Origin of the sequence: Phyllobacterium sp. YR531, from assembly GCF_000282595.1 — a bacterium.
GTDB lineage: Bacteria > Pseudomonadota > Alphaproteobacteria > Rhizobiales > Rhizobiaceae > Phyllobacterium.
In genome coordinates, this window is record NZ_AKIZ01000041.1 from 1 (window position 1) to 57,671 (window position 57,671).

General features: G+C 52.0%; 48 protein-coding genes (1 of these 48 running past the window's edge). 22 read left to right on the top strand and 26 right to left on the bottom strand.

From position 1 onward, the window contains the following. Positions 1-230: 230 nt before the first annotated feature. From dusB to ntrC, 3 genes are read left to right on the top strand one after another with little or no spacing between them, the layout of a single operon-like run. The gene (gene dusB / locus PMI41_RS23805; protein ID WP_008129200.1) at positions 231-1,223 is read left to right on the top strand and encodes a tRNA dihydrouridine synthase DusB; all 993 of its coding nucleotides are present in this window, start codon (positions 231-233) and stop codon (positions 1,221-1,223) included. Continuing rightward, positions 1,223-2,362 carry a nitrogen regulation protein NR(II) gene (locus PMI41_RS23810; protein ID WP_008129201.1) on the top strand — a complete coding sequence of 380 codons (1,140 nt, stop codon included), beginning with the start codon at positions 1,223-1,225 and terminating at the stop codon, positions 2,360-2,362. The genes dusB and PMI41_RS23810 overlap by 1 nt, the downstream gene beginning before the upstream one ends. Before the next feature lie 2 nt (positions 2,363-2,364). Continuing rightward, positions 2,365-3,822, top strand: coding sequence for a nitrogen regulation protein NR(I) (ntrC, locus tag PMI41_RS23815; RefSeq protein ID WP_008129203.1), 1,458 nt, complete (start codon positions 2,365-2,367; stop codon positions 3,820-3,822). A 38-nt stretch (positions 3,823-3,860) separates the two neighbouring features. Here the strand turns inward: ntrC and PMI41_RS23820 are convergent, their stop codons facing one another. Together PMI41_RS23820 and PMI41_RS24430 are read right to left on the bottom strand one after the other, a co-directional pair. Further along, positions 3,861-4,370: a DUF1993 domain-containing protein gene (locus PMI41_RS23820; RefSeq protein WP_008129205.1), complete on the bottom strand. Its 510-nt coding sequence runs from the start codon at positions 4,368-4,370 to the stop codon at positions 3,861-3,863. 135 nt (positions 4,371-4,505) lie between these two features. Beyond that, a complete protein-coding gene (locus tag PMI41_RS24430) occupies positions 4,506-5,294 on the bottom strand; it encodes a GGDEF domain-containing protein (protein ID WP_008129208.1) in 789 nt (262 codons plus the stop codon). Between the two features lie 215 nt (positions 5,295-5,509). Between PMI41_RS24430 and PMI41_RS23830 the strand changes: the two genes are divergently transcribed. The 8 genes from PMI41_RS23830 to hflX all read left to right on the top strand — a co-directional run bounded on the left by PMI41_RS23830 (position 5,510) and on the right by hflX (position 15,078). Further along, entirely contained in the window at positions 5,510-7,789 is a 2,280-nt protein-coding gene (locus PMI41_RS23830) for a PAS domain-containing sensor histidine kinase (protein ID WP_008129209.1), read from the top strand. Continuing rightward, positions 7,779-9,140 carry a sigma-54 dependent transcriptional regulator gene (locus PMI41_RS23835; protein WP_008129210.1) on the top strand — a complete coding sequence of 454 codons (1,362 nt, stop codon included), beginning with the start codon at positions 7,779-7,781 and terminating at the stop codon, positions 9,138-9,140. Before PMI41_RS23830 ends, PMI41_RS23835 begins: the two co-directional genes overlap by 11 nt. Positions 9,141-9,147: 7 nt before the next feature. Further along, a complete protein-coding gene (gene trkA, locus PMI41_RS23840; protein ID WP_008129212.1) occupies positions 9,148-10,524 on the top strand; it encodes a Trk system potassium transporter TrkA in 1,377 nt (458 codons plus the stop codon). Positions 10,525-10,541: 17 nt separating this feature from the next. Next, positions 10,542-11,303, top strand: coding sequence for an MBL fold metallo-hydrolase (locus PMI41_RS23845; RefSeq protein WP_008129214.1), 762 nt, complete (start codon positions 10,542-10,544; stop codon positions 11,301-11,303). Positions 11,304-11,314: 11 nt separating this feature from the next. Then, positions 11,315-12,415 (top strand): lactonase family protein, encoded by a 1,101-nt coding sequence (locus PMI41_RS23850; RefSeq protein WP_008129216.1) that lies wholly within the window; start codon positions 11,315-11,317, stop codon positions 12,413-12,415. Positions 12,416-12,427: 12 nt separating this feature from the next. After that, complete coding sequence (locus PMI41_RS23855; RefSeq protein WP_008129218.1) at positions 12,428-13,294, top strand: D-amino-acid transaminase; 867 nt, start codon at positions 12,428-12,430, stop codon at positions 13,292-13,294. Between the two features lie 122 nt (positions 13,295-13,416). Next, positions 13,417-13,656, top strand: a complete 240-nt coding sequence (gene hfq, locus PMI41_RS23860) for an RNA chaperone Hfq (RefSeq protein WP_008129219.1) — start codon at positions 13,417-13,419, stop codon at positions 13,654-13,656. Between the two features lie 48 nt (positions 13,657-13,704). After that, entirely contained in the window at positions 13,705-15,078 is a 1,374-nt protein-coding gene (hflX, locus tag PMI41_RS23865; protein WP_244424002.1) for a GTPase HflX, read from the top strand. On the opposite strand, the gene mazG is transcribed toward hflX, so the two are convergent. The 7 genes from mazG to PMI41_RS23900 form a co-directional block, all read right to left on the bottom strand. After that, positions 15,075-15,896, bottom strand: a complete 822-nt coding sequence (gene mazG / locus PMI41_RS23870) for a nucleoside triphosphate pyrophosphohydrolase (protein ID WP_040856737.1) — start codon at positions 15,894-15,896, stop codon at positions 15,075-15,077. The two genes, hflX and mazG, sit on opposite strands and share 4 nt — an antisense overlap. An 83-nt stretch (positions 15,897-15,979) precedes the next feature. Beyond that, on the bottom strand, positions 15,980-17,368 hold the full coding sequence (gene tagF / locus PMI41_RS23875; protein WP_008129222.1) for a type VI secretion system-associated protein TagF: 1,389 nt from the start codon (positions 17,366-17,368) through the stop codon (positions 15,980-15,982). Positions 17,369-17,424: 56 nt separating this feature from the next. Beyond that, positions 17,425-21,003, bottom strand: coding sequence for a type VI secretion system membrane subunit TssM (gene tssM, locus PMI41_RS23880; protein WP_008129223.1), 3,579 nt, complete (start codon positions 21,001-21,003; stop codon positions 17,425-17,427). After that, positions 21,000-22,376 carry a type VI secretion system protein TssL, long form gene (gene tssL / locus PMI41_RS23885; RefSeq protein WP_008129224.1) on the bottom strand — a complete coding sequence of 459 codons (1,377 nt, stop codon included), beginning with the start codon at positions 22,374-22,376 and terminating at the stop codon, positions 21,000-21,002. The genes tssM and tssL overlap by 4 nt, the downstream gene beginning before the upstream one ends. 4 nt (positions 22,377-22,380) lie before the next feature. Continuing rightward, entirely contained in the window at positions 22,381-23,718 is a 1,338-nt protein-coding gene (gene tssK / locus PMI41_RS23890) for a type VI secretion system baseplate subunit TssK (RefSeq protein WP_008129225.1), read from the bottom strand. 17 nt (positions 23,719-23,735) lie between these two features. Next, complete coding sequence (gene tssJ, locus PMI41_RS24435; protein WP_008129226.1) at positions 23,736-24,254, bottom strand: type VI secretion system lipoprotein TssJ; 519 nt, start codon at positions 24,252-24,254, stop codon at positions 23,736-23,738. Between the two features lie 113 nt (positions 24,255-24,367). Further along, the gene (locus PMI41_RS23900; RefSeq protein WP_008129227.1) at positions 24,368-25,714 is read right to left on the bottom strand and encodes an FHA domain-containing protein; all 1,347 of its coding nucleotides are present in this window, start codon (positions 25,712-25,714) and stop codon (positions 24,368-24,370) included. Positions 25,715-25,923: 209 nt separating this feature from the next. Between PMI41_RS23900 and PMI41_RS24440 the strand changes: the two genes are divergently transcribed. Then, on the top strand, positions 25,924-27,333 hold the full coding sequence (locus PMI41_RS24440; RefSeq protein ID WP_008129228.1) for a caspase family protein: 1,410 nt from the start codon (positions 25,924-25,926) through the stop codon (positions 27,331-27,333). 55 nt (positions 27,334-27,388) lie between these two features. Further along, positions 27,389-29,674, top strand: a complete 2,286-nt coding sequence (locus PMI41_RS24445; protein ID WP_008129229.1) for a peptidoglycan DD-metalloendopeptidase family protein — start codon at positions 27,389-27,391, stop codon at positions 29,672-29,674. A gap of 3 nt (positions 29,675-29,677) precedes the next feature. On the opposite strand, the gene tagH is transcribed toward PMI41_RS24445, so the two are convergent. Next, positions 29,678-30,787, bottom strand: a complete 1,110-nt coding sequence (gene tagH / locus PMI41_RS24450) for a type VI secretion system-associated FHA domain protein TagH (RefSeq protein WP_008129231.1) — start codon at positions 30,785-30,787, stop codon at positions 29,678-29,680. A gap of 197 nt (positions 30,788-30,984) precedes the next feature. Here tagH and PMI41_RS23920 point away from each other — a divergent pair, with 197 nt between their 5' ends. From PMI41_RS23920 to PMI41_RS23930, 3 genes are read left to right on the top strand one after another with little or no spacing between them, the layout of a single operon-like run. Next, entirely contained in the window at positions 30,985-31,356 is a 372-nt protein-coding gene (locus PMI41_RS23920; RefSeq protein WP_052025976.1) for a DUF1036 domain-containing protein, read from the top strand. A 56-nt stretch (positions 31,357-31,412) separates the two neighbouring features. Further along, a complete protein-coding gene (locus tag PMI41_RS23925; protein ID WP_008129235.1) occupies positions 31,413-32,171 on the top strand; it encodes a protein phosphatase 2C domain-containing protein in 759 nt (252 codons plus the stop codon). Beyond that, on the top strand, positions 32,168-34,042 hold the full coding sequence (locus PMI41_RS23930; protein WP_008129237.1) for a serine/threonine-protein kinase: 1,875 nt from the start codon (positions 32,168-32,170) through the stop codon (positions 34,040-34,042). The genes PMI41_RS23925 and PMI41_RS23930 overlap by 4 nt, the downstream gene beginning before the upstream one ends. On the opposite strand, the gene tssG is transcribed toward PMI41_RS23930, so the two are convergent. From tssG to PMI41_RS23970, 8 genes are all read right to left on the bottom strand, one after another. Further along, positions 34,039-35,043: a type VI secretion system baseplate subunit TssG gene (tssG, locus tag PMI41_RS23935; protein WP_008129240.1), complete on the bottom strand. Its 1,005-nt coding sequence runs from the start codon at positions 35,041-35,043 to the stop codon at positions 34,039-34,041. The genes PMI41_RS23930 and tssG overlap by 4 nt on opposite strands. Beyond that, on the bottom strand, positions 35,040-36,842 hold the full coding sequence (gene tssF, locus PMI41_RS23940) for a type VI secretion system baseplate subunit TssF (RefSeq protein WP_008129241.1): 1,803 nt from the start codon (positions 36,840-36,842) through the stop codon (positions 35,040-35,042). Before tssF ends, tssG begins: the two co-directional genes overlap by 4 nt. Continuing rightward, the gene (gene tssE / locus PMI41_RS23945; protein ID WP_008129243.1) at positions 36,835-37,326 is read right to left on the bottom strand and encodes a type VI secretion system baseplate subunit TssE; all 492 of its coding nucleotides are present in this window, start codon (positions 37,324-37,326) and stop codon (positions 36,835-36,837) included. The genes tssF and tssE overlap by 8 nt, the downstream gene beginning before the upstream one ends. A 2-nt stretch (positions 37,327-37,328) precedes the next feature. Next, positions 37,329-38,141 (bottom strand): type VI secretion system accessory protein TagJ, encoded by an 813-nt coding sequence (locus PMI41_RS23950; protein ID WP_008129245.1) that lies wholly within the window; start codon positions 38,139-38,141, stop codon positions 37,329-37,331. Next, entirely contained in the window at positions 38,141-39,583 is a 1,443-nt protein-coding gene (tssC, locus tag PMI41_RS23955) for a type VI secretion system contractile sheath large subunit (RefSeq protein WP_008129247.1), read from the bottom strand. The genes PMI41_RS23950 and tssC (PMI41_RS23955) overlap by 1 nt, the downstream gene beginning before the upstream one ends. A 147-nt stretch (positions 39,584-39,730) precedes the next feature. Beyond that, positions 39,731-41,212 carry a type VI secretion system contractile sheath large subunit gene (tssC, locus tag PMI41_RS23960; protein ID WP_008129251.1) on the bottom strand — a complete coding sequence of 494 codons (1,482 nt, stop codon included), beginning with the start codon at positions 41,210-41,212 and terminating at the stop codon, positions 39,731-39,733. Beyond that, on the bottom strand, positions 41,213-41,734 hold the full coding sequence (tssB, locus tag PMI41_RS23965; protein WP_008129253.1) for a type VI secretion system contractile sheath small subunit: 522 nt from the start codon (positions 41,732-41,734) through the stop codon (positions 41,213-41,215). Positions 41,735-41,858: 124 nt separating this feature from the next. Further along, positions 41,859-42,968, bottom strand: a complete 1,110-nt coding sequence (locus PMI41_RS23970; protein ID WP_008129255.1) for a type VI secretion system ImpA family N-terminal domain-containing protein — start codon at positions 42,966-42,968, stop codon at positions 41,859-41,861. Between the two features lie 283 nt (positions 42,969-43,251). Between PMI41_RS23970 and tssH the strand changes: the two genes are divergently transcribed. The 3 genes from tssH (at position 43,252) to PMI41_RS23985 (ending at position 47,183) form a co-directional block, all read left to right on the top strand. Then, positions 43,252-45,909: a type VI secretion system ATPase TssH gene (gene tssH, locus PMI41_RS23975; RefSeq protein WP_008129257.1), complete on the top strand. Its 2,658-nt coding sequence runs from the start codon at positions 43,252-43,254 to the stop codon at positions 45,907-45,909. Between the two features lie 67 nt (positions 45,910-45,976). Continuing rightward, positions 45,977-46,453: a type VI secretion system tube protein Hcp gene (locus PMI41_RS23980; protein WP_008129259.1), complete on the top strand. Its 477-nt coding sequence runs from the start codon at positions 45,977-45,979 to the stop codon at positions 46,451-46,453. A gap of 199 nt (positions 46,454-46,652) precedes the next feature. After that, positions 46,653-47,183 (top strand): OmpA family protein, encoded by a 531-nt coding sequence (locus PMI41_RS23985; protein WP_008129260.1) that lies wholly within the window; start codon positions 46,653-46,655, stop codon positions 47,181-47,183. 132 nt (positions 47,184-47,315) lie between these two features. Here PMI41_RS23985 and PMI41_RS23990 read toward each other — a convergent pair whose 3' ends face one another. The 3 genes from PMI41_RS23990 to PMI41_RS24000 form a co-directional block, all read right to left on the bottom strand. Continuing rightward, complete coding sequence (locus PMI41_RS23990) at positions 47,316-48,977, bottom strand: iron ABC transporter permease (protein WP_052025974.1); 1,662 nt, start codon at positions 48,975-48,977, stop codon at positions 47,316-47,318. Positions 48,978-49,039: 62 nt separating this feature from the next. After that, positions 49,040-50,029: an extracellular solute-binding protein gene (locus tag PMI41_RS23995; RefSeq protein ID WP_244424003.1), complete on the bottom strand. Its 990-nt coding sequence runs from the start codon at positions 50,027-50,029 to the stop codon at positions 49,040-49,042. 158 nt (positions 50,030-50,187) lie between these two features. Further along, positions 50,188-51,249 (bottom strand): ABC transporter ATP-binding protein, encoded by a 1,062-nt coding sequence (locus PMI41_RS24000; RefSeq protein WP_008129265.1) that lies wholly within the window; start codon positions 51,247-51,249, stop codon positions 50,188-50,190. A gap of 127 nt (positions 51,250-51,376) precedes the next feature. Here PMI41_RS24000 and PMI41_RS24005 point away from each other — a divergent pair, with 127 nt between their 5' ends. Together PMI41_RS24005 and PMI41_RS24455 are read left to right on the top strand one after the other, a co-directional pair. Further along, positions 51,377-51,889 carry a GNAT family N-acetyltransferase gene (locus PMI41_RS24005; RefSeq protein WP_008129268.1) on the top strand — a complete coding sequence of 171 codons (513 nt, stop codon included), beginning with the start codon at positions 51,377-51,379 and terminating at the stop codon, positions 51,887-51,889. Further along, positions 51,886-52,398 (top strand): AAA family ATPase, encoded by a 513-nt coding sequence (locus PMI41_RS24455; RefSeq protein WP_157179485.1) that lies wholly within the window; start codon positions 51,886-51,888, stop codon positions 52,396-52,398. The genes PMI41_RS24005 and PMI41_RS24455 overlap by 4 nt, the downstream gene beginning before the upstream one ends. A 162-nt stretch (positions 52,399-52,560) precedes the next feature. Here PMI41_RS24455 and PMI41_RS24015 read toward each other — a convergent pair whose 3' ends face one another. From PMI41_RS24015 to metG, 5 genes are read right to left on the bottom strand one after another with little or no spacing between them, the layout of a single operon-like run. Beyond that, positions 52,561-53,091 carry a hypothetical protein gene (locus PMI41_RS24015; protein ID WP_008129272.1) on the bottom strand — a complete coding sequence of 177 codons (531 nt, stop codon included), beginning with the start codon at positions 53,089-53,091 and terminating at the stop codon, positions 52,561-52,563. 49 nt (positions 53,092-53,140) lie between these two features. Then, complete coding sequence (locus PMI41_RS24020; RefSeq protein ID WP_008129274.1) at positions 53,141-53,611, bottom strand: YbaK/EbsC family protein; 471 nt, start codon at positions 53,609-53,611, stop codon at positions 53,141-53,143. Next, on the bottom strand, positions 53,608-54,414 hold the full coding sequence (locus tag PMI41_RS24025) for an MBL fold metallo-hydrolase (protein ID WP_008129275.1): 807 nt from the start codon (positions 54,412-54,414) through the stop codon (positions 53,608-53,610). The genes PMI41_RS24020 and PMI41_RS24025 overlap by 4 nt, the downstream gene beginning before the upstream one ends. Beyond that, complete coding sequence (locus tag PMI41_RS24030) at positions 54,407-55,195, bottom strand: TatD family hydrolase (RefSeq protein WP_008129277.1); 789 nt, start codon at positions 55,193-55,195, stop codon at positions 54,407-54,409. The genes PMI41_RS24025 and PMI41_RS24030 overlap by 8 nt, the downstream gene beginning before the upstream one ends. Positions 55,196-55,199: 4 nt before the next feature. Next, positions 55,200-56,759 carry a methionine--tRNA ligase gene (metG, locus tag PMI41_RS24035; RefSeq protein WP_280113464.1) on the bottom strand — a complete coding sequence of 520 codons (1,560 nt, stop codon included), beginning with the start codon at positions 56,757-56,759 and terminating at the stop codon, positions 55,200-55,202. Between the two features lie 161 nt (positions 56,760-56,920). Between metG and PMI41_RS24040 the strand changes: the two genes are divergently transcribed. After that, positions 56,921-57,671, top strand: the 5' portion of a protein-coding gene (locus PMI41_RS24040) for a site-2 protease family protein (protein ID WP_040856776.1). 11 nt of this gene lie beyond the right edge of the window; the window shows 751 of its 762 coding nt (coding positions 1-751); the start codon lies at positions 56,921-56,923; its stop codon lies off the right edge, out of view.

Sequence of the window (57,671 nt, forward strand, 5' to 3'; positions counted from 1 at the left end):
CCCCGCCACGATAACGGCAGCTACCCGCAATTTGGTGTCGTCAGTCTTCGCAGGCACAATTCTCTCCAATTGGTTCATCTGCGTTACCCTTTGCCAAAGCGAAAGGCTAGACCCCTCAGCTGTTAAAGGTCGAAAACTGATCAGAGAAAGACGCGGTTTGCCTTGCGAAGCAGCATGATCCTGTCTAAAGGATAGGCTATTATAAAATTGCATACGAAACAGGCAGAACGGTGACTGATTTAAAGCTACCATTGACAGTAGGCGGCGTAGAATTGCGCAATCGCGTATTTCTAGCGCCCATGTCCGGTGTGTCTGATCTGCCGTTCCGCCAGCTGGCGTGGCGGGCCGGGGCCGGTATGGTCGTATCGGAAATGGTTGCCAGCGCCGAGCTGTGCACGCGGGAGCGTGGGAATCTGCTGCGGCTAAAAGGTGACGGGTTAGGTACTCACGTCGTCCAGATTGCCGGCCGTGAAACACGATGGATGGCAGAAGCCGCCCGTATTGCCGAAGGCGAGGGTGCTCATATCGTTGATATCAATATGGGGTGCCCTGCGAAAAAGGTAACGGGCGGACTGTCAGGCTCAGCGCTTATGCGCGACCTCGACCATGCCCTGACACTGATTGAAGCGACTATTGCGGCGGTCAAAGTCCCCGTGACGCTGAAAATGCGCCTTGGTTGGGATGACGATACGATCAATGCGCCGGAACTTGCATCGAGGGCAGAGCAGGCGGGTGTGCAGATGATAACGGTGCATGGCCGCACACGCTGTCAGTTTTATGAAGGTAAGGCGGATTGGCGTGCCATTCATGCTGTCCGCGAGGTTATTTCCATCCCTCTTGTGGCCAACGGCGATGTGCTGAACCACGATGATGCAACGGCCATACTGGAAGCTTCTGGAGCAGATGCCGTCATGGTTGGCCGCGCTTCATATGGTCAGCCATGGCTGCCTGGCCAAATAGCCGAGGGTGTTAATCAGAGCCATGACGCTGCCGTTGCCGACTATGCGGTCTCTCACTATGAGGCGATGCTCGCCCATTACGGCGAAACGACCGGCATTCGACATGCGCGCAAACACCTCGGGTGGTATCTGGATTTGCACGGCGTCGATGTTGTGCCTGCCATACGTGGTTCAATCATGACAGAAACAAATCCATCGCTCGTAGCGCAGCGTTTGCATGATGCCTTGAGCCGCCCGCTGGCAAATTTGAAGAAAGTGGCTTGATGACAGTTCCTGAGAACACGCTGGCGAGCATGGTCCTCAATTCGCTGCGACATCCCGTAATAATGCTGGATGAGGCGGGCTATATTTCCTACGCCAATGCCGATGCAGAAGCATTTTTCCGCTCAAGCGCGACAATCCTGAGCCGCAATACTCTTGATATGCTGCTGCCTTTTGGCAGCCCGCTGTTGGCACTGGTCAAGCAAGTGCGAGAGAGTCCATCGCCAGTGAACGAATACCGCGTTGATGTTTCATCGCCGCGTCTGGGGCAAGATCGCATTGTCGACCTTTATGTAACTCCGGTAAGCGAGTCACCCGGCTCCATTGTCATTCTGTTCAAAGAGCGTTCAATGGCGGAGAAACTCGACCGCCAGATGACTCACAGAGGCGCGGCCCGATCAGTTACCGGTCTCGCGTCCATGCTTGCACATGAGATCAAAAACCCTCTTTCAGGTATTCGCGGGGCGGCGCAGCTGCTTGAGATGGGGCTTAACGATGATGATAGAGCCCTTACGCGCCTGATCACAGACGAAACAGACCGCATTGTATCGCTTGTAGACCGTATGGAAGTGTTTTCGGACGAGCGACCGATTGAGCGGGAGGCGGTCAACATTCATGTGGTTCTGGATCATGTCAAAGCTATCGCCAAAAATGGTTTTGCAAGCCATATAAAATTTCACGAGGATTATGATCCATCGCTGCCCTATGTGTTCGCCAATCGCGATCAGCTTGTGCAGATATTTCTCAATCTTGTGAAAAATGCAGCTGAATCGATAGGTGCGAACGAGCCGGGTGAAATTACGCTTTCGACAGCGTTCCGCCCGGGCATCAGGTTATCTGTGCCGGGCATGCGCAATCGCGTTTCGCTTCCGCTCGAGTTCTGCGTTTCCGATACAGGTGCTGGCGTATCGCCGGATATCATGCCGCATCTATTCGATCCGTTCGTGACGACAAAGCCAAATGGTTCGGGTCTTGGATTGGCGTTGGTAGCAAAAATTGTTGGTGATCATGGCGGCGTGATTGAATGCGATTCATTTCCGCGCAAGACAACTTTCCGGATTCTCATGCCTGCCTGGCAGAGCGGTCCACTTGATGATGATCATGCAGATGACAATCCATATCCCACGAAGACAGGATTCTGATAATGAGTTTGGGTAGCATTCTCGTAGCCGATGACGATGCGGCAATCAGAACGGTACTAAATCAGGCACTTTCGCGTGCCGGTTACGATGTTCGCATAACGTCAAATGCCGCGACGCTATGGCGCTGGATTTCCGCCGGTGATGGCGATCTTGTGATCACTGACGTCATCATGCCAGATGAAAACGCCTTTGACCTTTTGCCCCGAATAAAGAAATCCCGCCCGGATCTTCCAGTCATCGTCATGAGCGCGCAGAATACGTTCATGACGGCCATCCGTGCGTCGGAAGCGGGGGCTTATGAATACCTACCGAAGCCTTTTGACCTGACGGAACTGGTCAGCATCGTCGGACGCGCGCTTGCGGAACCGAAGAAAAAGCCGGAAAAGTGGGCTGACGAGCAACCGGATACCATGCCGCTCGTTGGTCGCTCTCCTGCAATGCAGGATATTTACCGCGTGCTTGCCCGCATGATGCAAACGGATTTGACCGTGATGATTTCAGGCGAATCCGGCACGGGTAAGGAGCTGGTGGCCCGTGCGTTGCATGAATATGGCCGCAGGCGCAAAGGACCATTCGTTGCCATCAACATGGCTGCAATTCCGCGTGATCTGATTGAGTCGGAACTGTTTGGCCATGAACGGGGTGCTTTTACCGGAGCGCAAAACCGATCAAGCGGACGGTTCGAACAGGCAGATGGCGGAACACTGTTTCTTGACGAGATTGGCGATATGCCGATGGAAGCGCAGACGCGGTTGCTGCGTGTCCTGCAGCAGGGCGAATATATGACTGTCGGCGGTCGTACACCGATCAAAACCGATGTGCGTATCGTTGCGGCCAGCAACAAGGATTTGCGGACACTAATCAACCAGGGGTTGTTCCGCGAAGATCTATATTATCGCCTTAACGTGGTGCCGTTGCGTCTGCCGCCATTGCGTGAACGCGGCGAAGATATTCCTGATCTGGTCAGGCACTTCTTCAAGATGGCAGTTAAGGATGGTTTGCCGGAAAAACGCATTACCGGAGCGGGTCTGGACCTTATGCGCCGTTACCCTTGGGCAGGAAATGTGCGCGAGCTTGAAAACCTTGTCCGGCGTTTAGCCGCACTTTACCCGCAGGAAGAGATCAATGCGGACGTAATTGAAGCCGAACTGAAGGCGGATTTACGCCCGGCAGAGCCTTCAACCAATGGTTTGGCAAATGAAGATATTACAATCGCCCAAGCCGTAGAACTGAATATGCAGCGCTATTTTCTGTCCTATGGCGACGAGCTTCCGCCTGCGGGACTTTACCAGCGCATATTAGAGGAAGTTGAGTATCCATTGATACTTTCCTGTCTCACCGCAACGCACGGCAACCAAATCAAGGCTGCGGAGCTTTTGGGTCTGAACCGCAATACGCTGCGCAAGAAAATTCGCGAGCTGGGCGTCAACATATACAAGAACAATAAAAACGACCGGTAGCCGGGCAGCCGCATTAAAAGCCGCCCGCCGCCGATTTCTTACGCTATTGGTCCGAGATAATCGAGTTTTCCAACTGATACGCCGTTGTGCCGCAATATGTTCTGCGCCGTTGTGACGTGGAAGTAGAAGTTCGGCAAAACGAACTTCGTAATATAATCGTCACCACTCAACGTTGTCTTCAGCTTGCCGAAATTGAGCGTAACCTCTTTCGATGAGGCATCTTTGAAGGCGCTTTCATCTACGCTTCTGAGGAAAGCCACAGTCTTGGCAATTCGCTCTTGCAGCTCTGCGAAAGTTTTCTCTTCGTCGGCCATTTTCGGCGGTTCGATAGAAGTGAGGCGGCCGATAACAGCCTTCGAGGTATCGCTGATCCTTTGTATCTGACCAGAGAATGGCAGCATATCTGGTGCAAGACGCGCATTGACCAGAACCTCGGGGCTGATTTTCTTCTCGACCGAAAATGCTTCTGCCTTTTCAATCAGTGATGAAACGATGGAAAGTCCACGTAAAAGAGCAGGAATCGAAATTGCGTATGTAGAGTTTGACATAAGAGCTTCCCTAGAAAAATGTTGCTGTATCTGTACCAGCTTCATGCGCGTCTGGTTGAGTGGCAGATACGGCTCAGGTATTATTTTTCAAGGTAGGCGAAAAATATTACTGCCATTTGGCAAGGCTCAATTTTCTTAGATTGTGCGGCGCTTAGGTTCAAAACGCTCCATGAACTCGCTATTCGCATGGACAATACGGTTGCGGCCCTGATTTTTGGCCGCATAAAGGCATTTATCAGCTGCGACCAGAGCTTCTTCCAGCAATTGACCTGACTTGTGGACGGCAATCCCGACACTGACTGTCACGTTGAGTTCCTGAATCCGCAAATGCAGGGGAATCTCTTTCATGCCCATGAGTATCTTATGCGCAAGCCAATCCGCTTTTCCTATGTCCGCATTGGTCAGGAATAGAGCGAACTCTTCACCACCAAATCGGGCGGCAAAGTCCCATTCGCCGATCACAGAACGCAGCAGAATTCCGATTTCCTGCAGAACGCTGTCACCGACCGCGTGACCGTGCCGGTCGTTTATCGATTTGAAGTGATCCGCATCAATATAGAGAATGGCTCCGGCGCTTTTTTCAGGATCACACAGTGTGATCTGGCGTTGTGCCTGCAGGTAGAACTCATTCCTGTTGGACAGGCCCGTCAAATCGTCTCTGCGCGATGCAAGATCAAGCAACAGGGCAGTCTGTTTTAACCGATAGTTCAAGCCAACCAGAAATGAGCCTAGTGGAGCGCTTACGATAACGACAATAGCAGTCGTTACGATAAGGACGTTATCCATTTGCCCTAGATCGACGAACACAAAAAACGTGGCTGCAAGCAAATTTGCTGCGATGGTCGCCATCAGGACCATTATGACGACCTGTTTATAAGGCGACATATTGCCGAATTTCGTCATCCAGAAATCGTAGGTCGTCATTGCAACCGCCACGGAGTTGATACACGTTTAATACAACCAAGAGCTGTGAAGAAAGCTATGCGTAAATGCCGTAAATTTTAATTGTCGGCTGAATTGTTGACGATAAAAGCCGACTACATCAAATGGTTGTGCATTTCGATCAACGCAAATGACAAAGCGTTGCATTTCCGCCACAATGTGTTGCATGAGTGCCACTTGGTTGGGGTCGCATAGCAATGGTCTTGTCAAACTCGGTCAATACGGTGAACGGCTCTGTATCCGGCGCGACTAGCGGCGTTACGCAGCGGTTCTTCTCACGTCTGGGTATTGCAACGGTGATGCTGGCACTGCTGACGACCGGAATAACATTTCTGATTTTGACAGGCGTTACGCCTATTCATCCAGACAGCGACGTGACTCTGCTGCTGACAAGCATCAATGCAGTGCTGATTATTGCGCTGATTCTGTTGATCGGTCGTGAAATTTATCGCGTCGTTCAAGCTAGAAACCGGGGGAAGGCGGCCTCCCGCCTCCATGTCCGTCTTGTCGTGCTGTTCTCGCTTGTCGCTGCGGTGCCGGCAATGATCGTGGCAATCGTTGCTTCGATCACTCTGGATATGGGGCTGGACCGTTGGTTTGAGATGCGGACATCGACGATTGTCGAGTCCTCCATAAATCTTGCGGAAGCATATATCCAGGAAAGCGCGCGCAGTTTGCAGTCAGCGACGTTGGAAATGGTCGACGATCTGGACGGGCAACGCACATTATTCAACCTCGACCGAAGCGGTTTCGTCCGGCTGATGACACAGCAGGCGCTTGGTCGAAATATGATTGCTGCTTCCATTATACGGCCAGACGGGACCACAGCCATGAGGGCTGATATTCCTACAACGACGCCTATCCCGTTTGTGGCAAAGTCCGTTCTTGAAACTGCCTCGGACGGAAAGCCTGTGCTTATTCCACCGGAGCAGACAAACCTGTTGAGCGCTGTCGTTAAATTACGCGAGATACCGGGCGTTTTTCTCTACACGATACGCCCCGTTGACCCGGATATACTCAACTCCAGCCGTGCCATGGAGAAAAAGAATGCTGACGCTGCCATTGCGGCTGACGGCAATGGCATTACCACGCAGATTCTCTTTGCGATGCTTTATTTCGGTCTGACGTTGACGCTGCTTTTGTCCGCCATATGGACGGGTATCGCGGTAGCTGATCGGCTGGTTCGTCCGATACGCCTGTTAATTGGTGCGGCAGACAATGTTGCTACCGGAAACCTGAATGTTTCTGTTCCCGTGCATCGCTCAGATGGCGATGTGGGGTCACTGTCTCAGACATTCAACACGATGGTCCGCCAATTGGGCACGCAGCGTAAGGACCTTGTATCGGCCAAAGATCAGATAGATGAGCGCCGCCGGTTTTCGGAAGCCGTCCTGTCCGGGGTTACTGCAGGCGTCGTCAGTGTCAACGCAGATGGTGCGATTGGTATCGTAAATCGCTCCGCCGAAACAATGCTGGCGCTTGACCCGATTACGTCACGCGGTAAGAACCTGACCGCCCTTGTTCCGGAAATCGGTCTGGTATTCGAAGTTGCGCATGCAACCGGGCGTTCTGTCTATCGCGAGCAGGTGACAATGTCACGTCGCGGCAGCGCGCGCACATTTAACGTGCAGATTACGGTGGAAGATGCTGAATCAATTGAGCATTCTTACGTTGTAACTGTTGATGACATAACTGATCTGGTGGAGGCGCAACGGTCCTCGGCTTGGGCAGATGTGGCGCGCCGTATTGCGCATGAGATCAAGAATCCGCTTACACCCATCCAGCTTTCCGCCGAACGTTTGCGCCGCCGGTTTGGCAAGGTAATCACCGAAGATCGGGAGGTTTTCGATCAGTGTACCGAAACGATTATTCGGCAGGTGGGTGACATTGGCCGTATGGTTGATGAGTTTTCTTCCTTTGCACGTATGCCAAAACCAGAGATCAAGGCAATGGACTTGCGTGAGGCGCTCCGCGAGGCCTCGTTTCTGGTGGAAGTCAGCCGCAGCGATATACGTTTTGAACGCCATTTTGGTACCGTGCCGTTGATTGGCCAGTTTGACAGCCGTCTTTTGGGGCAGGCCTTTGGCAATGTTATCAAGAATGCCGCCGAGGCGGTGGAAGCGGTTGTCAAAGAAGGTCACGTGGAGGGCCATATCCTCATCCGGTCTCGTGCCGAAGATAATTCCATCATTGTTGAAGTTCTCGATAGCGGCAAAGGGCTCCCGCGGGAACATCGCCAACGTTTGCTTGAGCCCTATATGACGACCCGCGAAAAGGGCACTGGTCTCGGCCTTGCTATCGTCAAGAAGATTGTCGAGGACCATGCGGGTCAAATCGAACTACATGACGCGCCAAATGATTTTTACGGGGGACGTGGCGCAATGATCCGCATGATCTTTCCAATGAACCAATCTGCTACGGCAGGTTTAGAAAATCCCGATAAATCGGCAAAACAGGTGAATTCAAATGGCATCTGACATTCTTGTAGTCGACGACGAAGTCGATATCCGCGAGCTTGTTGCAGGCATACTGAGCGATGAAGGCTATGAAACACGCGTGGCATCGGACGCAGACAGTGCTTTGGCAGCCATCGACGAGCGGATTCCGCGACTGATATTTCTCGATATCTGGATGCAGGGCAGTCGCCTTGATGGTCTGGCGCTGCTGGATGAGGTCAAGCTGCGTCATCCTGAGATTCCTGTCGTCATGATCTCAGGACACGGCAATATCGAAACAGCCGTTTCAGCTATTCGCCGCGGTGCCTATGACTTCATTGAGAAGCCATTCAAGGCAGACAGACTGATTCTTATCGCGGAGCGCGCGCTTGAAACCTCCAAGCTTCGCCGCGAGGTTTCTGATCTGCGCAAACGTTCGACAGAAAGCTTTGAGCTACTTGGTTCTTCGTTGTCGATGAACCATTTGCGGCAGACGATTGAGCGTGTAGCGCCGACTAACAGCCGCATCATGATTACTGGCCCATCGGGCGCCGGCAAAGAACTGACCGCCAGAGCGATACATGCACTATCCGCCCGCTCGAAAGGGCCATTTGTAAACCTGAACGCTGCAACCATTACTCCGGAACGCATGGAGGTAGAGCTTTTTGGCACTGAATCAGATGGCGGCGAACGTAAGGTCGGCGCGCTGGAAGAAGCGCATGGGGGGATTCTCTATCTCAATGAGATCGCCGATATGCCACGGGAAACCCAGAACAAGATTTTGCGGGTTCTCGTAGATCAGCAGTTCGAGCGCGTGGGCGGTACCAAGCGGATCAAGGTCGATGTTAGGATTATCTCGTCCACGGCTCAAAATCTTGAAGCAATGATCGCTGAGGGCCGTTTCCGCGAAGATTTGTTTCACCGGCTGGCAGTGGTTCCTGTTATCGTGCCGCCGCTGGCTGATCGTCGTGACGATATTCCGGCACTTGTCGATTTCTTCATGGCTCAAATTGCTGATCAGGCCGGTATCAAGCCGCGTAAGATAGGTCCGGATGCCATGGCCGTGCTGCAGTCGCACTCCTGGCCGGGCAACATTCGCCAATTGCGCAACAATATCGAACGCCTGATCATTCTGGCCCGCGGTGACGACCCGGAAGCGGTGATAACGGCTGATCTTCTCCCAGCTGAGATTGGCGACACCTTGCCGAAAGCTCCAACGGAGTCGGATCAGCACATTATGGCCCTGCCGCTACGCGAGGCGCGCGAACGTTTTGAAAAGGAGTATCTCATCGCGCAGATCAACCGGTTTGGCGGAAATATCTCGCGCACCGCTGAATTCGTTGGTATGGAACGTTCGGCACTGCACCGGAAGTTAAAATCCCTCGGGGTCTAAGGCAAATATGCGTGTAATCATCTGCGGGGCGGGCCAGGTCGGTTATGGCATAGCGGAACGGCTTGCCGCCGAAGACAATGACATTTCGGTCATTGATACGTCAGCTGAGCTTATCCAGGTCGTTCGCGATACGCTTGATGTTCGCGGCTTTGTTGGGCATGGCGCTCACCCTGATGTTTTGGCCGCTGCTGGCGCTGATCAGGCAGATATGATCATTGCTGCTACACTCTATGATGAAGTGAATATCGTGGCGTGTGAGGTAGCTCATGCGCTGTTCAATGTGCCAACAAAGATCGCGCGTATCAGGGCTCAGGCATATCTGCAGTCACACTATCAGGACCTGTTTTCACGCGATCACATGCCGATTGACGTTATTATCTCTCCGGAGCTTGAAGTCGGTGAGATGGTATTGCGCCGCATAGCATTGCCCGGCGTCAGCGATGTTGTCCGCTTTGCTGATGAAAATGTTGCAGTTCTGGCTATCGAATGCCTTGAGGACTGCCCGGTTATCAATACGCCGCTGATCCAGCTGTCGGATCTGTTTCCGGACCTGTCGGCAACCGTCATGGCGCTTGTCCGTAATGACAAGCTTTTCATACCTCGCTCAACGGATCAGATGTTCAGCGGTGATATCGCCTATGTTGCAGCGGAAAAATCCCAGATTCACCGAACCTTGGCCCTGTTTGGCCACGAAGAACCAGAAGCCACGCGGATTATTATTGCCGGCGGCGGTAATATTGGCCTGCACGTTGCACAGACAATCGAAGCAAAACAGCCAAAGACCAAGGTCAAGCTGATTGAACCGAACCTCAAGCGGGCCAATGCGATTGCCGACGAGCTTCGTCGCTCTCTGGTATTGCATGGCAGTGCTCTGGATCAGAAGCTTCTCTACGAGGCTGAGATACAGGACGCTGACCTTATGGTCAGTCTGACGAATGACGATCAGGTCAATATGCTGGCAGGCGTCATGGCAAAGCGCCTCGGCTGCAAATCCAATCTGGTTTTGATCAACAATCCTGATTTTCTCGATCTCAGCAAGTCGCTGGGTATAGATGCGCAGATCAGTCCGCGGAGCGTCACGATCTCGCGTGTGCTTCAGCATGTCCGCCGCGGCCGTATCCGCGCTGTGCACAGCGTCCAGAAAGGTCAGGCTGAAATCATTGAAGCAGAAGCACTGGAAACATCGCCCATGGTGGGTGCGCCGCTAAGGGAGCTGGATTTGCCCGCCGGACTGCGCATCGGCGCGATCTATCGCAATGGCGAGGTTATCAAGCCTGACGGGAATGTTCGCATAAAGCCAAAAGATCGTGTGGTGCTTTTTGCCACGGCCGAGACGGTAAAGCAGGTTGAGCAGATGTTCCGCGTCAGCCTCGAATTCTTCTAACAGTAGGGTGTTTTCCCATGAAACTACAACTGCTGCGTAATGCGACCCTCAAGCTTGACTATGCCGGTTCAACTTTGCTGATTGATCCGGACTTTGGCGCGAGACACAGCCGTCCGTCTTTTACCGGGCGCTCGCCAAATCCCATGACAGACCTTCCGGAAAGCATTGAGGATATTCTGTCAGGCGTTGATCTGGTAATTGTTTCGCATCTCCATGCCGATCATTTTGACGTGGTGGCTCAGGAGCGCGTTCCCAAAGAGCTTCCACTCATCTGCCAACCGGGGGATGCCGGGAAAATTCGCGCCTTTGGTTTCACCGATGTGACGGAACTCACAGATGAAACGGTCTGGCGTGATATCAAGCTGACGCGCCGAGACGGTAATCATGGCACGGGTGCAGTGTTGGATAAAATGGGATCGGTCATTGGTCTGACGATTGAGGCTGATGACGAACCCACGGTCTATTGGGCGGGTGATACGGTCCTGTATCCGCCTGTTATCGCGACGATAACGGAAACCTCTCCCGACATCATCATCACGCATTCCTGCGGCGCCAAATGGGACGATACGCTTATCGTCATGGACGCCGCCCAAACAGTGGAAGTTTGTGGTGTTGCTCCTGAAAAGACCCGCATTATCGCTACCCATATGGAAGCGCTTGATCACGCGACAGTGACGCGCGCTGAGCTTCGTTCTTTGGCGAATGATCGAGACATCGCCCAAGACAGACTGTTCATCCCAGCGGATGGCGAAATACTTAACCTCACAGCCTCGAACTAATGAGTAAATCAATGCCTAAAACATTCGCTTTCGTTGGAAACCTGAATCGAAACGCTTTGCCCGGTCAAGGCAATGGAATTAGCGTGTATGAATTTAGCGCTGAAACGGGCGATCTGACGCTTGCGAGCGAATATTTGGCAATTGATAATCCCGGCTACCTAGCGATCGATGAGAAAAACAAGCGGCTCTATGCGGCGGTAGAAGTGCCGGAATGGAATGAGAATATCGTCGCGTCATTCGATATCGACACGGCAAGCGGTGCCTTATCCTACATCAATATGCAGTCCTCGGTTGGCAATACGACATGCCACTTGGGGTTTGATCAGACAGGCACAATGATCTTTGCGTCGAACTACACTGTTGCTCCACTGGGATCACTGCCCGGCAATGCGGTTTCGGCCTTTGCAATCCGCAATGATGGAGGAATTGAGCCAGCTTTTGCGGCTGCAGTTCATGAAGGTCCGAATGCAATATTACCAACCAACAAAAGACAGCATGGCCATTGCGCGGTGGCTAGCCCGGATAATAAGACGCTTTTTGTCTGCGATCTCGGACTGGACCAGATCATTGCTTATGAGATGCCAAAGAATGGTGAAAAGCTGAAGCTGGCTGCAACCCCCTTCACACAATTGCCGGAAGGTGCAGGACCACGGCATTTGACGTTTCATCCAAACGGAAAAATAGCTTATGTTATCAATGAGCTGAATTGCACTGTTTCTGTTCTGGATTATGACGCTGGTGAGGCCAGCCTCAAGATCAGGCAAACTTTGCCGACAATTCCCGAAGATTTCACTGATACCAATACCTGTGCCGAGATCGCCGTCAGTGCTGATGGCCGGTTTGTTTATGGGTCAAATCGCGGACACCACAGTATCGTGACTTACGCTGTTCAGCAGTCTGGCGAGCTTTCACTGATTGGATGGACAGCATCGCAAGGTATTGGGCCGCGCAATTTTGTCATTGATCCTTCCGGCAGGTACATGCTGGTGGCCAACCAGAAGGGCGGTGGCATTGCAGTTTTCAAGCGTGATATCGATACAGGTTCGCTGGAAGATACAGGCAAGCGTATCGATCTGCCGACCCCTATGCGTATTGTCTTTGGCACGTTCTGAGGAGATTCAGGAATGTCCCGCATCGCTTATGTAAACGGACAATATGTGCAGCATTCCGAAGCCGGAGTGCATATCGAGGATCGCGGCTATCAGTTCGCAGATGGTGTCTATGAAGTCTGCGAGATCGCGCGTGACAATATCATGGATATGACCCGCCACTTGGATAGGCTGGGACGCTCCTTGTCAGAACTCAAGATCGCCTGGCCCATGGACCGCAGGGCCTTGCAGGCCGTCATAAGAGAAGTCGTACGCCGGAACAGGGTGCATAATGGTCTTGTGTATCTGCAGGTAACGCGGGGTGTTGCCCGCCGAGACCATGTTTTCCCGTCCGCGGACACAACGCCATCGTTGGTCATCACCGCCAAGCGCACCAGCCCGGAAGCATCAGCCGCGCGCGCTGCGAAGGGCATAAAGATAATAACGGTGCCAGAAAACAGATGGGAACGCGTGGATATCAAGTCTGTGGGGCTGCTACCAAATGTGTTGGCGCGTCAACAGGCAAAAGAGCAGGGAGCTCAGGAAGCATGGTTTGTTGATCCCGATGGAACTGTGAAGGAAGGCGCCGCAACCAATGCTTGGATTGTAACCAAGGATGGAGTGCTGGTTACCAGAACGGCAGAAAGCGGAATCTTACGTGGCATCACCCGCACAACTATCTTTGACGTGGCAAAGAAGCTTGGTTTGAAAATCGAAGAACGTGGTTTCTCAGTTGATGAAGCCAAGAGCGCAAAAGAGGCTTTTATTACTGCTGCAACCACTGTAGTTATGCCGGTTATTGATATCGATGGCGTTACGGTGGCTAACGGTCACCCCGGAACGATAACACTTTCGTTACGCGAAGCGTTTTTTGAGATTGCGGAAAAAACGCCATCCTGTTAACCCGTGAGTGAGGGGACTTTACAGACGCTGTTTTCCGCCTCCTGTTGGGAGCAGGATTACCTGTTTCCGCTGCAGAATTTTGCACGAGACACATTTGCTGATCGCATAAAAGGATAAAAACAATGGCTGAACGATCGCAGAATCTTCAAGACCTTTTTCTGAACTCAGTCAGAAAGCAGAAGATTTCTCTGACAATCTTCCTCATAAATGGTGTAAAACTGACCGGTATTGTTACTTCGTTTGACAATTTCTGCGTGCTTTTGCGCCGCGACGGCCATTCGCAGCTTGTTTACAAGCATGCCATTTCGACCATCATGCCAAGCCAGCCTGTGCAGATGTTTGAAGTTGAAGAAAGCGACTAACCACATTTGACCAAAGAAACCACGCGTAACGCAAACAACAAGGGCGGAATTGCCGAGGATGGCGATACCGCTCGCGAAGCGACTCGCGCCCTTGTCATAGTTCCAGTTCTGCCGCATCGTTTTGCCGATGGCGGCAAACAGGACGATCCCAAAGCACCTGTTTACTATCGCGAATTCCAGCGCAGTGAAGAAGCGCGTCTGGAAGAGGCCAAGGGTTTGGCCCGTGCCATTGATCTCGACATTGTGCACTCGGATATTGTGCAGGTTTCAGCGCCGCGCCCAGCGACACTACTAGGCTCGGGCAAGGTCGACATGATTGCCGAAATTATCGAAGAAACCCATGCCGAGCTTGTGATAGTCGATCACGCGCTGACACCCGTGCAGCAGCGCAATCTTGAAAAAGCATGGAATGCCAAGGTTCTTGATAGGACCGGGCTCATTCTTGAGATATTCGGCCGCCGGGCCCAGACAAAAGAAGGTACACTTCAGGTCGAGCTGGCACATTTGACATACCAGAAGGGCCGACTGGTTCGCAGCTGGACCCATCTTGAGCGGCAACGCGGCGGTGGCGGTTTCCTTGGCGGACCGGGTGAAACGCAGATTGAGTCGGACCGGCGTGCGCTGCAGGAAAAAATCCTGCGTATCAAACGCGAACTGGAAACGGTTGTTCGCACGCGTGCGTTGCATCGAAGCAAACGCCGTAAGGTGCCGCATCCAATCGTGGCTCTTGTGGGATACACCAATGCTGGCAAATCCACGCTGTTCAACCGCATGACCGGAGCAGGCGTGGTTGCTGAGGACATGCTTTTCGCCACGCTTGACCCGACATTGCGACGTATTCGTCTCGAACACGGCGAAATGGTCATTCTTTCGGATACGGTGGGGTTCATTTCAAATCTACCGACGCATCTCGTAGCAGCCTTCCGTGCGACACTGGAAGAGGTTGTCGAGGCGGATCTGATATTACACATACGCGATATTTCTGACCCGGATACGGCGGCGCAGGCTGAAGATGTTCACGGCATCATGGCTGATCTTGGTATTGAGCGGGGCGACACCAAACGCATTATCGAGGTCTGGAATAAAATCGATCTGCTGGACGAGCCTGGCCGAGAGACAGCGCAACGACTGAGTGCTGCTGCTACTGGCAATGAACACCCGGTTCCTGTCTCGGCAATCACCGGAGAGGGCGTCGATTTCCTTCTGAGCGAAATAGAAAACCGCATCGCCGGAAAACTTGCCCATGTGAAGTTGACCTTGAAGCCTGAGCAAATGGGATTGATCGACTGGATTTATCAACATTCGAGCAATGTTAAGCGCAAGGATCAGGAAGATGGTTCCGTAGTCTTGACGATGGATATGACGGCGACTTCAAATGCTATTCTGCAAGATAAAATGCTCGGCAAGAAACGAGCGAATTAACGCCTGATCTTTGCTTCGCTCCAGAGGGCTTCCATTTCATCAAGTGTGGCATCTTCAAGGGATTGCTCACGTTCGGAGAGCTTCTTCTCGATGTAATGAAATCTGGTGCGGAACTTTTCGTTGGTTCCGCGCAATGCGCTTTCCGGTTCCAGTTTCAAATGCCGGCCAAGATTTACCATTGCGAACAACAGGTCGCCATATTCCTCTTCAGTCTTCTGCTGGTCACCTGCGGCGATCTCTTGCCTTAACTCCGCTATCTCTTCCTCAATCTTATCGAGAATGGGGAGGGCTTCCGACCAGTCGAAACCTACTTTTGCAGCCTTTTGCTGTAGTTTCAGGGCGCGCATCAGCGATGGGAAGCCCTGCGGGATATCATCAAGAAAACCGTTAGGCTCCGCTATATCGAGCGCCAAAGCTGCTCTGCGTTCGCGTCGTTCAGCCTTTTCTTCGGCTTTTATCCTGTCCCACATGCCCTTGGCCATACCTGCGCCACGTGCATTCTCGTCGCCAAATACATGCGGATGACGACGTATCATTTTGTGGGTTATGGCCTGGACCACGTCGCCGAAATCGAACGCTTTCATTTCTTCAGCCATTCGTGCATGAAACACCACCTGAAGCAGGAGATCGCCCAGTTCCTCGCGCAGGTCATCAATGTCATCGCGCTCGATAGCATCAATGACCTCAAATGCCTCTTCTAGGGTGTATGGAGCTATCGATTTGAAACTCTGCTCAATATCCCACGCACAGCCTGTAACGGGCGTGCGCAGGGCTGCCATGATGTCCAGAAGACGAGTTATTTCGCGCGATGGTTCCATCAAATGACCATAAGCGAGGTTGCGGGTGGCTACCATGGCAATGCAGTGGCACCGTGCGCCTTGTCCACAACAAGCGCTACGTTCTATTGGAGAGGTGGTTCGACCGACAAGGCAACTATTGTAAGATTGTCCGCCGCGCCATTTATCAATGTATCGTCAATAATCCTGTCAACAATCGCTTCAACTCTTTGATCGCGCAGTGTACCCGGGTTTTCATGCTCCAGAACATCCTGGGCAACATTTGCTGTCATCAGCAAAAAACGGTCTCCCGGTAAAAGCTGGCCGGTAACAGTGGTAGACGTCGCTTTGAACTGTAATTGCAATGTAGAGCCGGAACGCTTGCTGAGGCTGGTATCGGTCAATTCGATCACTTCGTCGTTTCGAAGAAGCACGCAATGAACATTTCCCTGCACAAGCAGTCCGAAGCTGTTCTGACGAAAGATGAAGCTGAGTGCACCTGCCTGCAGGGCAGGACCGGCAACAGTGATATCAAGTCGCTCAGTCAGAGCGCGCTTGGCATCTTCCAACCTGTCCTGCAGCACTTGCAAGGCATCATCGATAGTATCCGGCAATGGAACACTATCAATGGAGGCCAGCAGAAAACGCGAAATAGTTGCACTCCGGCTGAGACCAAACGTACCGTCGGCAAGCGAGACCAGACCTTTGTCCAGTCGAAATACAAAGCTTTCAATATTTTGCTCTGCCAACGTGCCGCGATGAGAGCGCGCGGCGAAAGACAATTGCCCGGCTCTGGCTGATTCAGAAGACATACCATTATTGTGACGGGAAAGCCCGCTTTGCCGCGCGCGCTCAAAAGCGTCATCGAAATTTGCAGGCGCAGAGCCGTCGGTAAAAAATGTGGCAAAAGCATTAGCGGTCGGCCAGCCGCTATAGAGAGAGATGCCGGCTTTGCGACGATCAGAACCTGACGTCCACCAGACGGACCGCGGGCCAGCGCTTCTATCAGTCAGTGCAGCTGCAAGCGGAGCAAATACGCCCGTATTGTCCCCATCCTGATCGGGACTACCGATGTTGAACGCAATTTTGGCCAAGCGATGATCAAAGAAATCGAGATCGAAATCATCGTCAAGCACGCTCAAAACGAGACTCTCCAGGGATTGCAGCCATTCGTCGGTTTGCTCGATTGAGGCGATTGAGAGCGTAAAATCCGGTATTTGTGCTGCTACGAGGAATGGAAAATACCGGCCCGCCTTGTCAACACTCGGGATCATCATCCCGACCACGGGATAGGGCCCGCATATCTCTGCCTCTAGATAGAAGCGCCATATCGGTGCGTTCAGATACAATTCCAGCCATTCACCAGCCAGTTCTTCCTGACCGGCTTTCAGGGCCGATTGCAGCCATTGATCGATCTGTGCACGAACATTGCGGTCAAGGCGTCGACTGACAAAATCTCCCTTTGTGGGAATTTTGCCAAAGTATCCCGCCAAAACCGTATCTCGGGAGTGCATGAATTCGATTCCTCACTTTCAAGATCGGGAAGTCATCCTTGCCTTGAGGCTTGAAGTTAAAGCCCTTCGGGGCATTTGAAATTGCGCAGTGCTTCCAAAGCAAACGGATTGAGTATTGATCCAACCCTGACATCGAAGCTCGCCCTGCGACCACCCATGCGGAACGATGCAGTAAACTGATCAGCACTCGATCCGTTCAATTGTGCCAGATCAAAAAGGTGGAACATGGCCCAAGGGCCGTCCTTGGTTACGCGTGAGTTGGGTCCTGGTGGATTGAAAGCAATGCTTGCTGATCGATTGCCTTCACCCGGCCATTGAAAGGACTGCGTCTGGGGTGGGCCGTGATCGTAACTGATGTTCTTGCCGTTGATATCGAGTGAAACACTCGTCGAATTGCTGTCGAGATCATTCGGCGAGATGTCGAGATCAAGGCTGAGCTCATTGCCACCTTTTGAGAAGAACGCTGATTGTATCGTCTGCGCATTTTCGAACTGAACAAGCGCATCGCTTGGAATAGCTTCGGCGCCATTCATGCCAGTCAAACGCCACGGGGATTGCGATACATCGACGAACGGCTTGAGGTGAAGCTGAAAGAATGTAGCGAATTCGCCGGATGGCCCGAACATGCGAATGAAATCATTGATGGCGACATCATTGACTGCTTTTCGATTAAACGGATAGCGGTTTTCGATGCCGGACTTACAAAGTCGTGCGGCAGAGCTCTGCCACATCGCAGACATTGATTGACGGGCACCGTTCGCTGTCAATCGCGCAATATCTGTTGCAAGGCGGCCAATCCAAATACTCACCGGTTCAGGCAGACGCTGCGCCTGTGTCACCAGCATCTGATTTGCAGATACCAGCTTGCTTTCTACACCGAAAATCGTATTGACATCTCCAGGATTGATCGCGGCGCGGCTTAGCTGCAGCGACAGTTCTTCAAGTATCGGAGAGAGATCGGAAAATTCTGATTTTTGGCCTTCAGGCGCTTGCAAGGATTTGCGCAACGCAGCGTAAGGGTCGAGCACCGTTGTTTCAAAACCATCGGTCAGCAATTGCAGTTCTTGAACGCGTGCAGCTTCCGCTTTTGCCTTCTCCTCAGCCAATCGCTGTTGTGCCTCATCAATCTCGCCCTCTTTGGGAGTCTGGGCTTTAGGGGCTTCCGGGGCAGCAAATTGCTGCGGGTCCAGATTTGTCGCATCGGCAACCGCTGTTGCGAATGTGTGCAAAGGATTGTCGTTGGATGCGAGAATGCGAACAATTTCGGCAGCCTGAATAAGGTCAGGGGCGGGCCGGATGGTGAGATCGTTCAGAAGAGCGGCCCATTGCATGCGATTGGCGTTGAAATAGATGCGCAAGACATTGATTTTCAAATCATCGCCTGTCTCGGCATTTCCCTGTTCTTCGCCAATAACCCAGTTTTCTTTTGCAAATTGTTCTGACATTTCCGCAAGGCGCGGCAGGAAGTAATTGAAGTAACCGTCACGCGTAAACACGCCGGGTATGCCTTGGCGCAGATCCGTGCGGCTTTGACGCGCGAAGAGCACGTCCGCGCCGGGACCAGCCTTGTCTACGGGCCGCCATTCCTGCAATGCAATTGCATCCGAGCCAGCTACAAGAAGTTCGTATAGCTGTTGGGCACGGGGAATGGCGCTCAGCTTTTCCTGTGCCTTCTTGATCAGATTGTCATCAAGTGTAACTGCCGCCAGTGGGCGCAACAGCATTGCGCGGCTATGGGCAAGAAGGTTTTCACGAGCCTGTGCGCGACCGGCGCCGGGCAGGGACGTTTCGAAGGTTGCCCGAAGTTGCCTTAACGCAAACTCCTCATCAAGCGGCCCGAGGCCACCAAGCATGCTATATAATTTAAGCGTATCGTATAGCTGTCCTGTGCTGATGTTCGGATCATTCATCCGATTCTGGAGATGGACAAGCAAGCGTGGCAAAAGAAAGCCGTTTAGCCCGCGCGCATAGGTGGCCTGCATGCTTTCGCGAAGTTTTTCTTCCTGATCAGTGCCAAAATGATACCAGCGGCTTTTGTCGGCGATGTCTTCAGTAAGAGCGCCGCGCAATGTATTGAGCGGCGACAGTATCCGATTGAGATCATCGGTAGTGATGTCTTCGACAGGGATGGAAATGGCTTCGCGGTTATAAGATGCTATCCGCTCATTGACCGCGCTCATGGTGCTTTGGTTGGTAAAATAGGCGTGCGCCCAACCCGCAAATAGCCCACCAGCGATAATCAGCGGCACGAGATAGAATATCGCCGACATGATACGCTTGCGACGCTGGACCTTAAGATCGGTGGTAACAAGATTGGCTTCACCGAAAATCACATCATTGAACAGACGTGACAGGAAGAATGCTTTTTGCGAGACAGTCCCGGTTGTATTGGGCTCTTGGAGGAACGAGAAACGCTCGGAAGTTGAGCGACCTACCTTGTCATAGACCGCACCGGTCTGGGTAGCGGAGACGAAATAAACACCGCGCAGTAATGGCGCGCCCACGAGCTTTGAGCTTGCAGTCAGCTCACCGATTTGCTCCACAAGGACATTCTTGATGGACGCAAATTGCGCTGGAAAGCGGAATACACTGCTACGCCGGATATCATCGGGCTCCTGCTGCATGCGTTCCAGCAATATGCGGTGCATTCTTTCCAGCAGAAGATCGATTTCTCCGGAAAAAGCTTGAGCAATCTTGCCTTTGGACTGGCTAACACCAAGGGGAAAAGTAACACCTAGAACCTGTTCGCGGTCAAACTTGTTGAAATTGTCGAAGAATTCTCCAAAGCCAGCAAGCATGTCGACTTTTGTAAAGACGAGATAAACAGGCAACCGCACCTTCAAATTATCTTCAAGGTCACGCAGGCGCTGTTTGATTATACGAACTTCCTTGAAACGGGCTTGAGCACTTTGGGTGAGCATATCAGCCATGCTGATAGTCACGATAACGCCGTTGATGGGCTTCAACGGGCGGTGACGTTTGAGCAGCCCGAGGAAGCTTTGCCACGCGGTGCTGTCAACGGTAACGTCACTGTCCTGTGTGGTGTATCGTCCGGCCGTATCGATCAATACGGCTTCGTCAGTAAACCACCAGTCGCAGGCGCGGGTGCCACCAACGCCCTGGATGGCCTGTTCATCCATCTCATCGGCAAAAGGAAACGAGAGTCCCGAATTTACCAGCGCAGTTGTCTTGCCGGATCCCGGAGAACCAATAATCAGGTACCAAGGGAAGTCATAGACATAGCCAAATCGCTTTTTACTGATGGACTTTAGGCGGAGCAATGCATCCTTGAGGCGCTGCCGTAAAAGCGCAACCTCGTCCCTCGCATCTGCTTCTGAATCAGTGCCATCTTCTGCAACGGCATCAATCATCGCAGATTCAGCGCGTCGGCGTCTGACAGCTGATACGATGACATAAATCAGCCAAGCAAGTACCACGACTCCAATCGCAACAAGACGGTTATACTCTGTCTCGAGTGGACGCCATTGGCCGAAGGCAATGCTTTCGCCGTAGAACCAGATCATCACGGAAATGGCGACAACCCAGATCAGCGACCAAAAACGACCACCCTTGAGGAAACCGGCATAGCCCTCAAGATAAGATCGGATTGTATAGAGCCAATTGAGAATATTCACTTTTGAGTGCCCGCGCCGTTTGCCGTGTCATTGTCAGGGCGGGGAGTGGCGATCACGACGATCTCCGTTCGCCGGTTCGCTTCTTTGCCCTCTTTAGTATCGTTGGTGTCGATCGGTTCAGACTCACCCTTACCTTCGAAAGCAATTTGATTTCCCGGTACGTAGGCTCCGAGAATTTTTGCAACGTTTTCTGCTCGCGCCCGTGAAAGGTCAAAGTTTGAAGGGAACCGGGCATTATTTCTGATCGGATCATTATCTGTATGACCGAAGACCTGCACTGCAAAATGCTCATCCGCAATTGCCCTGCCTATACGATCTATCAAGCCTTGGAACTGCGGGGAAACATCTGCTTTGGCAGACGCGAAAAAGCCCGTATTGCGAAAACGCACTAGAACGCGGTTGCCGTTGCGCTGCGTAGTAACCAGTCCGCGATCCACTTCCGGTTGCAGAAAGGCCAGGAAATTACGAAGCCGATCTACTTGTTCGACGGGTTGAGGCGCAGGTTCAGCGACCTTGATCGATGGATTGCCTTCGGGCGGCGCTGCTGCCATTGCTACCATGACCGCATCTGAATCAGTGTTGAGCAACCGCAGAATTCCGATGTAACCGAAGGCACAAAGCAATACCAGAAAGCCGAGCAGGGCCGGATAGAGATTTTTGAAGCGGCCTTTTAGGAAGCGTGCATTAATGCCGCGCCAATGCGGAGAAACTTCCCGCTCGACGTCGCCCATTGTGGCCTGGAGCGTGCGGTAGAGGCTGTCCCTTATTTGCGAGAGTTCAAGAGCACCGCGAGCACTCACCCTCAACTTGCCCTTGAAACCAAGTGAAAGGCACAGATATAACAGCAGCAGAATATCGCGATTGCGGCCCGGATCCTTGTGAAAGTGTTCGAGCAATTCAAAAAAACGTTCGCCACCCTGCACGTCGCGATGGAAGGTGGAGACAATACTGTTGGTTGCCCAATTGCTGGCACCGCCCCAACGCGTGGCCAGCACCACATCATCTATCGTTGCACATAATGCATAGTGGGCGACGCGCGCATGTTGTGCATCAACATTGGCATTGGCGACCTTGCGTTCATAAGCACGCATTTCATCAATGACAGCGGTACGCAGCTGATCAGGATCAGGCCCCTCAGGCAGCCCTCGCAAATGATAGAGCAGATTGAGTTGGGGACGGGCCGCCGACACAAGAAATGGCAAGCCTTTCGGCGTGCCATCAATCATTTCGACACCGCCTTCGGCCAAGGCAGCTTGCAGCGTGGTCGTTTCGGCAGAGTCCGCTGTGCCGGATTGAGCATTGCGACCTCGATCACCCCCGGGTTTGGGCTTTATGATCGTCGGTTCGCTGCGCCAGAACTTGTCATCACTCATGGCGTCATGACTTTATAGCCCAAAGCTCAAATTCAATGGACGGAAACTCACCGGCCAGATGCAGGGCTATGGCACCGGAATTGCTGAGCTGTTTCCACAATGGTCCGTCCCGGTCGAGTTCGAAATAACTCGTTCCCGGACGATAGGGCAGTTGACGCGGGGCCACAGGCAGAGGACGAACCGCGATGCCCGGAAGAGCGACATTGACCAATTCGGCTATACGCTCGACAGGCCCAACTTTTATCTGGCGAGGCAAAGTGCTGCGAAGCGCTTCCGATGGCATATCGCTTCGTATTGCCAGGACAAAGCCGCTGCCTACGAGAAGGTTGCGATCGGTGATCGTGCCAACACGTACACCATGCTTGCGCTCGTCGAGCGGTATCTCGACTGCGGAGCGCTCGAGCACCGAAGAGAGCGACTCGCGCAAATCAGCCAGAACCGGGTCGAATGATCCGCGCAAATCAACATGGCGGTATCCGGGAAAAACAGAGCCTCTGCGCCGTTCTTTGGTAAAGGTCGAAAGCTCACCGGCAAGCTGTGCACAAAGCACATAAAGCGCTTCAGGGTGCAGAGCCGTAAGATTTTCACGGTGATGACGGAAGGCAGCCTCATTCCGGTTAAGCACCTGCAGAAACTGGAAATCGGATACTTCTGCCGTGCCGCGAATGGAAGGATCGCCCATTCGGTCGGCAATCGCTTCCGCACGATGAGACATGATGCCCAGAATTTCCGTGACGATGTTTTCCAGTTGCAACTGGGCCGCGCAATTCGTTGCGGACGCAATAAATGTGTCGTCAAGCACGACCGATTGATCCTGACGGACTTCGACGATGCGTGCGATTGCGATACGGTCATAGCCCGCCAGCTCTTCATCTGACAAAAGGAAGGTCAGCCGAAGCCTGCCAACATCCAGCAATGCCGAAATGGAACTACCTTCATTCGTGTCCTGCACTTCATATTTTTGACGTGCATAGCGAATGCTACGGCCCGGCGCCGTATCACCACCTACTTCTGCCAAACCAGCTTGCTGCATCGGCAAGCAGAGATAGACGATGACGTTCTTGGTGCCTTCCTCCAACCGCAGTGCAGGAGGTAGATCGACAGGGCCGGGGGCTTCAAAGACTGTGCCATCCGGCATTACGCCACGTGCACTGGAAAGAGCAAACAGGCCGTTGCTTAAAAGCTGTTCATTGATAGCAAGACGCGAAACGCCCCACGGAAACTTTATCAGTTCGCGTGTTGCGGCTTTAATGAGTCTCTCGGTCCAGCGGTCCTGTTGCTGGAAGTGCTGCACCCGAAGGAACATGCCTTCCGACCAGACGACGCGATTGTCATGTTCCATCAATAAACACCGATCGTTTAATTGCTGGCGGACGCACTGACAGACAGTTTGCCGACAGAAATGCTTAGTTTTCCCGCCCCGGAAATAGGGGTCAGTGCGCGCCAGCGGGCGTTATCGATATCTCGGAACCCGGCGATGACACCAGCATAAGCACCGTCTACCCCGGGATTGATAACGAGATCAGCCGTCTGGCCCGGACGCACGGAAATGGTCTTGCGCTCTACAAGGTCTTCACCAAGCGCACTGCCGCCCTTCAACTGGAAATAATCGAGAGACTGAAAGCGCCCAGGTGATTTGAGCACAAAAACTTCAACAGCTGTTGGAGTAGCCGAGCCCGATGGCGATGGATTGGCTGAACTGCTGGCCGATACAACAACTGGGATGGGTTCTTGATATTTTGGCCCGGTGTTCTCGGGAGTTGATGTGCAGGCAGAAAGAAACGTTACTGCCGCAGCAGCACAAGCTACAAGAAAAGAGCGTTTCGGTGATGTGTTGCGGCGACCAGACTCAGATAACTCAAGCGCTTCAAAACGCATACTATTCTCCCGATACAATCCTTTTATGGACTTGACACAACCTAGGTGACTAATCTGGTTGTAACTTGCAGATAAGACACCTTCACGTCAACGTAATCTTGAGTTCGTGAGATTTATGTTTTGGAAAAGAATTTACGCAGAAGTTTCATTAGTGCAGGTTTGCGCTTGCCGCCCTGTTGTTCCTCGAAAAGTGTTGCAGAAGCAAGAAATTCGTCCCAAAGGGCTGCTTTGCGAAGTGCCGGTATGGCTTTTGACTTGGTTCTGCTAGCAAGAACAGATGGATCGATAGCCTGCTGGACCTCTCCGATAAAGTCCAGCGTGGCTGCTGACAAATCGGTCTGGTAGTTGGTGATGGATCGAAAATCCCTTTCGATCAGCTTGATGTCGGCAGGCTCCGCCTCATTGATAAACTCGACAATGCGATGCATGCGTTGACTGTCTTCCGGGCTTGCTAATGAGAATATCCAGGGCGTGTCGCCAGCAATACCTTCCAGCTCAAGACGTGCCGCTGATGCATTCTTTCCCACATGCATCTCATAGAGTTCGCTCAAGGCGACTCGCATGACAGTGCCAGCTTTACGCAGAAATTGTTCTGGATCGAGATTGGGCTGCATTGTCGTATCCAATCCTGCCCCCTCCAGAAACGCCTGAAGCAATCCTGCTGCCTCCTGAACGGATACGGTTCTTGTGGATGCGCTTTTTGATGGCGTTGGCAGGGGATTGATGGTCTCCGGTACCGGAGGCGCTTGCTCGTACCGGACTGGCTGTTGCCGCACGAGGGGCTCTTCGTCATCACTGTCCCAATTATCCGGCAAAATAGGGCGGACCACCGGCAATTCAAACAAGGAATTTGCTGCAGGTGTCTGTTCGATTCTGTCGGATAGCGCTGAGGGGCGGGTGGTCCGGTAGGGCTTGATAATATCGACTTCTGTTTCTGGAGGTCCGTCCCAGCCGATGTCCGACACCCCCAACCCTTCGCGCGACGCAGGCTTGGCGGGTTGATCAAACAATTCGTCGTGGCTTTCGCCAGGCAACTGGCTGGTGGCTCCAACCCCTGCAGGCGCAATATCCGAAAGGATTGATGTCACGCTCGGTCCAGCCAACAGATCAGCACTGTTTTGTATTGAAGGCGCGCGGATTGCCGAATCTTTTTGCATAACCAGCCTGAAACGGTAATCCGCAATCTCGATAGTGTCTCCGTCGAATAGCTGTTGACCATATTGGCGGTCTACGGCGATTCCGCCCACGCTGACGCCGTTAGTGCTCTTATCAACGAGATATAAGCCCGTATCACGCTGCTCGAGAGTGCAGTGATGCTTTGAAACGACACGGCGGCTATCCTTGATGACCCAATCGCAGCCTTCACCCCTGCCTATCGTAAAACGCTGGCTTTGAACTACCATGGAACCACTGAATGAAGTGTCGTTTGGATTGTTCGTGGCTTGAATCTCGATTCGCATGGGTAGTTCCTGCATGTGGTAGTAAATTTGTACTGCTTACGACGGAAAAATAACTCGGATATCTTAGTCTTCGCCATAAGGCAGTTGCAAGTGCAGCAATATCTAGGCTATTTTTGTGTATACACTGTGATCTGCTGAAGATCGGATGAAAACCGGAGTATGCTGGGCGAGAACTGTCCGGTGATGCCCACAAGTTGAAGAGACAGTGAGTGTCCCCTTATGTGCAACATATCAGCCGACTGACCTCGCTTGTGCTTCGCACGGGTGGGTTGTTTGTTGTGCTGTTCTTTGCAATGCAAAGTGCACAGGCTGAAATATTGGGGCTTCCAGTTCAAAAGCGTATTGCTCTCATCATCGGCAATGCCGACTATCAGAACGTTGAAAAGCTCGTAAATCCATCAAATGATGCCAAAGGCATTTCGGATGCGCTACGGGCACAGGGCTTTGATATTTTCCCGGCAAGCAACACCACACGTGCTGAATTTGACAGGATTTTTGAAGACTTCAAAACCCAAGCCAAAACAGCAGATGTGTCCCTTGTCTATTTCTCAGGGCATGGGTTTCAGTTGAATGGCACCAATTATCTAGTGCCAGTCGATGCTCATCTTAATGATCGGGAAAAAATCGTTGAAGAAACGATCAGTCTCGACAAGATTATTGCCGAAGTGCAATCGCCAGACCGCCAGACGCTGATTTTTCTGGATGCATGCCGCAATAATCCCTTGCCAGGCGGCGGATCGGTCAATGCCGGTCTTGCACAGGTAACTGGCGGAGCAAACGTATTCATAGCTTTTGCTACTCAGCCGGGAAATATCAGTTATGACGGGGTTAGCTCCTACAGCCCGTTTACCAAAGCCCTGCTCGATCATATCAATACGCCGGGTCAGGACATTTCCAATCTGATGATCAAGGTGAGGACGGATGTCGAGGCAAACACGCTTGGACGACAGTTGCCTTGGGATCAATCATCGCTGAAGAGACAGTTCTATTTCTCACCACCGGCTGAGATCGCTAATGATGGACAGACCAGCGTTGCAATGATTGGTCAGCCGGCAGTGGCAGGGCAAGGTCTGACGCGCCGGACCGATCTTGGATCAATTATTGATCCGCCAGCCGGGCGCCTTACCGTTGCGCCACAGGGCGGAGCTGCAGCTTTTCCCCCGGCGATAAGCCCGGATGAGGGGGTTCCCCCTGTGATCTATATGCCGGAGGCGCCCGCAGAGATTTTTGGCCCTGAAAATCTGGTCTGGGGCCTGCAGCAGGAATTGCAGCGGCTCGGCTGCTATACTTCAGATATGGATGGCGTTTGGGGGGCAAGCTCCCGGGAAGCGCTCGCTCGGTACTATTCGAACAGGAACCTGAAGGTTACCGATACTGCACCAACGACGTATCACTATGAAACGTTACGGCGCGAACCATCTGTCGTTTGTATCTCCGTGCCGCCACGTCAGGCCGTCGCGCCAGCACGCAATGGCCCGCGTGTCCAGGCAAAACCCAAAGCGCCGCGTCCGGTAACAACTTCAACGCAGCCCCAGCCGCAACAGGTTGATGTGCCATCCCGTGCAGCGCCAGCGCGCAAAAGCCTGCGTGATATCGGCATTGGTGGTGTGTATCGATAATGCGGATCGTGGCTTGCAAGCTGGACTTGCTCGTCTTGCCTTTGGACGCTGATTGATGAAGCAAGAAGGCTCGCTGCACACAATCAATCCGGATTTCAAACAGGCAAAGAAACTGTCTGGGCGCCGACGCGCAATCCGCCGTTTGGCACGCATTGTATCAATTGCTTTCGCAATTGCTGCTGTGGGATCGGCAGTGCATTTCATTCCGCGGTTTCTCGGTGAATCCGAAGATTTGACTGATCAGGCACTGGTCATTCCGGAAGGGGAAGTCATCGCTTCGGATAAAGAGGGTGATTTCGAGCTGGCGGCAACGGATGACAGGCGTGATGCGCTCTTGCTGCAAACGGTCAACAATGAAAAACCAAGGCCGCGCAAAAGTGAAATCCGCTTTCAGAAGAATGACAGCGGCTCGGAAATAAAGGGACCGATCTTTTACGTTTCGGATACAATGCTATCAGCTTCTGTGCGTCTGATGACGGCATTGCCTGCCACCCCGCAAGATTTCGCGCTTATGCAATCGGCTCAGGAGGCACCTCCAACCTCTGCAACACCAGTAAGCCAGCCGGAAGAGGGATCAATGCAGGGTGATACCGCTCCCACAGACGCTGGCTGGGAAGGTGCTGTATCGCCCAGAGAAACTGAACAGATCGGTCAAACTTCTCCGGGCAGTTCCAATAATATTGAAATCATTGATGAAAAGCAGCGCCCGCCGCAAAACCAGCAATATGTCATCAAGGTTCTTGCGGAGCGAAGCGTCACTGACGTTCTGACCGATGGACATACAACACCTGCTGAAAATGCTCATGTATCCGAAGCGGTTGCAAGACTTTTGAACATTCAACTGCTCCGCCCGGGTTATCTTGCCGTGTGGCGAACATCTGTTGTCGATCCGCAAAACCTGACGACGGCTCCAGTCCAACTTTCACTTTATGGAACCGAAGGTTTGATCGGCAGCGTGGCACGCGCCGATGACGGCACCTATCTGAGAATTGATGATCCCTGGAAGGATGAGAGCTGGACGGAGCTGGTGACTGGTGGCAAATCCGAAACCTCCGAACAAAACTTCCGCATCATGGATGGCATTTATAGTGCCGGGATACGCAACGATATTCCTGCCAATGTGGTCACTGAGACGATTACGCGAATGTCGCGTTTGTACGATCTGGGCAAGTTCATTTCTCCGCAAGACAAAGTCACGCTGCTCTATTCGGAAACGCCCCGCGACGAATTGAGCGAAAGTGGCCGTGTTCTTTACGTTTCCATCAAGCGTAGCGGGGAGACTTTGCAGTGCTATCTGCTTCGACCGGAGCGTGGTGGTGACTATTCGTGCATGACCGAAAGCGATACGACTTCAGGGCTGGGCGGTGCGGAAGGCTTTGTGCTGCCCGTGAAGGGCGTTTTCCGGTCAGGCTTTGGTCCGCGCGTTCATCCCATTTTGGGCTCGGTCAAGTTTCACGAGGGGGTGGACTGGTCAGCACCCGCCGGCACACCGGTCTATGCGTCATTTGATGGCACCGTTTCCTTTGCCGGCACAAACGGTAATTTCGGCAACTTCATCAAGATCACACATGCGGGTAACCGCGAAACGCATTACGCCCATCTGCAAGGGTTCGCTGGCAATATCGCAGTGGGAAAAGCGGTGAAAGCTGGCCAAATTATCGGCTTTGTTGGTTCCACAGGGCTGAGTACTGGTCCTCATCTGCATTTCGAACTGATCGCGAACGGCAGTTTGGTAGACCCTTTGGGTTCCAGTTACAGCGAAGTAGCACTTGATGGAGAGGCAGCCAAACTCGTCCAGCGGATTATTCATGTCGAAAGCGGCGGTAATCCCAATGCTGCCAATCCTTTGTCATCTGCCAGCGGCCTTGGCCAATTCATCAACAGCACGTGGCTGCGTATGATGAATTCATACAGAGGCGATCTCGTTTCCAAGATGAGCGTAAGCGAATTGCTCGCCTTGAAGTTTGACCCGACGCTTGCGACCGAAATGGTCATGAACCTTGCCAATGAAAACGAAGCAACGTTAAAGGCATCGGGAATACCCGGCACAGCCGGAAACCTCTATCTGGCGCATTTCCTTGGTGGTGGCGGCGCTGTTACCGTGCTTTCTGCAGCACCTGACACGCAATTGAGTTCGCTATTCGATCAGTCTGTATTTACCGCCAACCCATTTCTTTATGGCAAAACGGCAGGATGGATTGTCGATTGGTCCAGCCGCAAAATGTCGGGCAGTGCAGGAGGGATGGTATCTCCCGTCTATCGCGAGGCGCGGATTAAAGCATCGCGATTCCGGCAGTACAGCTCTGCAATCGACGATATTCTTTCCAAGGTTCCTGGCTGATCATTATTTTTCGCCAGATGGTTCGCGGCCAATCTTATCGTCGTAAGCTTCCCCGAAATAGTGAAGAAAAACATCGAGGATACCATTTTCGTGTGGCAGGTTACGCTCGCTCCACGCTTTGACATAACGGGTCCAGTAAGCTCCCTTACCGGAAAGCAGGGAGCCGGGTGTCGAAGCTTCTATTGCATCGGGGGATAGTTCGTTCAAAAGGCGGAATAAAGCGGTTTGCATCGCTTGAAATACTGCCTGCTCGTGCTGTTTCAGCTCGTCGATGGCCTCGGTAAAGCTGTTGCCCGCATCGAGATATTCAAGCTTGTTTGCGCCAAACAGCGCTGCCAGAGCAGTGGTCGGCTCCGGAATGAATTTCATAGGGTTGTTATTATTCGCCTTCAGCACCGTTTGCCGGGTGCTGCGAATGAGAGAACGCATTTCTGCTCGTGCCGTCAGCAATTGCGTCAGTCCCGGTACGACCGTGCGAAATATCTGTCCAAGCTGTTCGGCAAACTCATCGTCCTGACGGCCAGCGAGCGCTTCAGGATCGAGACCGGCGCCGCGGGCGAAATGTTCTATGAAGCGTTCCCGGGAGGTCCCGGTTTGTGGGGTGGCACTTGGTCGGGGTTTAACGACCTGTTGCGGCTTCTCGGGAAGTGCTGGTGCAGATTGGTGGTTTTGCATCGTCGCGAGTTGATCAACTCCGAGGAACATTGTGCGATCCTCCATCTCGCGCAATGGACCTTCGGTGTTGAGAGGCATGACAACGGTTTGCTCAAAATCTGAAGGTTGGGACACCTTTACCGGCTTTTCAAAGAAAACCCGCAATTGATAGGGGCCGATCTCAATGAGATCACCAGCGGAAAGGACGCGCCGTGCACTTTTCTGCACCTCCTCGTCATTGATCAAAAGACCATTCGCCGAGAGGTCTTCTGCCCAGTAAGAGTCCTCATCATATTCAACTTTACAATGTGTGGTTGAAACGAAGCGGCTTCTGTCTGGCAAAGTCCAATCTGCTTCTTCAGCACGACCGATCGTGAAATTACGCTGGTCAGATACATATTCCGGTATGACGTCGTCACCGTGCAAGGAACGGTTCTCCAGTCTCAACACCAATCGCATCTGCTTCTCCGTCTGGCCTTGTTCTTCTATAATCTATCCAAATAAAGTGTTGAATACCAAGACTATAGTGGATTTGGATGATAGATAGTGAATGCGGTTGGTCATATTTGATAAAGTTCGCAGGCTTGAAGCGGGGATTGCATCATTTGATACTTCGAAACCTCACTGTCACGTTTGCTTTGGCAGCTACATATACAATGTTGGCGCCGGTAGCGCCCGCCCTCGCAGCATTCACCGTTTGCAACCAAACCTCTGATATCGCCAATGTTGCCATCGGTGAACAGATAGAAGGCGAAATGCGAACGGAGGGCTGGTGGGCGATTGCGGCCAATCGTTGTGCAGATGTTATCAAGGTGAAACTTACCAACCGCTATATCTATGTTCATGCCGTTGATGTGCAGGGGCGCCCTGTTCTTAAGGGCAGCGTGACGTTGTGTGTTGATACCAAAAAATTTCAGATCATCGGCAAGGATACTTGCTGGCAGCGCAACCATCTGCGAGGACTGTTTACAGAAGTTGATACGCAATCTTCCGACAATTGGACCTTGTTCTTAAAAGATGGATCATAAAAGGAAAATCAAATGCTTAAACAGATTTTCTTGAGTGAATGGAGCCGACACGTTTAATGTATAGTGATGGCAAGCCGGCAATTTCAGGCGAGTGGTTCAATTCCCATGGCGCAACGCATACCGGGCGAGTACGTCCGGTAAATGAAGACAGGTTTTTGGCAAAGCCATCCAATGGTATCTGGCTCGTTGCTGACGGGATGGGGGGGCATTCGCATGGCGATGTTGCGGCCTCGATGATAGTGCAGGCAGCCGGTAAAATAGAAAAGCCTGCCAGTCATTTAGATCTCGTAGGTGATTTCCTTGGGCAAATGCATGGAGTGAACGAGGACATTCGCAATCTCGCCCGGGAACATGGGTTGGGTGTCATGGGCTCGACGGTGGTCGGCCTGCTTATCGCACAGGATCAGTTCTCAGCCGTCTGGGCGGGAGACAGCCGGCTTTATCTTAATCGCGGAAATCGCATGACCCAGTTGACCAAGGATCACTCCGAGGTTCAGCAGATGATCGATAACGGTACATTGGACGCTGCAACAGCAGCAAGCTCCAAGCGCAAGAACGTGATCTTGCATGCGGTTGGAGTTCGAGAGGTTCCTTATTTCGAAACCATCGACGGAGAGATAAGGGATGGGGATATTTTTGTTTTATGCAGTGATGGTCTGACGGCGCATTTGTCGACGCCGGATATACAAGAGATTGTTTTGTCCCATCCAGCAGAACCTGCGTGTCAATTGCTGATAGAAACGGCTTTACAGCGCGGAGGCACGGATAATGTCACCGTAGTTATCGTCGAATATCGCGGAAGCAAGCAGTCATGAGCCAGGATACCGGCAAAAGTGCGGGCAGTATCAAACCCGGAACGCGATTGAACGATATTTACGAGATCACTGTGCTCTTGGCTGTCGGTGGCATGTCGGAGGTCTATAAGGGCCACAATATCCAGACGCTGGACGAAGTTGCTATCAAAGTGATCCTGCCGCATCTGGCCAGCGACGAACATGTTATTTCACTGTTCAAACAAGAAGCGTCGATTCTTAATTCCCTCGGGCATGATGCGATTGTCCGCTACCATGTCTTTTCAATTGATCGTGCCACTGGCACAGCTTATTTGACGATGGAACTGGTAGAAGGCCCGTCGCTATATGAGCGGATAAAAGAACGGCCTCTCAGCCTGGCAGAAGCTGCCAAATTGATCAGCCGTATCGCATCAGGTTTGAAAGTTGCGCATGGTCGCGGTGTCATTCATCGCGATATCTCGCTTGATAACATTATCCTGTCCGGCGGTAATGTCGAAGGCGCCAAGTTGATCGATTTCGGTATTGCCCGTCTTGGAATTGGCGGTGATAGAACACTGCTCGCCGGAAGCTTTGCCGGCAAGTACAACTATGTCTCCCCCGAACAGCTTGGGTTGTTTGGTGGTGAGGTGCATGAACCCAGTGATATTTATAGTCTGGGGCTGGTTTTTGCCGCAGCCTTGCGGGGTAAGCCCATTGATATGAGCGGTACTCATGCGGATGTTGTACGCAAGAGGCAGTCGATCCCTGATCTTTCGACGATACACCCGGCGGCTCGAGCTATAATCCAACGAATGCTTCAGCCGAACCCGTCGCTCAGACCGAAGAAAGAGGAGATTATTGATGCCCTCAGGCCAATGATCGCTGCCAGTAGGGAGCCAACACTGCGCCGTTCGGGCAACTTGCCCGGCAGTACGCCGTTAGCGGGGTCCAGTCAGAGTAGTCCAACGCAGGGAGGGGCAGGTAAATGGATTGGTTCACTTATTCTCGTGCTAATCGTCGCGGGTGCCGGTTGGTTTGCCTATAAAAACCAAAGCCTGATCCAATCCTATCTGACTGCTAAAGCACCCGCACCGGAGCCCACTGCTGGCAAGTCAGATTTCAAGGTTGATGCTGATCCGGGTGCCGCTCCACCGGTGCCAGCACCGCCGGTACCGTCAAAAACGGCAGAAGCTCATCGCCAGGAAAAACCGGCAGATCGGCCTATGGTTGAAGCGCCACCGAAGCCCGAACAACCCGCCACGCCATCAACAGAACCTGCGCAACCGGAGCAAACTCCAGCAAAACCGAATGACCCTCCACCGGCAGTTTTAGGCGAACTTGAATGGGTGCGGCAATTCTCCGGTGGTCCATGCTTTTTCGCCAATAGCACCAAAACCGCACCTGAGAAAATCAATATTGAAGGCTTTGCGCCACGGGTAGAGCCATTTTACGAAATGGAGAGGGCGTTCCGCAGTGCGTTCAACTACGAGCCAACGATTCACGTTCGCCAAGTTTCTGCCGCTCAGTGCGATGCGGTCACTTACCTCAACAGCGCGAATGCCAATTCCGGTAGGCCGAAAATCGCGATGAAGAATGAGGTGCTTGGGGCAGGGGATGCTCTGACGGCGACAATCAGTGATGTGGAAAAAAATCAGCTATATGTCCTGTTGGTTCGCGACGACGGCGAGGTCGATATCGTGAACACAAAAAGCGGCGCTGATGGCAATTTTACATTGAATGTCAAGCTGGCAGCGCCAGCCAAGCAGGCCTCAATTCCCTATATGCTTATTGCTGTGGAGTCGGATGCAACGCTGGAAATAAAAGCTGGCAAGGACATTTTCAAAGATTTGGAAGCCATTCGCCAGCAAAACAAGCCAATTGTTACGGTAAAATACCTCCGGCAACAGGGTTAGCTTGCAGCTTTGGTTGTTTTGTCCGGGTCAAAAACTGCGTCAACGCTGTCATTGGCAGCTGGGGCTTGGCGCACCCAAAGGTCCCAGCCAAGTCGCCCAACGGGCGATCCACTGTGCATACGGGCTTCCGGAATATCTTCTTTTGCAAGGATCAATTGTATTTCGAACGAAAGTGATGGGCCGCAATAGAGCCGCGTCAATTCTGTCAATTCGGCAAATTTTTTCTGGGCAGGCATCAATGACAGATATTCGCCATAACGAAGTGGACCAATCGAGATGCGGATCGCACTCCTTCGGTCCGCATAGGATGATCCAGCTATTGCGGTTACGCCGAGTAAGGCATTTTCCTTTGCATCGCTGCTGAGTTGTGTTTGTTCCGACGTGTCCACGGACAGCCAGCGCTTTTGAAACTGGTGCACGGTCACTTGGTACCCAAGAAACTCGGCAAGCATGAGCCTCAGATTAGTTGCTGTGCGTCGTTGATTGGCAAAAAACCCCGAGAAATAGAGTGGAACCTCGGGCGGGATGACCAGCTGATCGACCAGCTTTGGAGAAGCCAAACCAAGCAGGGCATAAATGCTGCGCGTTACTTTGTTTTTCGGGCCGATGCCGAAAAGCTGGATAAGGCTTGATAGCCGATATTTTCGTGAACTCGCGAAGAATAACTCTCGCAGTTCTGCAGCAAAAATCTCAAGGAAATCAAAATAGCTTGAGCTACGCAGTCGTTTTTCATCAAGCGCGCGATCCGTATAAACAGCAGGTAATGCGGCGACAGGTCCAACCAGTCCGATGTAATTGGCCAGAATGTTGACTTTTCCGCCCTTTCGCTCCGCCGGAGAAAGTGCTGTCGCCACGTGATTATGTGTGGCGTTGGACGTTAGAGATATCGAACTGGCTTTTTCACCAGCAAGCTCAAGCAACAACTGTGCTGCATCCGGATCGAACAGATGTGGCTCAGACTCGAGCCGATCAATCAATGAGTGTTCGGAGGCATCACTCAAAGCAGCACCTCGTCGGCGGTACGAGGCGGAAATCTCACCACGGGCAGAGCCAACCCGCTAAGTCTTACGGTCAGACGGGAGAACGTGTTGATTGAGGCATAGAGGCCGAAAAAGTGGGATAGTACCGAGCCGAAAAGATAGGCTTGTCCGCGGTCCATCAACGCATCGGTAAATTCCACTGTGACGTCAACGCCACTTGCTATGGTCCCGTCACTCAGACGTGCGGTAGCCTTGCGACTTGTAACTGATGCAATGGCTTCGATCATTGAGCGCATTTCGGGCGCCCGCCGGAAATCATAAAGCCGCAACATGCTCTTGAGTATTTCCGGATCACCGCTGGTCAACGGTAAATGGTTCAACGAAAGATGCGAGATGAGTTTCCAGTAGGATTCACCTTCAGATTCAAACCGATGCGTATGTGTGGGCGGTAGCAGGCAATCGATCTTGCCGATTTCTCCTACCTTTGCCTGTGCGCCAAAATAGGGTTGTCCGCCACCGAAAGGCAACAACTCCGGCAAGCCGCGATTGAGGCATAAGGCATCAATGGAAGCGACCAGATGATCTTCGGGCGCGGCAGGATCAAGGTTCATATCGACAAAGCGAATCTTGGCCTTGAATGATTTACTGTCGTCGTCGATCTCGCGCTTATACTGCCAGAACATATCAGCATTTTTTTCATTGGACTGTTTTTTCCGCCCAAAGAACGGCGGCACTTCTTTGCGATTTCCTTTCTGATCAGAAATATCGACCCGTTCAATCGCATAAATTTCACGGGTGGAATTGTAGCGCGCGTCCGGGAGCAGGTCGTATTCATTCTGCGTATGGTTCACCGATATGGGTTCCGCCCGCTGTTCGAACAGATTTATGACCGGTGCGCAGTGCAGATCGAAACTTGTCAAATCAACGGCTTTTGCAAGCGCGTTGGCGGGGGTGTCCAGGTAAAAGAAAATATGAAATTCATTGCCTTTTACGCTGGCCAGAAACGACTTCAGACCACTCAATTCAAAGAAGAGGAATTTTTCCGGTAATGCAAAAAACTCAGCGAGTAGACGAAATCCAGGAAAGCTCCTGTTCGAATATGGCAGCATGCGCCTGTCATGCTCAAAGCCCAAAGGTTTCAGGGCATTTGGGGGAAGGCGAAGTGCCGCTTTGTCTTCCCTGTGTCGACCAATTGCTATGCCCAACGTATGGTTGAAAAGAAGCTCATATAGAGACGCACCTGTTACAAAGGGAGCCTTGATGAAGAATGTCAGTTTATCAAGATTTAGTTCCGCGATGCCTGTGATGGGGCCGGTTGTCTTGACGCTCAACGACAGACATGACATCGGCGCAAGATCGGGCACTGGAGGCGCCACATAGGGTGGTTGTGCCAGTTTGCACTCGGTCAAAGCAATGGGACTTAACGTCAGAGATTGTGTGGTTGTAAATCGGCATGTATCGCCACGCACCGGTTCCGAATCTACGACGGTGTTCCGCGGCAATTCAATTGTTTCGTCCTGCTGCTCCGATGGATTGAATTTGAGAACAGACATTGAGGGGATTTGCGCCAGATAGTGCGGATAGAGCGATTCAAGCAATGTTTCTGTCAGTTCGGGAAAGTCATCATCGAGTTTTTGCCGGACGCGTGCTGCACTATAGGCAAATCCCTGGATAAGGCGCTCGACATGAGGATCGTCGACAGCTTCCGGTGTCAAACGCAAGCGACCGGCAACTTTGGGGTGCTGATGCGCGAAAACAGAAGCGCGCTTGCGCAACGCGCCAAGCTCCCGGTTGTACCAAGCAAGAAATCGATTAGCCATGATGTGTGCCGCCGATCATGAAATGCCGGGTTGTCGGGTCTAATGATGTATCGAAAATGATTGGCTCTATACCATCAGGAAACAGCATTTCCGCTTCAATACGCAGATCCAGCACCCGATCCTGATCATTGCGATTTTTACCAAGTCCAACCTGCACCTGAGAAAGGCGAGGGTCGAATGCCACAATCACCTGCCTTATTGCCTCCGCAAGTCGCAAGCGTTGCTCCGTCGTTGCCAGCATCAAGCCGTGAAAACCGGCAGTACCAAACCTCAAAAGGCTGGTGTGCAGTTCTTCAAACTCTTTTTCAATAGAATGGGGCCATTGCTGCGCATTGAGCAGCGCCTCTATGTCCTTGCGAACACTTTCACGGATGTTGTTAATCTTTTGTCGAGGCGTCGTGGGCTGATCAACAGTCATATCCGGATCATGATCAATCAGACGATCAAGGACCGATTCAAACGATATCCTGCTGCTTACCGCCATGTTTAACCAGCCGCTGCCGGAATGAATTCTATGGAGCTGATGTCGAGTATTCCGAGCACATCATCGTCTGCGAGCAGACATTTTTGTCCCTTGCCTGCATAAAGTCCGCCGCCCGCTTCAACCCAATCGGTTTCACGGCCAAGTTTCATTGAATCTGCTGCGTCCCGGGAAAAATAGGTCGCCGGCATCACAATTTCCGACTGGGATTCATCGCGAAGCGTGAGCAGCGCGTTGCGCCAGGTAAGATCGCGAACACTTTGAACCGGATGAAAATCCAGGCGTCCAATCCGATTAAAATCTACCCACATATAGGTACCGTTGGTGTGATAGATTTCAATGGCATGTGGAATGCGATCATCAAGATCGCGAAACGCTGTCACTGTGCGGCCATCAATTTTGACAGAGCCTTCGAAAATATTTTCGGGGAATGCCTCTGGGGCTTCGCCGTTCGTTCCGCTCGTTTTCCGATCAAGTACAAGTGCATTTTTCATCGCAAGCTGATCACGTTCGCTGGGCCCCTCGGGAAAGGCTGGAACTGCTCCTGTTTCAAACCATGCAGCGCGAGCATCCGCAGCGCGCAAGCGACCACGAAGCATTGTCAGGCCGAGCGCCAGATCCGGCACGGTATTGGACAGGATTGCTGCTTGCTTGTCGGCACGCTCGAAATCACCACTGACGATCAGCAGATCAATCAGCAGTCGGCGGGCAAGGGCGTCGGTCGGACTCTGTTTGACTGCGGCAAGTCCAGCATCAACGGCTCCATGGAGATCGCCTGCATCAATAAGCGACGAAACGCTGTTTGTTTGACCCGTCATTATACTTTACCTCTGCTGGACTGTTCGGACTTGCTGTTCATGTCGGCGAGCAGCTGGAAACTCGCAGTAACGTCATCCAGCTGAAAATGTGGCTGCAGGCGCATGACGCAACCATAGACACCGGGACGCCCGGGTATTTCACGAACTTCCACGGAAGCAGATCGCAAGGGATGGCGGGCCTTCATCGTCGCGTTGGCGTCGTCATTGCCGATGCAATAGGTAGACAGCCATTTTTCAAGCGTATCGCGCAAGCTGTTCGAAGTTGCGATTTGGCCAACATTTTCTCGCATGATCATTTTCAGATAGTGCGCAAAACGACAGGCACACAGCACATATTGCAACATGGATGCGATACGCGCATTGCGGTTTGCAATTTCTGAATCATATCGGGCTGTCCGGTGAACAGACTGATTGGAGTTGAACACAAGGTTTGGCGTGTATGGAACCGTGGCAAGCGGCATGAAGCCAGCCTCACTCAACGTTTGTTCCTGTGCCGGATTCAATCGCTGTTCAACAGGTGGTTGTGCTGCAAAATCATGGCGATCAGTCGAAAATGCCAGATGTGGCAGCATGTCCACCAAGCCGCCGCTCTTCTCATCCTCTCGGACCCCGCGCAAATCTGCAAACCATCCCGAGGATGCATATTCGCGTAAAACAACAAAGGCGAAGGCAAAGGCTGGGTTGCCCCAAAGCAGGTTAGCGCCTTGGGCATCTATTTCTTCACGAAAGCGGAAGCCATCACGGCGGCTGATATCGTTTGTTTTATAGGGGCTACGGACAAGGATGCGTGGCAGAGCTAACCCAAGAAATCGTGTATCGGCGGCTTGCCGCAGACGGTTCCATCGCGGTGAGCGATTTGATTTCAGCAGAAATGTCAGATCCGGTACTCGATCAAGCTCCGCATAGCTTTCCATTTCGAAGAGAGAAGGATGTGCTGCGCAAATAAAGGGTGAAAAAGCTGCCGCTGCAATGCTTGCCACGCTTTCGATAATCGAAAGATCATTGGTCTTGGTAACGGGATTGATACCGTCCGCAATCGAGTAATCACCAATGAGCAAGCCATAGGGTTGACCACCCGGCATATCGAACTCTTGGGAATAAATGAGCTCAAACAAGCGGCTTTGATCAAAGTCAGCAGCGCGCTCAACATCCCGAGCTATCTCTTTCCACTTGGCTGAGAAAATCCGGATTTGGACCGGACTGGTGCTGACAGGCATCCAGACAAGGCGCAGAAGGTTACGCCAGATGGCTTCAAGCTGCTGAAATTCGGGGTGATGAATGATCCGGTTGACTTGCTTTGTGAGACTTTCGTCAATCGCTTCAATCAGGCAATCAATTTGATAGCGGATGTCAGAATTTGTTTGTGGAGATGACTTCTCAGTCTCCACGAAGGATTGACGTGTCTCGTATTGTTTTGAAGCCGCAAGACTCTCGGACGCCACGAAATCATCACTCCTGAAATTCCGAAAGTAGTATCGGAAGAAAGACCGCCTTACGCATTGGAATTTAAGGGAAAACCCGTCGATTCATTTGCGTTAGGCGGTCGGTGCAATCACAGTCTACCCGTTACCGGGCTCATATCGTCTGGATTAGTTGCGAGCCTTTGGAATACGCGCCACCATCCGCAGTGATGTTGTCAGTTCTTCCATCTGCAACCATGGGCGGAGCCAAGCGATTGCTTCATAGGAACCGGGGCTGCCAGCAACTGCCTTAACCTCGACACGTGCATCCCGCAGGGGATAGGCCGCGCGATTTTCAGGGCCCGCATCATCGTTTGCATTAACGTAATTGTTAATCCAGCGATTGAGCCAAGCCTGGCAATCCTCAGCTTCCATGAAAGAGCCGATCTTGTCGCGGCCAATAACCTTGAGGTAGTGCGCAAAACGGGAGGTTGCCATCATGTATGGCAGACGTGCAGAAATTGCAGCGTTTTCGGTTGCTTCCGGGCGGTCATATTTTGCCGGCTTATGTGTTGTCTGTGCACCGAAGAACACGGCATAGTCCGTATTTTTGTAGTGGCAGAGTGGCAGGAAGCCAAGTTTGCCGAGTTCCGCATCGCGGCGGTCCGTAATGCCGATTTCGGTGGGGCACTTGGTATCGGTGTCGCCATCATCACTCTGGAAGATGTGAACCGGCAAGGATTCTACCTTACCGCCATTCTCTGCACCACGGATTGCCGTGCACCAGCCATTCTTGGCAAAAGCGTCGGTAAGCCGTGAACCAAGAATGTAGGAAGCATTGGACCAGCAATAATCATTATGGTTCATTTCCTTATCGCCGAATTTGATTGCTTCATTGTAATCAAATTCGTCGATTGTCAGGGTTTCAGGACCAAAGGGCAGGCGTGTCAGGACGCGTGGCATCGTGAGCGTCACGAAACGTGAATCGCTGCTTTCGCGGAACGAGCGCCACTTGATATATTCCTTGGTCTGAAAGATTTTTTCCAGATCGCGCGGCTTTGACAATTCAGTGAAATCATCAAATCCGAAAAGTGTCGGGCCAGCAGCAGCAATGAATGGAGCAAAGGCAGCAGCAGCAACCGAACTCATGTTCTGCAGTGCTTCGATATCCTCAAACGAGTTGCCGAACTCGTAATCGCCGACCAATGCGCCGAAGGGTTCGCCACCGGCAATACCGAATTCGCTTTCATAGATCGTTTTGAAAATCTTGCTCTGGTCGAATTCGACGGCTTTCGACAGATCGCGGGAAAGCTCGCGTTTGCTGACATTGAGCACGCGGATTTTCAGATTTGCGCTCGTTTCGCTGTTGTAAACCAGATAGCGCAGACCGCGCCAACTGCCTTCCAGCTTGCGAAAATCCTCATTATGCATGATCTCGGCGACCTGCGTGGACAGCAGCTCGTCGATTTTTTTGATCGCATTGTTGATCGTAACAGAAAGGTTGCGGTTATACGAAACCGTGCCCTTCAATGCTTCGCTTGTCAGGGTCCGCAGCAACTGTTCGGTGCGGTCAGAAGAGGTCTGTTTGGTAGCGGAGATTGCTTCATCAAGCAGGCTCTCCTTGACGACAGTCGTCGTAGTGCCTTGCGATGCGCTCTTTGAGGTCGCCATTTATTTCGTCCCTTTTTCGCTGCCGGGATTACGTTCGTCGAGCTCAGCGGCGAGCTTTTTAAGATCGGTCTGGTTCTGGAGAATACGCTCAAGGAGAACCTCAAGGTTTTCAGAACGATCAGCTTTGGTCAAAAGATCACGCAATTGGTTGCGGGCTTCGAGCAGTGACTTGAGGGCAGGAACCTGCTCAACGATTGAACCCGGTTCAAAATCCTCAAGCTTCTCGAATTTAAGCGCGACAGCCATCTCGCGGCCTTTGCCTTCCAACGTATTTTCTACGCGAATGTTAAGGCCCGGTGTCATGCGGCGCATAACGTCGTCGAAATTGTCACGATCTATCTGAACAAATTTGCGCTCGCCAAATGGCTTCAGCGGATCTGTCGGATTGCCGGAAAAATCGCCGAGAACGCCCACCACGAAAGGCAGTTCCTTCTCGACAACCGCACCTTCGGTTTCAACCTCGTACTTGATGTGTACCCTCGGCTTGCGGACTCTTTCGAGTTTGTCGTGAACGCTGGCCAATTGATGCCTCCTGCCTATGTGTGCTTCTAAGAAGTGGGGGGATTATTGCAAACCCTTTGAAGTTAGCAACTATTTTCTCAACTGAGGGTTACTAGCGGTTGTATTGAAACCCTCTTAATGCGCTTCACTCGCGTCGATTTATCGGGTCTATTCCCGCCCGGATCATCACATCGCGACGCAGTTCATCATGCGGTATCAGTTCTTCGAGCAGACGTACAAAGTCCATCCGCCCACGACGGACGAGTGTCTCCAAAGCGAATGGCAATGATGAGTTGGGTTCTGTTGCACGAAAGAAATTGGCAACCTGAAGCAATTGATCAAAGGCCTGTTCGCGGTTTTGTATAGGTCCGGTTTGCCGTGGAGCGGGCGGTGCGGAGACAGGTTGACCCTGCTCCGGGGTTTCGGTGGCGGCAATTACAGGAGCCGGATTTTGAGGAACATGCGCAACCAGCTTTTCCATTTCGCTGTAAGCTCCGCTTATTGATTCCAGTACAGCTTGAATACGTGAGACGGAAAAGGAGCCGGCATTACCATTGCTTTCCTCCGTCAGGTGTTCGTCTATAGCGGTGAGTATTGTCAGTGCGCGGTTTGTGTCATTCTTCATGCGTCCGAACGCGTGGCCGTCCACATGTTCGAGTGCATCGCGAAATTCAGCCCATTGCGGTCCAGACAGGTCCCGGAATGCCTGATCGTAGGCCCAAAGGCTGAAGCGGCCATAGATTTCGTTGGGAAGCAGGGAAACAAGACGCAACGGTCGCACCAGCGTACCATCATCCTGGCTGCCATTCAGGCCAGTCAATGGCGCAAGCTTATCGGCCAGGTCTTCGTCATCTATCGAATGCAGGTAACTGAAATGGTTGTGCACCATCTTGTCGAAAGCCGCCAGAATCTCCGTCAGCGCCTGAATTCCTTCGACACGGACCGCCGCTTCCATCAACCAGGAGAATATTTCTATGTCTTTCGTGTGTAGAGATAGGGCATCAAAAGACAGGTCATGCACGGTGCGCCAATGAATTGATGGCCGGTGAACCAGAGATTCGTTCGTGCTGGAATTCCGGTCATCATCCTGACTTATGATTGCAGGATTCTCGATTGTCCGGTCCTCGGAGCGGGCGTTTGAGCGGGCATCCCGTATCGCCTGATATACAGACACGAGTTTACTATCGATTCGAAGGTTAACACCGCAAGGGTTTTCCCCGGCAAATGCGACACCGAGAATTTCATAGTTATTCATTCGCAATACCCAAATACACAAAACTCTGAGACGCCGTTTTGAACCTTATGCGAAGAATATGTCAAATGGAACATTGCTGCGTAGTAGCGTTTTGTTAAATCCACATGGTGAACGCTTTTAACGATTCCTCACTAGCAAATAAAAACTATTGGCAGATGCAACGTTTTGGCCGTGTTCACTGTTTAAGCGGGTCAACTTTAACATTCGTTGTTTTTGGCGATTGATTTTTCACTCCGGTTTTTTCTAATGTACGCGCGGCAATAGCAGGAGCAGGTATTATTTCATGCCAAAACTGGATCTGAGACGGCTCGTTCAAAAACTGGACGGGGAGGTAGTCGTAGGCCTTGAAGAAGCCGTTGCCATTGCGGTCAGGAATAATCATTCCAGCGTCGAAATTGAACATTGGCTGCTTGCTCTGAAAGATAAAAGCGAACGTTTTCGCGAGATTATTCAAAGGAGCGGTGGCGATCTTGAGTCGATGGAAACTGAGGCTTATCGGGCTCTTGAGCGCTATCCACGGGACAACAGCTCTGCTCCGGCGATATCGACCAGCATAATCGATGTCATCCGGGAAGCCTGGATTGGAGCGTCGCTGCAAAGTGGGCGCTCAAGCGTCGGGGTTCTCGATCTGCTGCACACTCTGCTTTCAGACAGCACATTGCGCGCCACGACAATCAGCGCAATGCCTTCCACACGCGATATCAGGCTGGGTGAGCTTGAGCGCCAGATGGAGGAGCGAGGCAGCGAACCAGCTATATCGGCAAGGCCGCAATCTTCTGAAAACGCACCTGTCCACAGCGGCGACGAAGAGTTTCTTTCGGCATTTACGATTGATCTGACCGAACAAGCCCGCAATGGCGAAATAGACGCGGTTGTCGGGCGCGAAGCGGAACTTCGGCAATTGATCGATATTCTTGTCCGCCGCAGACAAAATAATCCAATCCTTGTTGGTGAAGCAGGTGTCGGCAAGACTGCCATCGCCGAAGCATTTGCACTTGAAGTCGCGGCCGGCAATGTGCCGGACATGCTCAAAGACATCCGTTTGCTCACACTCGATCTTGGCCTCTTACAGGCAGGCGCGGGTGTTAAAGGTGAGTTCGAACGACGCCTCAAGGGCGTCATTGACGATGTAAAAGCTTCACCGGTTCCAGTCATTTTGTTTATCGATGAGGCGCATAGTCTGGTCGGGGCAGGTGGTCAGGCCGGGCAGGGTGATGCTGCCAATCTGCTTAAACCTGCACTGGCTCGTGGCGAGTTGCGTACTGTGGCCGCAACAACATGGGGCGAATACAAGAAATATTTTGAACGCGACGCAGCGCTCACGCGCCGATTCCAGGTGGTCAAAGTTGATGAGCCGGATGAAGAAACGGCAGTTCGCATGGTTCGCAGCCTCGTACCCGCACTGGAAAAACACCATGGAGTGAAGATACGCGATGAGGCCATCAGGGCCGCCGTGTCACTCTCCATGCGCTATATTCAAGGGAGGCAGTTGCCAGACAAGGCAGTCAGCCTGATCGACACTGCCGCGGCAGCTGTCTCAATCTCACGTGCCACTGTTCCAGCTCAAATCGAGGACGCAAACAGGGCAATCGATCTGCTCAATCTGGAAAAAACACGGCTGGAACTGGAGCCTGATACCTCGGCGGCGACCGAACGGCTGGTCGAGATTGATGAGCAGCTCGCAAGCCTGCAAACCAGCGCCAAGGCCTTCGCGACACGCTTGGAGCAAGAGAAAACACTGGTGGCAAATGCGGACGAGGTGGAAACCGGCTTTGCCGAGCCTGAAAATCGGCCCAAACTCGCCTTGCTTGAGAAGGAGCTGCGCGCACTGCAGGGTGAATCCCCACTGATCCATCGCGTTGTCGACAGGGAGACTGTTGCTGCTGTAACCGCCCGTTGGACCGGCATTCCCGTGGGCCGCCTGGTTCGCAGTCTGGTAGAAGCCGTTCAATCGCTCGAATCCCGTTTGCAGGAGCGTGTTGTCGGGCAAAATCAGGCAATTACGCTGATTTCGGATGCCATGATTACTGCGCGCGCAAGTCTTGGCGATGACAGACGCCCACCCGGAGTATTTCTCATGGTAGGAACGTCCGGCGTCGGCAAAACCGAGACTGCATTAGCACTTGCCTCAACGCTGTATGGCGGGGATCAGAGCCTCACGATCATCAACATGTCCGAATTCAAGGAAGAACATAAGGTTTCCCTGCTGCTGGGCTCGCCGCCCGGTTATGTTGGATATGGCGAGGGAGGCATTCTGACAGAAGCCGTCCGCAAGCGTCCCTATGGCGTGCTGCTGCTCGATGAAATCGACAAGGCGCACCCGGGTGTGCAGGACATCTTCTATCAGGTCTTCGACAAGGGCATGCTGAAAGATGGGGAAGGGCGGGATATTGATTTCAAGAATACCACCATCCTTATGACAGCCAATACGGGTACAAATACACTCACCGCCCTTGCAGCAGATCCCGATACCATGCCTGAAGGACAGGCTCTGGTCGACATGTTGCAACCGGAATTGCTGGGCCAGTTCAAACCTGCGTTTCTTGGCCGCGTGACAGTCGTGCCATACAGGCCACTTGATGAAACCGTGCTAGCAATGATCGTCAAGTTGCAAATTGGCAAGGTGAGCAAGCGTCTGCGCGATGCCTATAAAGCCGAACTAATTATTTCGGATGAGGCTATGCAAGCGCTGATTGATCGGTCCAAGGCGGTCGAAACAGGTGCCCGAGCGATCGAATCAACAATTTCCCGCGAATTACTGCCAAAACTATCGCGAAGTATTCTGGAATTGAATTTAGAAAATTTACATCCGGAAGTTGTGCGTGTAGGTATTGACGGGACGGGGAGATTTATTGTTGATATCGAACCTGTAACAGTACTTAAGAACCCAACCGAATATCCGTCACATAAGGATGCTAGGGAGGTTGATATATTGCCATAACTTTTGCTTAGGCAATTCACGGAGAGGGGTTTATCCCGTCAGTCCTACCGACTAAAGGAGCTAGATAATGCCAATTTACTTGCAGATTGACCAAATTCAGGGTGATGCGACACATGAAACGCATAAGCGCTGGATGGATATTGAAGCGATCCACTGGAACGTAGGCCGCAAAATGAACACCTCGGCGGGTTCCGCAGCAAACCGCGAAGCATCGGAACCGACGCTTAGTGAAGTTGTACTAACGAAAGTTAGCGATTCATCATCCACAAAGCTTTTCCAGGAAGCCTGCGCCGGCCGTACAGGCAAGAAGGCTACTATTCACCTGGTAACCACCGGTAATCCTGGTGACACCTACATCGAATACATCCTGACCAATACGTTGATCGCAAATTACTCGGTTGATTCAAATGGTGATCGCCCAGTTGAGACATTGCGTTTGAACTTCACGAAGATGGAAGTGAAGTACACACCATACGACAACAACCATATGCCGCAGTCGCCGCTGATTGCTTCTTACGATCTGGCAACAACTCGCGCAGCGTAAGCCCATATATCGGACAATCGAGGCGGCCCATCGGGCCGCTTCAGCTTTTTTCGGACATTGTGGTTTATAGCAAACCCCACCCGCATGACGTTGATATGAATGTTTTTTTACGTGTAAAGCTTTGCTTGAATTAGTGCCGTGGTTAATTTATTCTGAATACAACTAGATGCAACTTATAGGCCCATGAAGAGGTATAACTATGCGATTGCTCCTTTCTGTTTCGGCGGCAGTTTTGGTAAGCTTTGCTGCACCGTCTTTTGCAGATCCAGCGTACAAATCCGAAGCCATAGTTGAGCACTTCATCAAGTCTGCTGAGCTTGGCAAGTCGCGCGCTATTTGCGTTGGGACTGAGCAGGAATGCGCGAAACAGCTTGTGAATGAAGATGCTTCGCCATTGAACATGAAGGTTACTTTCGAGCTCAATTCCGATCGTTTGACGGGCGAAGCCAAGCAAACATTGGATGAATTTGCCAAGGCGATGAACAACAAAGCGTTGAAAGTCGCTTCATTCCAGGTGGAAGGTCATACGGACGCTACCGGTACGGACCTGTACAATGACACCTTGTCGATGCGTCGTGCTCAGTCTGTTTCAACCTATCTGGAAGGTCTTGGCGTATCCGCTGAGCGCTTGAAAGCAGAAGGTTTTGGCAAGCGCCATCCTAGCGTGAGTGATCCGTTTGCTCCTGAGAATCGACGCGTTGAGACGCGGATTGTTCTTCCACAAGGTTGAATTGAGATCATTATTTCCCGGCGAATCGCCTCAGGAATTTGAATTCAAAATGGAAAAACCGCTGCTCATCGCAGCGGTTTTTTTGTTTTCCGGCAAGTATAGTGAATGATAACTATAGTATATCATCACTAGTCAGGAAGCCCGTGTTCCGACCCTCGACAGGAGAATAACGGGCAGTATTCCGATAATTACAATGGCTAATGCTGCGATGGATGCTTCTTCATAGGTGCCCCGCGCCGCTTCCCCGTAAAGATGGGTTGCAAATGTCTCAAAATTAAGCGGCCGCAACAGCAACGTAGCCGGTAGCTCTTTAACGCAATCAACAAAGACAAGCAGCGCAGCAGCTATTAGTGCCGCTTTTGAAAGCGGTAAATGAACATGCCTGAATGTGCCGCTGGCACTTTGACCAAGAGTACGGGAGGCGTGATCGAAAGTAAGCGGGATACGAGTCAGTCCGGCCTCCATACCACCTGCAGCTATGGCAAGAAACCTTGTTGTATAGGCGTAAATCAGCGCTGCACCGGACCCCATGAACAGCAACCCGGTCGAGATGCCGAACCAGGCAATGGCAGTCCTGTTTATGAGCTGGTCCAGTCCGGCGAGCAGGACAAGAACGCCAATAGCGATAACAGTGCCAGGTGCAGCATAGCCAACAGTTGCCAGCCTGAAAAAGCAGTTGGAGGCTGCTCCCGGGCGCAGACGGGCAACATAGGCGATCAAAACGCCCAGAAGCAGAGTGACTAATGTAGCTGCGGAGGCGAAAATTATGGTGTTGCCAGCTTCAGTGACTAACCGGGGTGAAAGGCCCGCAAACTGAAAGCGCTTCCACGCTTCGGTTGCTAGATAGATGGCGGGGAAGACAAACCCTATAAGAACCGGGATAAGTCCCATGCAAAAAAATGCTGTGCTGCGCCTGCCTGTTATCCGCGTCGGTTCAAAAACACGGCTTCTCTGTGCGCTGATGGAATAGCGTTGTTCGCGCCTTGCCCAACGCTCTACGGTCACCAGCATGACCACAATCAAGAGCAGAGAAAGCGCGATTTGCGAGGCTCCCGGCAGATCAGTCCGTGTTATCCAAGTTGTGTAAATCGAGACTGTGAGCGTGCGTATGCCCAGAAACTCGGATGCACCTATGTCATTCAATGCCTCCATGAGGGACAGACTGACACCAACGGCTATGGCCGGGCGGGCGAGGGGCAGTGCCACTCGCCAGAATATCTGACGTTGTGAAACACCAAGTGTCCGTGCTGCTTCGATTAAATTGGATGACTGCATGAGGAACAGTGCACGAGTGGGAATGTACACGTAAGGGTACAACACAAAGCCAAGCAGAATGATGCAGCCTGTCATGTTGCGTATATCGGGCAATCGAAATTCACGCGGGCTGGAAAATCCTAGTGCCCAGCGGATTGCACCCTGAACGACGCCTATTGGATGCAGAATATCCAGATATGCATAAGCTATGATGTAGGTTGGTACTGCCAGAGGTAAAATGAGGGCCCATTCCAGAATTCGCCTGCCCGGAAAATCATAGGCTGTAACCAGCCAGGCGGACGCGGTGCCAAGGATCGCGACAAGCAACCCAACTCCGCATAGCAGAATAAATGTATCGGCCAATGCAACGGGCAGGGTCGTCGCGAGCAAGTGAGACCATAGGCCATCCGAGCCTTGTACCGCTTGCAACACAAGCGCAAAGACAGGCAGGAGGACGAGAACTGCGACAATTCCTGCCGAGACAATCCATCCCGATCCGCTACGGCTACGCCGCTGATTGGTTGCTAACGGCGCAGTCAAAACTCGCTTCCATTCAAAGTGTGAGACAGGCGACCGCAAATGCGGACGCCTGTCGCTTTTGATTAGTTGTCGAAACCGGCTTTGTCTACGAGTTCGCTCGCTTCTTTGCGATGACTTACAACTTCGGTCAACGGTGTTGGATCAATCTTGAGCTCACCAAAGGAGGCAATGATCGGATCTGCCTTCACGCCTGCCTTTACAGGATACTCAAAATTGGCTTCGGCATAGATCTTCTGGGCTTCATCGGAAACCAGGTACTCAAGCAGCTTGATAGCCTCAGCCTTGTTCGGCGCATGTTTTGCAACTGCTGCACCGCTGATATTGACCTGCGTACCGCCGTTTTTGAAGGTAGGAAGCACAACGTTGATTGCGTTGCCCCATTTGACCTGATCTTCGCCGCCCTTTCCAGAGCGCATCAAGCCGACATAATAGGAGTTTGCGATAGCAATGTCGCAAATACCGCCCAGAATATCCTTGGCTCCGTCACGGTCGCCACCACCAGCCTTTCGCGCGAGGTTTCCCTTGACCGCAGCAAGCCATTTTTCAGTTTCTGCTGCATCGTAATGCGCCAGATAGCTGGCAAAAAGGGCTGTATTGTAAGGATGCTGGCCGGAACGAATGCAAATTTTGCCCTTCCATTTTGGATCGGCAAGATCTTCATAGTTGAAGCTTGCGAGATCAACATCCTTGGCAGTGTAAAGTACACGTGCGCGCATGGACAGACCAAACCAGTTGCCCTTTGGATCGCGCAATGTTTCTGGAATTGCATCGGAAAGGGTCTTGGATTCGATTGGCTGGGTCACACCCTTATCCACAAGATCGACGAGATTACCTGCATCGACGGCCATCAGGATATCGGCGGGAGAGCTTGCACCCTCGCTGGAAACGCGTTCTGCCAGACCATCCTTCAAGAAAACCGTATTGACGGTGATGCCTGTCGAGGCTTTGAAGGAGTCGAGCAGTGGCTGGATCAAGCCGGGTTCACGTGTGGTGTATATATTGAGTTCGGCAGCTGATACTGTGCCTGCAGTGAGTGCCAGTGTCCCTGCCATTACAATTGATTTAGCTATATTGGATGAATGCATTTTAGCCCCCTTGAAAATGAAAAATCACAATCAAGGCCAAACCATACATGACCAATTTTATCAAGTTTTAACAACGGGATCAGGCGTTTCTCACGAAATGTTGATCTGCTTTAAACCAGAGATTGTTATGCGGCAAATATAAGCAAGCCATCAGACTTTATGGCAAGGCTGATGTGGTTGGTGGTATGGGGAAACCGTTCAACAGTTTTAACGTGCAATGGTTGGGAGAGTCCTTCGACATCAACTGTCAGTTGTTCCACGTCACCAAGAAACACCCGCTCAACTATCTTTCCGATCGTCGGCCCTTCGTCAGTACTGACTGAAATAGCATGGGGTCTCACATAGGCGAGGGCATCGCTACCTTCCGGAAGTGCCGCTTCACAAGCATAAGGGCCGATAACCGTTTCAATCTGAGCATTTCGATAGATACCGGGTATCTTGTTGAACTCACCAAAGAAGTCTGCAGCATAAGGTGAATTTGGTCTATCATGAAGATCGTAGCCGGTGCCAATCTGAACGATCTGACCTTCGCGCATCAAAACGATGCGATCACCGGCAGACAAGGCTTCCTCCGGATCATGTGTCACCATGATTACAGTCGTACCCAGTCGGCGCAGCAGCTGAAATGTTTCCTGACGCACTTTTTGCCGCAAGCCGGAGTCCAGACTGGAAAACGGCTCGTCCATGAGCAGAATATCGGGATTGGGGGCGAGGGCGCGCGCTAATGCAACCCGCTGCTGCTCACCGCCAGAAAGCATGTGCGGATAACGTTTGGTGAGCGAAGCGATGCCAACGTGATCGATGACTTCTTTAGCTCGTTCTGAAGCTTGCTCCTTTGGTAGGGCCTTCAAGCCGAATAATATGTTCTGCTCAGCCGTTAAATGCGGAAAAAGAGCATAATCCTGAAATACAAATCCAATCCTGCGCATTTCCGGTTCCACGAAATATTGCGGTCCGGCGACTTGCCTGCCATTCATGGAAAGGACGCCACTATCAGGCCTGTCGACGCCTGCGATGATCCGCAAAAGTGACGACTTACCACAACCTGAATGGCCCACCAGGCAAATGATTTCACCAGTCTGGATGGACAGTGTTATATCCTTGAGCGCATCGACCTTGCCGAAGCTCCTGCCGACGGCATCAAGTTGGAGTGCTGTCGTTTGATGAGCTCGTTTTTCTGAATGCATTTATCTGTCTCTGTCTGCTGGCAGTTTGTGACGTCTTGATCGACTAAATTTGGTCGAAATGCAAATGAAGTACGAGTGTGCTAATCACGCCTGTGCCAAATTCTGACATGCATACCGGATGTATAAAATGAGCAATATACCAACCATCGAAACCGAACGGCTATTACTGCGCCCAATGAAAATTGAGGACTGGCCGAGCTATGCTGAGCTGATGTACTCGCAACGATCGGAATATATGGGAGGGCCTTACTCCACCAAAGTCGCTTGGGGAATATTTTGTCACGACGTAGCGCTTTGGTCATTGATGGGGCACGGTGCATTGATGATCGAAGATCGTGATACTGGTTTCTGCCATGGGCAGGTCGGAATCAATCATGGTCCGCTCTTTCCCGAACATGAATTGGGCTGGTTCGTATATCCCAGGTCTGAAGGTAAGGGCTACGCTTTTGAGGCAGCCAAAGCACTGCGTGACTGGGCATTCAAAATCTATGGGCTAAAGACACTCGTCAGCTATATGGATCCAAACAATGTCAGGTCACGAAAGCTCGCCGAAAGACTCGGTGGTCAACTGGATTTATTGGCTATAAGAGAAGACCCGGCTGATCTGGTGTTCAGATATCCGAACACGAGCAACATTTGATACCTCTGGTAGAGGCTATCAAGCGATATAGTGCGGTAATGGCAATATGCAGGGTCATGATTATCGGAGCGCCCGGATCAGGAAAAACCTGGCTGGCACGAAGACTCGCCCAGCAATTGCAATTGCCGGTTTACTCAGTGGATGATGCCGTTTGGGATGAGAATGGAAAGCTGCGGGAAGCAGACGAAATTGATCGCCTTGTACGTGCAGTTGTTTTTAAAGATTGCTGGGTCATTGAGGGAGGTAATTCACGGACTTATCAGGATCGCGCCAATCGGGCCGAACTAGTCATCCGAATGGCACCGCCATGGTGGCTCCGCGTCTTCAGAATACTCATGCGGGATGGTATTCGACTAAACCTTGTCCGTACCACAATTCAATATGATGCAATCTTCGGAGATAAGGATAGCGCTGCTTTGGCTGGGGCGAGCAAGTCCGCCAATACAATTGAGATTCGCAATCGGCGAGATGCTGCTCGAGTTATAGAATATTACAAAAATCAAAAGTAAGCTTTGACGTGGATCGATCATCCCAAGGGTGGTGTGCGACGAGACGGTAAAAGGGTGGATGACAATTCCATAAAGACATCGCATAAGATAGATTATGGAACTAAATTATGTAGCCGGTGAGACTTCCCCTTGATCATCACTGCAGTAGCTACTGACAAGGCGTTAAAGATTCTTCTTCTGATACGAGTTAAGCTCGGGATCGAGATCAATCTCCATGGTGTTTGTAAAGATTGTAGTTGCAATCATAATGCCAGCAAACGCGACCAGATTGACGATCGTACTTTCGGAATACACGGCTTTCAGCTTTTGCCATATGCCCTCAGGTATAGCGTTGGAGTCCGCAACGATTGCTGCAGCAAATGCCGTCAGCAAGGCTTCGTCACCATCGGGTGAAATTGCATCAGGATCGATGCCGGAGTCGATAAGTGCTCTTCGGAAAAAAGTTATAGGAACGGCTGATTTATTCGCTTCCGATATTGCAAGCGAAAACAACCATATCGCACGGTCTGAAACTACAGGTCGCAAGAGATCGCGCAATGTAAACCATTCGGCGTAAATGCGATGGGCAACTGGCGAGTGCAATAACACACGCTTCATATTGGTCATCCGGCCGCGCAACTTAAGCTCTAGGTCATGTTCAGCACGAGCTTCTGGAGAAGCCTGATCATAATTGATGGGTGAAATGCGGCTCATTGATCAGTCCTGCGTTCGCCTCAACCAGTAAGTTGCCGTTCTTGGCACTTTAGACTGTGATATCTGCAATCTGTGCTTTAGCGGCTGCCGCCAACACATTTGGTTCACATGGAAATACAAAGTTTGTTCCGCCAGCCGCCGCCCACACAACATCGAACCGCATGAGACTTGCATCCGCATAGGTTCTGATATCGATCAGATGCCCCAGCGGCGAAACTCCGCCGATGGCAAAACCTGTCTCCTTGCGCACATGTTTGGGGTCGGCCCGATGCAAGGGTTCGCTGACCAGTCCTGCAGCTTTCGCGAGATCAAGTTTTCGCGGTCCCGATACTAGAAACAGGTAAAGCTTGCCACTCTCGGCACCTTGAAAAACCAATGATTTGACGATCTGCTCTACGGTAACGCCGCACTGGATTGCAGCATCTTCGGCAGTGTGAGTTGAATCTGCCATTTGTCGGATTTCGATGTCCAGACCCGCTGTCATCGCAGCTTGGCGCACACGCTCGACACTTTTGCTCATAACTCAACCTCGAATGACAGACCATCATAGGCTGGTTCAACGTTGTCCGGTGTTTCCCTAAGCACAGTTCCATAATCAAGAGGAATATGCATATGGGTCAAAATGGCTCTATGTGGCTTTAGCTTGTTAATCCAGTCGATTGATTCTGCTAGCGAAAAATGGCTTGGATGCGTCCTGTACTGCAATGCGTCGATGACCAGATAATCAAGGTCAAAAAGCTGTGCTGCAGTAGTATCTGGAAACGCACTGACGTCGGAGCAGTACGCCACATCGGCAATCCTGAAGGCCAATGAGAGGATATCGCCATGTATTTGCGGCAGTGGTAGAAACCGTATTGGACCGCCCGGCCCATCTATCTCAAATGCCTCGTGATGGATAATCTCGTGCGGACGTAAAATTGGTGGATAACTCGAGCCTTCCGGCGTTTTAAAACAATAGGAAAAGCCTTCCATCAGTCGGCGCTGCGTCGTCGCGTCGGCGTAGATGTTTACGAGGTCCCGTCGATCGATAACGAAGGTACGCAGGTCGTCCAGGCCGTGGATATGATCAGCGTGAGCGTGGGTATAAACAACGGCATCAAGCTTCCCGTGGCCAAAATCGATCATTTGCGAACGGAAATCTGGTCCGGTATCGATAATGACCGTCGTTATCCCGTGTTCGCCGATACGTTCGACCAGCATTGAGGCGCGACGACGCTTGTTCTTTGGTTCATTAGGATCGCAGTTGCCCCAGTCACCATTAAGGCGCGGCACGCCCGGTGACGAGCCGCAACCAAGAATGGTGAAGCGCAACCGGTCAGGCATTTTGGGGCCTTGGCATCTTGGTGAACAGGCGGAACACGTTGTCAGATGTTATCTGGCCGATTTCCTCTTCACTAACGCCAATCGTCTCGGCCAGAACAGAAGCAGTATGGCGCACGAAACTTGGCTCATTGCGTTTGCCGCGATGTGGCATTGGCGCGAGATAGGGGGCATCGGTTTCAACCAAAAGCCGGTCTCGGGGAATATTTTTTGCTATCTCCCGGATTTCAGGCGAATTCCGGAACGTCAGAATACCCGAAAAGGAGATGTAACCACCAAGTTCGACACCCACTTGCGCAAGTTCTGTACCGGACGAAAAACAATGTAGAATAAAAGGGAAAGCACCCTTCCCTGTCTCTTCGCGTAAAATGGAAATCATGTCTTCATCGGCACTACGGGCGTGTATGACCAAGGGCAGCTGCGTTATTCTGGATGCTGCAATATGGGTGCGAAAACCCTGCGCCTGTGCTTCCGGCGGGGCATAGTCGTAATGGTAATCCAAGCCCGCCTCACCAATAGCCACGACCTTTGGATGGTTTGACAGTTCAACGAGGTTTTCAACCGTGATATCAAGCTCTTCATGCGCATTATTGGGGTGTGTCCCTACCGAGGCATACACACTTTCATAGGCTTCGGTTATTGCGATAATGCTATCGAAGCGGCGCACCCGCGTGCAGATCGTCACAAGGCGCTTGATGCCATGATCAAGCGCCCGTTGAACGATTGCGTCGCGTTCTTCGGCAAAGTCTGCAAAGTCCAGATGACAGTGACTATCAACCAGCATCGGACTATTCCGCTTTTTCCGCCTCGACATAACGAGGGAATATCGGCTGTGGTGCGGGCAGGTCACTGCCTGGAACCAGTTGGCTCGCCGTCAGGTCGGCAAAGTTGCGTTTCTCAGCTGGCACGGCCAGAATATCGAGTAGTTTTTCAGCCGAACCCGGTATGAAGGGTTGGCATAGAATGCCAACACGACGGATCACTTCAGCCGTTACGTAGAGAACTGTTTCCATACGCGCCGGGTCTGTTTTCTTGAGAGCCCAAGGTTCCTGACCGGCAAAATAGCGGTTCGCTTCAGCCACGACGCTAAAGATTGCAGCCAAGGCCTGATGCAAGGCCTGTACACCGACTGCTTTGCGGGCTGTATCAAGTGCAGCAACCGCCTGATCCAGAATAGCCTTGTCTGCTTCGGTCAATGCACCCGGTTGTGGCACCTTGGCTTCACAATTCTTGGCAATCATGGACAATGAACGCTGGGCCAGATTACCAAGATCATTGGCAAGGTCAGCATTCGTGCGATTGACGATTGCTTCATGGCTGTAATTGCCGTCCTGGCCGAAGGGAATTTCACGCAGCAGGAAGTACCGCAGTTGGTCGAGGCCGTAATGCTCCACGAGTGCTGTCGGATCGATAACATTTCCCACCGATTTCGACATCTTCTCGCCGCGGTTGAAAACAAAGCCATGACCGAAAACCCGTTTCGGTAATTCAATGCCGGCAGACCAAAGGAATGCTGGCCAGTACACGGAATGGAAACGGATAATGTCCTTGCCGATGATATGCACATCAGCAGGCCAGTAGTGCCAGCGATCAGCATTTTCGTCCGGATAACCGGCAGCAGTGATATAGTTCGTAAGGGCATCCACCCAGACATACATCACATGCTTTTCATCGCCGGGAACAGGAACGCCCCAATCGAATGTGGTGCGGGAGATCGAAAGGTCTTTCAGCCCGGATTTTACGAAAGACACAACTTCATTGCGTCGCTCGTCCGGTCCGATAAAGCCGGGGTGCTCGCTGTAGAGAGCAAGCAGGCGATCCTGATAGGCGGATAGCCGGAAGAAGTAGCTCTCCTCCTCCAGCCATTCGACAGGTGTGCCTTGCGGGCCATAGCGCACATTGTCAGCCCGCAGTTCAGTTTCTTCTTCCTGATAATAGGCTTCATCGCGCACGGAATACCAACCAGCGTAACCACCTTTATAGATGTCACCTGCGTCTGCCATTTTTTGCCAAATCGCTTGTGAAGACTTGTAATGGCGCTCTTCAGTGGTGCGGATATAATCATCAAATGAAGCATTCAAAAGATGCCCCATGTCACGGAAAAGCTTGGCGTTTCTATCTGCAAGCTCGCGCGGACTGATCCCTTCCTTGCGGGCGGTCTGCAACATCTTGATTCCATGCTCGTCAGTTCCGCTGAGGAACATGACATCCTTGTCGTCATGGCGATTGAAGCGCGCAATGGCGTCAGTAGCGATCACCTCGTAGGCGTGGCCGATATGCGGGCTTCCGTTCGGATAAGCGATGGCAGTCGTAATGTAGAATTTTTCGCGGCTCATGCGTGACCTGATTTCGTCTTTTGTATTTACATCTTGGGAGAAAACGTCTGGTTGACATAACGCATGTCAGGCATGATTGCCATAGTGTGCGTGCCACCTGAGTGCTCTTGCTTATAGTTACAGCTAACCGTATGTCTTGCACTTCTTTTCCATTCAGTTTGCTGGGTACCAGTTTGACAATAGTTCCTGCCTCTCCCCGGCGCTTGAGTGCCAATTTCTATATGGTAACCGGACTTTTCCTATTTTCCGGATTTCTGCTTTATGCAGGCAACGAGGCTCCTGTATGGGTTTTTGTATTCGTCTTTTCCGGCTGGGTTGTCTCGCTTTGCCTGCATGAAGGGGCTCACGCATTGGCGGCCTATTATGGCGGCGACAGATCGGTTCTGGACAAAGGCTACCTGAGACTCGACCCGCTAGGCTACGCAGACCCCTTATACAGTTTCGCCCTACCTCTGGTTTTCCTGTTGATTGGCGGTATCGGTCTTCCGGGCGGCTCCGTTTACATCCAGAGAAGCGTCCTGAAGACCAAACATTGGGATGCAATCGTTTCGGCTGCCGGTCCCTTTGCAAATCTGGTTATCTTGCTTGTGCTAGGCCTCCCCTTTATGGCCGGTCTGCCTGAGACAACGAGCACGGATACATTCTGGGCCGCAATGAGTTTTCTGGCAGCATTACAAGCCACCGCCATTGTTTTGAACATGCTTCCAATTCCCGGCTTGGATGGTTTTGGGATTATCCGCTCCTACCTTCCTTACGACATGCAGGCACAAGCGCAGCAATTGGGTTCCATGCTGAGCTTCGCCCTGATGTTTATCTTTCTGTCGGATGCAGTCAGCGGTGCAATCTGGAACGCATCCTACAAACTTGCAGGGCTCGTTAGTATCGATCCAAGCTATGCGTATTACGGATTTGAGCTGTTTCGGT

What these genes read in the sequence shown, in the direction of transcription:
- PMI41_RS23970 (WP_008129255.1), bottom strand. Translation starts at nt 42,968, where the DNA reads ATGAATAACTATGAAATTCTCGGTGTCGCATTTGCCGGGGAAAACCCT.
- PMI41_RS24000 (WP_008129265.1), bottom strand. Translation starts at nt 51,249, where the DNA reads ATGCATTCAGAAAAACGAGCTCATCAAACGACAGCACTCCAACTTGAT.
- tssF (WP_008129241.1), bottom strand. Translation starts at nt 36,842, where the DNA reads ATGGCTAATCGATTTCTTGCTTGGTACAACCGGGAGCTTGGCGCGTTG.
- PMI41_RS23845 (WP_008129214.1), top strand. Translation starts at nt 10,542, where the DNA reads ATGAAACTACAACTGCTGCGTAATGCGACCCTCAAGCTTGACTATGCC.
- PMI41_RS24025 (WP_008129275.1), bottom strand. Translation starts at nt 54,414, where the DNA reads ATGCCTGACCGGTTGCGCTTCACCATTCTTGGTTGCGGCTCGTCACCG.
- tssK (WP_008129225.1), bottom strand. Translation starts at nt 23,718, where the DNA reads ATGGAACATGACAATCGCGTCGTCTGGTCGGAAGGCATGTTCCTTCGG.
- PMI41_RS23930 (WP_008129237.1), top strand. Translation starts at nt 32,168, where the DNA reads ATGAGCCAGGATACCGGCAAAAGTGCGGGCAGTATCAAACCCGGAACG.
- ntrC (WP_008129203.1), top strand. Translation starts at nt 2,365, where the DNA reads ATGAGTTTGGGTAGCATTCTCGTAGCCGATGACGATGCGGCAATCAGA.
- PMI41_RS23925 (WP_008129235.1), top strand. Translation starts at nt 31,413, where the DNA reads ATGTATAGTGATGGCAAGCCGGCAATTTCAGGCGAGTGGTTCAATTCC.
- PMI41_RS23950 (WP_008129245.1), bottom strand. Translation starts at nt 38,141, where the DNA reads ATGACGGGTCAAACAAACAGCGTTTCGTCGCTTATTGATGCAGGCGAT.
- PMI41_RS23850 (WP_008129216.1), top strand. Translation starts at nt 11,315, where the DNA reads ATGCCTAAAACATTCGCTTTCGTTGGAAACCTGAATCGAAACGCTTTG.
- PMI41_RS23820 (WP_008129205.1), bottom strand. Translation starts at nt 4,370, where the DNA reads ATGTCAAACTCTACATACGCAATTTCGATTCCTGCTCTTTTACGTGGA.
- trkA (WP_008129212.1), top strand. Translation starts at nt 9,148, where the DNA reads ATGCGTGTAATCATCTGCGGGGCGGGCCAGGTCGGTTATGGCATAGCG.
- tssE (WP_008129243.1), bottom strand. Translation starts at nt 37,326, where the DNA reads ATGGCGGTAAGCAGCAGGATATCGTTTGAATCGGTCCTTGATCGTCTG.
- PMI41_RS23835 (WP_008129210.1), top strand. Translation starts at nt 7,779, where the DNA reads ATGGCATCTGACATTCTTGTAGTCGACGACGAAGTCGATATCCGCGAG.
- PMI41_RS24430 (WP_008129208.1), bottom strand. Translation starts at nt 5,294, where the DNA reads ATGACGACCTACGATTTCTGGATGACGAAATTCGGCAATATGTCGCCT.
- hfq (WP_008129219.1), top strand. Translation starts at nt 13,417, where the DNA reads ATGGCTGAACGATCGCAGAATCTTCAAGACCTTTTTCTGAACTCAGTC.
- PMI41_RS24005 (WP_008129268.1), top strand. Translation starts at nt 51,377, where the DNA reads ATGAGCAATATACCAACCATCGAAACCGAACGGCTATTACTGCGCCCA.
- PMI41_RS23920 (WP_052025976.1), top strand. Translation starts at nt 30,985, where the DNA reads ATGTTGGCGCCGGTAGCGCCCGCCCTCGCAGCATTCACCGTTTGCAAC.
- tssL (WP_008129224.1), bottom strand. Translation starts at nt 22,376, where the DNA reads ATGAGTGATGACAAGTTCTGGCGCAGCGAACCGACGATCATAAAGCCC.
- PMI41_RS23810 (WP_008129201.1), top strand. Translation starts at nt 1,223, where the DNA reads ATGACAGTTCCTGAGAACACGCTGGCGAGCATGGTCCTCAATTCGCTG.
- tssH (WP_008129257.1), top strand. Translation starts at nt 43,252, where the DNA reads ATGCCAAAACTGGATCTGAGACGGCTCGTTCAAAAACTGGACGGGGAG.
- tssC (WP_008129251.1), bottom strand. Translation starts at nt 41,212, where the DNA reads ATGGCGACCTCAAAGAGCGCATCGCAAGGCACTACGACGACTGTCGTC.
- PMI41_RS23900 (WP_008129227.1), bottom strand. Translation starts at nt 25,714, where the DNA reads ATGCGAATCGAGATTCAAGCCACGAACAATCCAAACGACACTTCATTC.
- mazG (WP_040856737.1), bottom strand. Translation starts at nt 15,896, where the DNA reads ATGGAACCATCGCGCGAAATAACTCGTCTTCTGGACATCATGGCAGCC.
- tagH (WP_008129231.1), bottom strand. Translation starts at nt 30,787, where the DNA reads ATGCGATTGGTGTTGAGACTGGAGAACCGTTCCTTGCACGGTGACGAC.
- PMI41_RS23995 (WP_244424003.1), bottom strand. Translation starts at nt 50,029, where the DNA reads ATGGCAGGGACACTGGCACTCACTGCAGGCACAGTATCAGCTGCCGAA.
- PMI41_RS23980 (WP_008129259.1), top strand. Translation starts at nt 45,977, where the DNA reads ATGCCAATTTACTTGCAGATTGACCAAATTCAGGGTGATGCGACACAT.
- PMI41_RS23855 (WP_008129218.1), top strand. Translation starts at nt 12,428, where the DNA reads ATGTCCCGCATCGCTTATGTAAACGGACAATATGTGCAGCATTCCGAA.
- PMI41_RS23830 (WP_008129209.1), top strand. Translation starts at nt 5,510, where the DNA reads ATGGTCTTGTCAAACTCGGTCAATACGGTGAACGGCTCTGTATCCGGC.
- PMI41_RS24015 (WP_008129272.1), bottom strand. Translation starts at nt 53,091, where the DNA reads ATGAGCCGCATTTCACCCATCAATTATGATCAGGCTTCTCCAGAAGCT.
- PMI41_RS24020 (WP_008129274.1), bottom strand. Translation starts at nt 53,611, where the DNA reads ATGAGCAAAAGTGTCGAGCGTGTGCGCCAAGCTGCGATGACAGCGGGT.
- PMI41_RS23985 (WP_008129260.1), top strand. Translation starts at nt 46,653, where the DNA reads ATGCGATTGCTCCTTTCTGTTTCGGCGGCAGTTTTGGTAAGCTTTGCT.
- PMI41_RS24030 (WP_008129277.1), bottom strand. Translation starts at nt 55,195, where the DNA reads ATGCTGGTTGATAGTCACTGTCATCTGGACTTTGCAGACTTTGCCGAA.
- tagF (WP_008129222.1), bottom strand. Translation starts at nt 17,368, where the DNA reads ATGCACTCCCGAGATACGGTTTTGGCGGGATACTTTGGCAAAATTCCC.
- tssJ (WP_008129226.1), bottom strand. Translation starts at nt 24,254, where the DNA reads ATGCGTTTTGAAGCGCTTGAGTTATCTGAGTCTGGTCGCCGCAACACA.
- PMI41_RS24445 (WP_008129229.1), top strand. Translation starts at nt 27,389, where the DNA reads ATGAAGCAAGAAGGCTCGCTGCACACAATCAATCCGGATTTCAAACAG.